Here is a 57,671-nt window from a genome sequence, read left to right as displayed (position 1 = left end):
AAACCTACTGCTATGAAAAAGGCCTTTTACTTTGTTTTTTTAACTATTTCTGTATTATGTTGTTCTTCTAATAACAGCGATGTTACAACCCCAGGAACAGACAACACAGCTATTTATTTTCCTCCAATAAACTCTAACACTTGGAAAACAGAATCTCTAGCTAACTTAGGGTGGAATACCAATAAACTACAGCCATTATTAAATTATTTAGAAACCAAAAACACAAAAAGTTTTGTGGTGCTTTATAATGGTAAAATGGTAATTGAAAATTACATGAATAACCATGATGCCAACTCAATTTGGTATTGGGCTAGTGCAGGAAAAACACTTACAACAACACTTACTGGAATTGCTCAAGAACAAAATTTATTACATATTAACGATAAGGTGTCTAATTATTTAGGAAACGGATGGACAAATAGTGCTTTAGAAAAAGAAAACTTAATCACTTGTAAACATTTATTATCTATGAGCTCTGGGTTAGATGATGCTTTAGGCAATGATGTTTCTGCAAACAACCTTAAATATAAAGCAGACGCAGGAACACGCTGGGCTTACCATAATGTTTATAAAAAAATGCAAGACGTAATTGTTGAAGCAAGTAATACTACTTGGACAAATTATTTTAATAGTAAATTAAAAAATAAAATTGGCATGACTGGTGCTTGGGTACCAGCAGGCCACTTTAATATATATTGGAGCAATACAAGAAGCATGGCACGTTTTGCCCTTATGATTTATGCTAATGGAAAATGGGAAAACAATCAAATTGTTTCAGAAAATTTTATAAATGAAGCTACAAACACCTCGCAAAATATTAATCAAGCTTATGGTTATTTATGGTGGCTTAACGGAAAATCTAGTTACCACTTACCTAACTCGCAATTACAATTTGATGGTAAATTAATACCCAATGCTCCAAACGACTTATTTGCTGCTTTGGGTAAAAATGATCAAAAAATATATATTGTTCCCAGCAAAAAACTAGTTATTATACGAATGGGAAATGCTGCTGATACCGATAATTTTGCTTTATCTAGTTTTGATAATGAGTTGTGGGGAAAGATTAATGATTTGATTGAATAATTTTAAAACTTATACTAAATGAATTTAAAACTCATTTAGTATAGGTTTCATTATAAATTTTACTACTTAATATCTAATAGTAATTCTTTAACTGCTCGCTCTAATTGTAGGTCTTTACCACTTAAAAAGTCGTTATATGGTAAAGGCACTTCAATGTCTGGATTTACTTGTAGGTTCTCGGTTGGTCTGCCTTCTGCTCCAATAGTAGCTATCATTGGTATTCCAAAAACAATGCTAGGATCTATTTGACGCTCCCACCATACAGCTGTTCCTGTGCCTGGAACTGGCATACCTACTAATTTACCTAAACCGTTTTGCTTATATATGTATGGAAATATGTAGGCATCACTATAATTCCCTTCACTCATAAGTACAATACTTGGCTTTGTCCAACGTGTTAAAGATTCTCCGCCCTTTAATATATTACCTTGCGGAGCTAATTTTAAATAAGTGTTACCACTAAGAAAAGTGTTTAAATCGTCATGAAGCCAACCGCCTCCATTAAATCTAGTATCGACTACAAGCGCTTTCTTCTCTCTATTTTCTCCCATAGCTTTATCATACACTTCTCTAAAACTACCATCATTCATTCCTTTAACGTGTATGTAACCCAATTTGCCTTGACTTAAAGCATTTACCTTATCCTCCATCATTTTAACCCAACGCTTATACATAAACGCAGAGTGCTGCCTATTAGATATAGGTTTTACGATTTCACTTAATTCTTCATTTCCTTTTTTTACTGTTAAAAGTGTATTTTTACCTATAATATTATTTAAATATTTATTCCAATTCTCGTTTGGCTCTATGGTTTGATTATTAATTTTTAAGATAATATCTCCCGATGTTATTTTACTATCTGCATTGTCTAATGGCCCGCCAGAAAGTATTTCGCTTATTTTAACACCTCTACCTTTATAAGTTTCATCAAATAAAACCCCTAAAGAAGCTGTTATATCTCCATTTTTTATACGATGTGTATACCTACCTCCTGTATGCGAAGCATTAAGTTCTCCTAAAATTTCACTCAACAATTCTTGAAAATCATAATTATTATTAATAAATGGCAAAAATTTAGCATACTCATCATGATACATTTTCCAATCTATACCATGTATGTTTGGGTCGTAAAACTTCTTTTTTACTTGACGCCATGCATGCTCAAAAATATAGCTACGCTCTTCTAAAGCATTTAGCAGCATGTCTCCATCAATTCCTACTGCGGTAATTTTTCCACTATTTGCATCAACCGTTACTAATTTTCCTTTATTACTTAAAAACAATGTTTTGTCATCATCACTTATTTGTATGCTGCTGGGTGCTCCTCCAAGTTTTGCTAAAATTTTAGTGCTTTTAGTTCTTGGTTCTGTTACCCATAAATCATATCCTTTTTCAAATTGAGATAAATAATACAATTTACTTGCATCTTTATTTAAAACATAGCCACTTATGTTCGAGCTATTTATAGTAAGTTTTATTTTTCTGTAGTCAAGATTTTTTAAATTTATATTTAAATCTTCTACATTTTTATCATCCTTCTTATCGCCTTTTTTCTTTTCTTCTTTACTATCATCTTCTTGCTCTTCATCTTTTTTAGCTTTCTCTTCTTCTTTAAAAAGAGCATAGTCCTCTTTACTTAATTTGTAGGTATCGTAAGCTTTCTTATCAAAAAATGCAGCATAAATATCACTCTCGCTACTTCCGTTTATTGCCAACGATTTTTCGCCATCTCTAGAACTTCTATAAACCATCATTTTCCCTTTCATAGCCCAAGATGCACCACTTTCTCCAAAACCGCTATTTATAGGATAAATAAAATCTCCTTTTCCATCGGCCTTTAATAATGCTGTATTATGAGTAAATGCGTAACCTTTTTGATCTGACACAAATAACCATTTACTATCTGGACTCCACTCAAAATCCCAATCGCCATCGGCATATGAGTAGTTATGCCCTTCAGGAAGTATTGTTACTTCTTTTTTAGAGTCTAAGTTTAAAACTTGTAAAATATTTCTATCTTTTATATAAGCTACTTTTTTACCATCTGGGGAAAACTTAGGTTGGTACTCTTCTGCCAAAGTTGCTTTTAAAGGTTCTATTTCTATAATAGTACTAGCAAAAAAATAGGTTTCCTCTGGGCGAGATAAGCTTGCTTTATAAATATTCCAGCTACCATCGTGCTCTCCAGAAAATAATAAAGTTTTACCGTCTGGCGACCAATTTACCATACGCTCTTGTTCTGGCGTATTAGTAATGCGTTTTGTTCTAGAATCTTTAACACCAGTTACAAAAACTTCGCCTCTATTTACAAACGCTATTTCTTTTCCGTTCGGACTAACTTTAAATTCACTAACATCACTGATATCTATATTTTTAATGGTTTGATATGCAGAATCGTCTTGAACTTTTATAGCTATTTTTTTAGGTTGCTCACCTTCTATTACGGTATAAATATCTCCTTTCCATGTAAAGGCCATTTTATTATTTTGAGCAATACTTAAATGCCTAACTGGAAAATCTTTAAAATCTGTTATTTGAATATCTTCTTTTGAATTTAGATCCCTTTTATAAAGGTTTTGAGTACCACTCTTTTCATTTAAATAAAATACAGATGTTCCGTTATTATTAAAAACAGGCTCTCTATTTTCGCCTTCAAAATCAGAAACTTGTGTATACGTGTTATTTATAACATCAAAAACCCAAATATCGCGAGTTACAGATGACACATGATGCTTTCTTAAATGATCTTCGTACCCTTTTCTATCTTGAAATATAATTTTATTACCATTATTGTTGTAATGAGCATTTTCTGCTCCAGCTGCTGTTACCAAAATAGGTTTACCGCCTTGAGCTGGTATGGTGTATAAATTTTTAAATAAACGTGGAGAAGGAAAACGAACACTTTTAGCTGTAGCATCTCTTCCACTTCCAAATAGTACCAATTTACTATCTACTGTAAAATCATACGGATAATCGTTAGCACTATTAAAAGTTAGTCTTTTTGACATTCCGCCTTTAGCAGGAATTATGTAAACATCAAAATTACCATAGCGATCACTTGCAAATGCTATTGTTTTTCCATCTTTACTCCACACAGGATATCCGTCGTAAGCATCTCCTGTTGTTATAGCCATAGCTACACCTCCATCTATACTAACCGTGTATAAATTACCATGATAGCTAAAAACTATGTTTGTACCATCTGGAGATATGCTAGGATACCGCAACCAACGCGCTTCATCTTGTGCATAAATATTTAAACTACTAATACATAATAAAATTAGAATAAAGACTCTTTTCATTTTAATTATTTTTAAGAATATTCACAAAAATAGAATTATCAATAAAAATAATTTAAATTTTAAGTATTTTTTATGATAAAAATTCATAATTAAAACAAGAAGAGTCTTAGAATTAATTCTAAGACTCTTCTTGTTTCCAATCAAAAACTATAAATACTACTATCTATAACATTTAAATAAAATTATTGTTTTTCAAGGCTTCATGTTAACACATGTTTTTAAATAGTAAAACATAAGCCTTTCGATAGAATAACTTGAAAATATATTATTTTTAAGGATGTTTTTTATTTAAAAAACGAATCTACAAACTCGTGTTTATTAAAAACTTGTAAATCTTCTATGCCTTCGCCAACGCCTATATATTTTACAGGTATTTGAAATTGATCGGATATACCAATTACCACACCTCCTTTTGCGGTTCCGTCTAGTTTTGTTACAGCCAAAGAGGTTACCTCTGTTGCTGCTGTAAATTGCTTAGCTTGCTCGAATGCATTTTGCCCTGTAGAACCATCTAAAACCAACAATACATCGTGTGGAGCATCGCTAACAACTTTTTGCATAACGCGCTTTACTTTTGTAAGCTCGTTCATTAAATTTATTTTATTATGCAAACGCCCAGCAGTATCTATTATAATAACATCTGCTTCTTGATTTACTCCAGATTGTAAAGCATCAAAAGCTACAGATGCTGGATCGCTACCCATTTCTTGACGAATCATTGGCACATCAACACGATCTGCCCAAACTTGAAGCTGGTCTATGGCTGCTGCTCTAAAAGTATCGGCAGCACCAAGTACAACTTTTAAGCCTTGCCTTTTAAATTGATATGCTAACTTACCAATTGTTGTTGTTTTACCTACGCCATTTACACCAACAACCATTAATACATATGGTGTTTTTGTTCCATCTGCTTGTTTTGCTAAGGTAGGTATTACATAATCTGTTTCTTCTCCAGAATTTGTTTCGCTTAGCAAACCTGCAATTTCTTCTCGAAGTATTTTATTTAACTCTTCTGTTCCTAAATATTTATCTTTAGACACACGCTCTTCAATACGTTCTATAACTTTTAAGGTTGTATTTACACCTACATCACTAGATACTAATACTTCTTCTAAGTTATCTAATACCTCATCGTCTACTTTAGACTTTCCTGCTACTGCTTTACTTAATTTCCCGAAAAAACTAGTTTTTGTCTTTTCTAATCCTTTATCTAATGTTTCCTTTTTTTCTGACGAAAATATTTTTTTAAAAAAACTCATTTACCAATTGGTTGTTAGTTAGTATATACTTGGTCTATAGAATACTATTCTTTTTTGTGCGTTATGGGTTGTAATGTAAAGCCCAATACTTGTTATAACGCGCAAACTACTATAGTCAAAAGCCTTACCGTTTTTGTTAAACTGCTATTATGGCAGATTTTAACATAACTATTCAAATATAAAAATAAAAAAGCAGCTCTCTGTGTAGAAAGCTGCTTTAAAATATTTTATAGTAGTAATTCTTATTTCTTGTTTAAGAAATCGTTTACTTTTTCTGGTGCCATAATTGATTCAACAAACATGTAAGCTCCTGTTTTTGGAGACTTTACCATTTTTATTGCTTTTGACAACCTTTTAGATCCTGTTTGTAATGATGCTACTGATTTCTTTGCCATGACTTATGCGTTATTTGACATTTTTACTTAAAGTAAAAATCTCTAATTATTTAATTTCTTTATGAACTGTCATACGCTTAAGGATAGGATTAAACTTCTTAATCTCCATTCTATCTGGCGTATTCTTCTTGTTTTTAGTTGTAATGTATCTAGATGTTCCAGCAACACCTGTTGCTTTATGCTCTGTACATTCTAAAATTACTTGTATTCTATTACCTTTCTTTGCCATTTCTCTTACTTATTAAATGGGGTCTATTACTTTAAAAACCCTTTAGACTTCGCTTCTTTAATTGCTGCAGAAACACCTATCTTATTAATCGTTTTTAAAGCAGCTGCAGATACTTTTAATGTCACCCAGTTGTCTTCTTCTGGAATATAAAAACGTTTCTTTAATAAATTTGCATTAAATTTGCGTTTAGTTCTGTTTAATGCATGAGACACGTTGTTTCCAACCATTGCCTTCTTTCCTGTAAGTTCACAAACTCTTGACATTATATATATACTTTTAATTTTTTGTTTAAAAACGAGGTGCAAATATACTAAATGTTTCAGTTATAGCAACCTAAATTTATCAATTTTTTAAAATTTCTTTTTGCAACATTTCTAAAGCCATACTAATCGCTTTATTAACAACCCTTTCGCGAGGTTGTGGAAATATAAACTTTTCTGAAAAAACTCCTGATTTAGAAGCAATTGCCACAAAAACCGTTCCTACTTCGGCGTCTGCATCGCCTTTAGTTGGCCCTGCATTACCAGTTGTTGCTACTGCATAATCTGTTTTAAACAACTGCCTAGCTTGCTGCGCCATAGCCTCTGCTACTTGCGCACTTACTACTGAATATTTATCTATTATAGATTTAGAAACCCCTAAAACATCAATTTTTGTTTGGGTTGCATAGCTAACCATGCCTCCTTTAAAGTAAGCCGATGCTCCAGAGTTTGCTGTAAATCGGCCTGCTAGCTTGCCTCCTGTACAACTTTCTACAACTGCTAAAGTTTGTTCTTGCTCTGTTAATTTTTCGCCTATAAAGGCTTCTAGAGATTTCTCGTCTTCCTCAAAACCAACAAATTCGTTTACAACTAGAGGCAATACAGCGTCTATTTGTTTTTGCACATCGTCTATTATTTGTTTTGCATTAAAACCTTTGGACGATAAGCGAAGTCTCATTTTACCAATACTAGGCAGGTAAGCCAATTTTATATGTTTAGGCAAGTTATCTTCCCAGTCTTGTATTCTATCTGCCAAGGTACTTTCGCCTAAACCGTAAATTAATAATGTTCTATGTAGTATAAATGGAGCATCGTATTTATCTTTTAACTTAGGAACCACTTCTGTGGTTATTAAATTTCGCATTTCGAATGGTACTCCTGGTAGCGCAATAAATGTTTTGTCGTTTTTTTCTAACCACATACCAGGCGCAGTGCCTAGCGTATTCATTAAAACCTTTGCTTTAGAAGGCACAAAAGCTTGATCTTTATTTACCTGCAATAAAGTTTGGCGCACATAGCGTTTCCAAAGCGTTTCTATATTTTTTAAAACGTCTGGGTTTCTTACTAAGGTATCGTTAAAGTATTCTGCAATGGTTTTTTTTGTAATATCGTCTTTAGTAGGTCCTAAACCTCCTGTTATTAAAATAATATCTACTCTACTTTCGGCTTCTTTAAACGCTTGTAAAATATGCTCTTTATCGTCTTGAATAGATGTAATTTGATATACAGAAACCCCAATTTTATTAAGCTCTTTTGCTATAAAGGCCGAATTAGTATCTACAACCTGCCCTATTAAAAGTTCGTCTCCAATTGTTATTATTTCTGCAAGCATCCATTATAAATTAAAATCAGACTTTATTTCTGCCACAGCATTATCTACAGCAGTAATAACAGTATTTAACTGAGAGGTAATATCTAAATCTGTTTTTTCAAACTTACCCCAATCTTGTACTTCTATTAAAATATCGAGTACACCAAGTTCAAACAAGTCTATGGTTGGTTTCATTTTATGAGCTGCTTGATAGGCATTATAATAATCGCCCTCTGCAACTGCTTTTTTTAATCTATCTGCATCTACAGGCACTTCTTCTAAAAAAGCTTCAGCTAAGGTAGCTATAAACTCCTCATCATTATCTGCTAATTCTCGTACTCTAAATAGTTTGTAGTGTTGTTCCATTTTATTTAACTGTTATCGAAAACATCTCTGTTTTCTCTATATATCCTTTAAGTTTATCATTGGCATATACTTTGCCAACTCCAGCTGGTGTTCCCGTAAAGATAATATCTCCAATCTTTAAAGTAAAATATTTTGACACATATTCTATTAATTCGTCTATTTTCCATAACATGTGGCTTGTAATTCCTTTTTGTACAATATTTTCATTCTTTTTTAAAGAAAACTCAATATTGTTTACATCTGCCACCTCTTTAATAGGCAACCACTTTCCAATTACTGCAGATCCGTCAAAAGCTTTTGCCTTTTCCCAGGGTAATCCCTTCGCTTTTAAGGAACTTTGTAAATCGCGAGCTGTAAAATCTATACCCAAACCTATTTCGCTATAATATTTATGGGCAAATTTTTTATCTATATGTTTACCCACACGATTTATTTTAACCAAAACCTCAACCTCATGATGCACATCATCAGAAAAATCTGGAATAAAAAATGGTTGTTTTTTTATCAATATAGCTGTGTCTGGTTTTAAAAACACCACAGGATCTGTTGGTCTTTCGTTTTCCAACTCCTCAATATGATCGGTATAATTTCTACCAATACAAATTAATTTCATATCTATAAGTTTTAATTTGTGCGTTACCTCAAGGGTCGGGCTTTCCGCTATATCTTTTTTGTTTTTAATAACAAAAAAGGATGTCGCATCAATCCCTAACGCATTATAGTTTGCAATGGCTAGTATTAAAACAAAAGTAAAAGCATACCCGCAAAACAACTAGCTAGTGCTTAAATCTTATGCCTATCCTAATTTATTATTTAAGCTTCGCAGTTTAATAGCTGTTAATACCTTTTTAGTATACAAAGGGAAATCTGCATTTAGCAACCATCCAAAATAACCAGGTTCTTTTTCTAAAACTTCGGTTACCAATTTACCTTTATGCTTACCAAAAGAAAAACACTCTAATCCGTTTTCATCAAAAGCAATAAAACCTGCAAAATCTGCAAACTTTTTTCTAGAACTAAAATCGGCTAAAAACTTGGTGTCGTTTTCAATCTCGTCGTACTTATCTATTTGTGCTTTTAGTACTTCGTAAGTAGCCTTAGTATCGGCTGCAGCACTATGCGCACCTTCTAAATTTTTATCGCAATAAAATTTATAAGCAGCAACCAAGGTACGTTGTTCCATTTTATGAAATATGGTTTGTACATCTACCGCCAACCTACTCTTCATATCAAAATCAATATCTGCCCGCAGCATTTCTTCTGCTAACAACGGAATATCAAAACGGTTAGAATTAAAACCACCCAAGTCTGAGTCCTTTATTAAATTATAAATTTCTTTAGCAAGCGCTTTAAATGTTGGCTTATCAGCAACATCTTCGTTGCTTATGCCATGAATTTCTACAACCTCTGCTGGTATAACCATTTCTGGGTTAACCAACCAAGTTTTACTTTCTTCCTTTCCGTCAGGAAAAACTTTAAGTATTGATATTTCTACAATTCTGTCTTTAGTAATACTAACACCTGTAGTTTCTAGATCGAAAAAACAGATAGGCTTGCTTAAATTAAGTTGCATATGTATTTTTAATATTTTAATTTTTCTTTTAGAAATGCATTTCTATTCATGGTCCATGCATCATCATCAAATAAACTTTTAAACGAAATCTCATCAAAACCATATCTAATATAAAACTCTCCACTTGGCTTAATAATTAAATGTGCAAAATTTCGATCTTCGTATTTAAAAAGCTTCTTTATTAATTTACCATAATCTTTATAAAAGTTAACATCTTCTATCTCTGAACTTACACCGCTATTATACCCGTAAAACACTAAAGGCACTACTTTTTTAAACTTTTTGTGCTTTTTATACCAAGATTTATAACTTTTAACATAGGTTTTATAGCTTGGTGTAAAGCAACGATAACCTTTTGATTTTATACTTTTTAAATGAAACACATTAGTAGAAGAGCTGTGCGACTCTAAAACATGACCAAGGCTATCTTTAATAACCATTAGATTTTTATCTGGCAGTTCGTCTTTACTTCTTAAAGTATCTACATAGCGAATAGATAGAGTTTTAGTTGTATCTATATTATATCTAGAAAAAAATAACTTACACAACTGCGACTTAGTTACTACATTTAATTTATCGTAATAATAATTTGGCACAATTTTTTCTACTACAAGAGTATCTGTAGTATATCTTACACCATGATAGAAATTTGTTTTTACTTTAGCATTATACACCATTTTATTAACTTGATGTCCTTCAACACTATAATACAAGGTATCTACTTGAGCATATATACTTGAAGAAAACAAGAAAAAGGCTATAACTTTTAACAAACTCACAAGGCTTTTAATAATTTATTTAAAACAAATATACTTCTTTAAATTTATTAATTTTACAATCGACTATGAATTCAAACTTTAAATATCGTTTTATTTTACTTACATTTTTTATGTTTTCTTTTTTATGTTTTTCTCAAAAAAAAACTCATAAAAATGTAACATTAATAGAAAAGCAAAATGGAAAAAGACTTGAGCTTTTTGCAAAAAATGAAGACTCTACAAGTTACGTTGTTTTTTTACGAGTAAGCACAGATAATTACAGGAGAACAAGCAATAGACCTGTTTTAACAACCGTGGCTCCTAATAGCGAAACACATTTACTTACTCTTATAAAACTGACTGGCAAACCTAACGAATACAAAAAGCAGTTTATAGTAAACGAAGTAAGCCAGAATTTAAGTTTTAGAAAGGATGACGACGATTTTCAAATAAATTTTGATAGTGCTTTAAAAACAACAAAAATTACCATATTCGAATCTAACAATTGTGAGTTTTGTAATGAAGCAAAAGCATTGTTTGATAAATATAAAATAGCTTACAACACAAAACATGTTAAAAAAAACAGCAGCGAACTTATAGCCTTGTTAAAAAAATCTGGCAAACCTTATAACAATACTGCGCTAGATGTTTTTGATATTCAAATAAAACAAGACATTTACCGCAATATTACCAATAAAGAAGTACTTTTTAATGTGTTAAAACAATATATGGAGTAAGCCTTATATTTCGCGGTCGCTATCCCAAGCTTCTAAATAATCTGTTACTGCTTTTACAAACATACCACCTAAAGCACCATTAACAACACGATGGTCGTAAGAGTGAGATAAAAACATTTTGTAGCGAATACCTATAAAATCGCCCTCTGGAGTTTCTATAACAGCAGGCACTTTTCTTATTGCACCTAAAGCTAAAATACCCACCTGTGGCTGGTTTATAATTGGTGTACCCATTATACTGCCAAAAGTACCTACATTAGTTACCGTGTATGTTCCGCCTTGAATATCGTCTGGTTTTAATTGATTTAAACGTGCTCTTTTAGCTAAATCGTTTACCTGCTTTGTCATACCAACCAAGTTAAGTTGATCTGCATTTTTTATAACAGGCACAATTAAGTTACCATCTGGTAAAGCAGCTGCCATACCAAGATTTATGTTTTTCTTTTTTATTATTTTATCACCTTGAAGCGAAATATTCATCATTGGGTAATCGCGTAAAGCCTTAGCTATAGCCTCCATAAATATTGGTGTAAATGTTAGGTTTTCGCCTTCGCGCTTCATAAACCCTTCTTTTACCTTCTTTCTCCAGTTCCAAATTTTAGTTACATCTGCTTCAATAAAACTTTGTACGTGTGCCGAATTTTGAATAGACTCTACCATATGATGAGAAATAAGTTTTCCCATTCTAGTCATTTCTATTATTTCATCTTCACCATTAGAAACCACAGGAGCAGATTCTGCTTTAGTTTTTTCTGTTTTTGCAACAGGTTTAACTGGCGCTGCAGCTACAGGTTTCACAGTAGCACTTTGCGCTCCAACTACTCTATTTTCTATATACGCTTTAATATCGTTTTTAGTAACACGACCTTCTTTTCCGGTACCAGTAATACCATCTAATTCGTCTTGAGAAATCCCCTCTTGTTTAGCTATATTTTTAACTAATGGCGAGTAAAAACGATCTTGGGTAGATACCACAGGAGTTATTGAATCTTTTACTATTTGAATAGTATCTGTTACTTGAGTTGCAACAGCCTTAACATTTGCTTCTTCTTTTACAACTATAGGTTCTGGGGTTGTTTTAACTTTAACATCAGATTCTGTTTCTATTATTGCTAAAACCTGGCCTACTTGTACTACATCATCTACATTAAATAAGCGTTCTACTAAAACACCCTCTACCTCACTAGGCACTTCGCTATCTACTTTATCTGTTGCTATTTCTAAAACAGCGTCATCTAAATCGATAGTATCTCCAACTTCTTTTAACCACGAAGTTATTGTTGCTTCTGCAACACTCTCTCCCATTTTTGGTAATGTAAGCTCAAATTTTGCCATATCTATAATGTAATCCTCTTATTTTTTAAATCTGATGCAAAATTAATAAAAAAACATTATTAATTCTGAATTATCCCTAATAAAAAAACCTATTCCCACTCAACAACCTCTCCTCTAGTGATAGAATTGTCGCTTCCAACAATAAAATTAGCTCCTTTTGGTAAAATTTTAAATGTAACTGAGTGTTTTTTTCTTAAACGTTCTACTATCTCAATGATACTTTTATAACTTAAATAATTAGCATCTAAAATAACCTCGTCATGCAAACTAACCTGATTAAACTCTAAATCTAAAATTGTTTTTTTTGTTAAAACTCGTTCTAATTGCTCATTTCTCTTATCTGAAACAAAAATATATTTAGCAACTTTTTTATGCCTTGCTTTAGGCGTACTTCTAAACACATAAACCATTTTTACGCCAAACCACACTAACAAATCGAAAACAATATTTTTCTTAAAGTGCTTTTTGTAAAAAATTTGCATTGCTCCATAAAAGCGTCTTGCATAGTTTTTATCTCGCAACGTACTTTCGCCTTTATAGTGTATTACGGTTGTATTAGCAAAATAAAAATTATTATAACCCGCTTTTAGTACTTTGTAAGATAAATCGATATCTTCTCCGTACATAAAATAATCTTCGTCAAAGCCCTGCATTTCTTTGTACACACTACTTTTTATAATCATAAAAGCACCTACTAGAACATCTACACTTCCTGTTTCGTCTTCTTGTAAATAATTTGCATAATAGTATTTAGAATTACCTACTAGCTTTAATAAAGCAGCCTTAACATATGGTATTTTACGTTTACTTTCTGGTAAAAAAGCACCAACACCATCTATAAGTTTACATCCAATAATTCCTAAATTATCTTTGGTTTCTGCAAATTGTAATAATTTTATAAAAGCATCTTCTGCAACTACTGTGTCTGGGTTTAATATGCACAAGTATTCTCCCTTTGCAACATTAAAACCTATATTATTTCCTTTAGAAAAACCAAAATTTGTTTTATTCTCAATAAGTTTTACATCTGGAAACTTACGTTTTACCATAGCACAACTGTCGTCTTCAGAATTATTATCGACAACAATTATTTCTGCATCAATATTAGAAATAGCTGCCTGCACACTGTTTAGACAAAGCTCTAAAAAGTAACGCACGTTATAATTTAAGATGATTATTGAAAGCTTCAAACTATAACTATAATTTTAACGCAGATTCAAAAGGAATTCTATTAACTATACTACGCCCTAAGGTAATCTCGTCTGCATATTCCAACTCGTCTCCAACAGAAATACCTCTTGCTATTGTAGAGGTTACAACATTATAATCTTGAATTTGCTTGTATATATAAAAATTAGTAGTATCTCCTTCCATGGTAGAACTTAACGCAAAAATAAGCTCTTTTATTACACCTTTTTTAACTTTTTCTACAAGAGAATCTATAGTTAAATCGTGAGGCCCAATACCATCCATTGGCGATATTTTTCCACCTAAAACATGATACAACCCTTTAAACGAGCTTGTACTCTCTATAGCCATAACATCTCTAATGTCTTCTACTACACAAATAATTTCTTCGTTTCTATTGGCACTCGAACATATTTCGCAAATTTCTACATCGCTTATATTATTACAAGACTTACAGAATTTTACATCGTTACGCATAGCATGCAAGCTTTCTGATAATGCCAAAGTTTGCTCTTTGGGTTGTCTTAGCATATGCAATACCAAACGCAAGGCAGTGCGCTTACCTATTCCTGGTAATTGCGACATTTCGTTAACCGCTCTTTCTAATAATTTAGAAGAAAATTCCATATTGCAAAATTACTGTTTCGCCTTGAATTTCGCTAATTTTACAAGACACTTTTAAATATCGATTTTAACCAATAAAGTTTAAAGTTATTCTTTGTACTTTCAAAACCTTAAATTTAACAACCTTTTTATGAGTGCAATACAAATTCTATTACTAATACTTGGCTATTTTGGGGTTTTAATTTTAATCTCTTATCTTACTGGTAAAGAAGACTCTAACGATGCTTTTTTTAAAGCCAATAAATCGGCTCCATGGTATCTTGTTGCTTTTGGCATGATTGGCGCCTCTTTATCTGGTGTTACTTTTATATCGGTTCCTGGAGCTGTAGAGACAAAACAATTTGGATACATGCAAGTTGTATTTGGGTATTTTTTTGGATACCTAGTTATCGCCTACGTACTATTACCTATATATTACCGTCTTAACTTAACCTCTATATACACCTATTTAAAAGACCGATTTGGTAAAACGAGTTACAAAACAGGCGCTATTGCATTTTTAATTTCTAGAACCGTTGGTGCTGCATTTAGACTATTTTTGGTTGCTAAAGTATTACAGCTTTTAATTTTTGACCAATACCAAATACCATTTACTGTAACCGTAATTATAACCATTGCCTTAATTTGGCTTTACACCTTTAAAGGCGGTATAAAAACCATAATATTTACCGACACCTTACAAACTTTATTCATGCTAATTTCTGTAATAGTAACTATTATCTTTTTAGCATCTGCTTTAAATTTACATAGCATTGCCGAGGTTTACACCAATGTAAAAGACAATGCCATGAGCAAAGTGTTTTTCTTTGACGATGTTAATAATGCCCAATATTTTATAAAAAGTTTTCTTGCAGGTATGTTTATTACCATTACCATGACCGGATTAGACCAAGATATGATGCAAAAAAACTTAACTTGTAAAAACCTTAAAGAAGCTCAAAAAAACATGATTTCTTTTAGTATAGTTTTAGTTTTTGTAAATATGCTTTTTTTAGCTTTAGGATTAATGCTTACACAGTACGCCAAACAACATGGTATTACTGCAACAAAAGACAATTTATTTCCTACTATTGCCATGTTACCCGAAATAGGCATAGTAACATCTGCTTTCTTTTTACTAGGCCTTATTGCTGCTGCTTACTCTAGTGCAGATTCTGCGTTAACCTCGCTTACAACATCGTTTTGTATAGATATTATAGAACTTGATAAAAAGCCTAAACCAAGCCAGAAAAAAGTTAGAAAACAAGTACATGTATTAACCAGTGTACTTTTGGTTATAGTTATTGTTTTATTTGATGCTATTTTTAAAGACGTTTCTGTTATTTGGGAATTATTTAAAGCTGCAGGCTATACTTACGGACCATTATTAGGCTTGTTTGCCTTTGGCATTTTTACAAAAAACCAATTAAAAGACAATTACGTTTGGATTATTGCCATTATAGCTCCAATTGTATCTTATTTATTAAATGCGTATTCTGTAGAGTTATTAAACGGTTACCAAATAGGGTTTGAAATTCTTATAATTAATGGCTTATTTACTTTTTTAGGTTTAATATTGATTCGTAGAAAGCAACACTAAAGTACAAGCCACCTCGAAGGCAATATTATTTTGTTTTAATAGTTTATAAAACTCTGGATTTTCTGTTCCAGGATTAAAAATTACACGCTCTGGCTTTAAAGCTATTATGTAATTATAGTAAGACTCTTGCCTTTTTGGATTTAAATATAATGTTACTGTATTTATATCTTTATAATTTACAAGCTCAACATCTATATTAACACCTGCAACACTCCCTTGTTTTAAGCCAAAAGCAACGGTTTCTATTTTATTAGCTACCAATTTATGAATAGCGTAATTAGAATACCTTGTATCTTTTAAAGAAGCGCCTAATACTAATGTTTTTTTTTCATTTTTATATTATTTCTAATCATTCTCCATTCTCGTTTATTCGTCTTAAAAAGTACTAATTATTTACAAGTCTAATAGCTAAAAGAAAAAATTATTGCGATTTTTATAAAAAATTAACAACAAATACAATAAGAACAAAATTTTTACGTTATATTTTAACAAACCTCGAATTTTGTAATTATTTGAGTTAGTCACTTTTCATAAAAAAAATTCGTAGATATTTAAATTTAGCTAATAAGTAAATTTAGATTTGTGTTAATTCGAATTGATAAATAGCAAAAAAAAACCCAAAACTAACGTTTTGGGTTTTTTAATTTTTATATTTTTTTTACCATTTTATAATGGCACTTGCCCAAGTAAAACCACTACCAAAAGCAGCTAATACAAGGTGGTCGCCTTCTTTTAATTTTCCTTCTTCCCAAGCTTCAGTTAAAGCAATAATTACAGATGCAGCGGTGGTGTTTCCGTATTTTTGAATATTATTAAACACCTTATCATCACCTAAACCAAACTTCTTTTGTATAAACTGAGCGATACGTAAATTGGCTTGATGCGGAATTAGCATATCTATATCTTCCTTTTGCAATCCATTTTTCATCAACCCTTCCATAATCACTTCACTAAAACGTACTACAGCATTTTTAAACACAAACTGCCCGTCCATGTATGGAAAATACGATAAATCTTCCTCTTTCGATTCTAAAATCTCTGGCACCCAATGCCCAATACTTGGCGATTCTACAATTAATTTATCGGCATATTTACCCTCACTATGTAAGTGTGTAGATAAAATTCCTTTTGTATTATCTTCCTCTCTCGATAAAACTGCAGCTCCTGCGCCATCGCCAAAAATAACAGTAACACCTCTACCACGTGTAGATTTGTCTAACCCGTTGGAGTGATACTCTGCACCAATAACCAATATGTTTTTATACATACCTGTTTTTATAAACTGATCGGCTACCGATATGGCATAAACAAAGCCAGAACATTGGTTTCTTACATCTAAAGCTCCAATGGTTGGCATATCTAGCATGTCTTGAATTTGCACACCGCAACCAGGAAAATAATAATCTGGACTTAATGTTGCAAATACAATAAAATCTATATCGTCTTTAGTTAAACCAGCTCGTTCTATAGCTATTCTGGCTGCTTTTGCACCCATTACTGCCGATGTATCTTCGGTACCTTCTTTTATCCATCGTCTTTCTTTTATCCCTGTTCGTTCCTGTATCCAAGCGTCATTAGTGTCCATCATTTTAGATAAATCGTCGTTTGTTACAACGTTATCTGGCACATATTTCCCTAATCCTATTATCTTCGAATTGTACATTTTTAGTTTTTATTTTACTTCCGCGAAAGCGAAATTATCTTCAATTAACAACAAAATACGAAATTATAAATTGATATCGTAATTTCTATTATTTTTCAAACTTAAAAAAAAAGTGTCAGTTTGTCACATTTTAACTGTTGGCATTTTTGTTGCTTTTCTGTTTCTATAATTTTTAATAATATAAAAACATATATATCATGGCAAAAGGAAGCATTAATGTTTCGGTAGAAAACATCTTTCCACTCATTAAAAAATTCTTGTATAGCGATCACGAAATATTTTTACGTGAACTTATTAGTAATGGTACAGATGCTACTTTAAAATTAAAGCATCTTACTAGCATTGGCGAATCTAAATCTGAATACGGAAACCCTCAAATTGAGGTTAAAATTGATAAAGAAGGTAAAAAGCTTCACATTATCGATCAAGGTTTAGGTATGACTGCAGACGAGGTTGAAAAATACATTAACCAAGTTGCTTTTTCTGGAGCCGAAGAGTTTTTAGATAAATACAAAGACTCTGCTAAAGATTCTGGTATTATTGGTCATTTTGGTTTAGGTTTCTATTCTGCCTTTATGGTAGCAGAAAAGGTAGAGCTTATTACAAAATCTCATAAAGACGAGCCTGCTGCACATTGGATGTGTGATGGATCTCCAGAGTTTACTTTAGAGGCGCACGATAAAACAGATAGAGGAACAGAAATTATTCTTCATATCGCCGAAGATTCTACAGAGTTTCTAGAAGAATCTAGAATTAGCGAGTTACTTACTAAGTATAATAAGTTTATGCCTATTCCAATTAAATTTGGAACTAAAGAAATAAACGATCCAGAGCACGAGCCTAAAACAACAAAAGACGAAGAAGGTAAAGAAACTACAGAACCACATAGAAAAATTACTGTAGACAATATTATAAACAACCCTAACCCTGCTTGGACAAAACAACCTGCAGATTTAGAAGACCAAAATTATAAAGACTTTTACCGCGAGTTGTACCCAATGCAATTTGAAGAGCCTTTATTTAACATTCACTTAAACGTAGATTATCCGTTCAACTTAACTGGGATTTTATATTTCCCTAAAATGTCGAACGATATGCAAATTCAAAAAGACAAAATTCAACTGTACCAAAACCAAGTTTTTGTAACAGATAATGTTGAAGGTATTGTTCCAGAATTTTTAACCATGCTACGTGGTGTTATAGACTCTCCAGACATTCCGTTAAACGTATCGCGTTCTTACTTACAAGCCGATGGTGCTGTAAAAAAGATTTCGTCTTACATAACACGTAAAGTTGCCGATAAATTAAAATCGCTATTTAATAATAACCGCGAAGATTTTGAAGCTAAGTGGAATGACATTAAAATTGTTATAGAATACGGTATGCTTTCTGAAGAAAAATTCTTTGAAAAAGCAGATAAGTTTGCACTTTATCCAACGGTAGATGGTACGTATTATACTTACGAAGAGCTATTCAATAAAATTAAAGCTAACCAAACCGATAAAGATGGTAAGTTAGTTATCCTTTACGCATCTAACAAAGACGAGCAACACAGTTATATCGAGTCTGCAAAAGCTAAAGGTTACGAGGTGTTATTATTAGATTCTCCTATTGTTTCTCACTTAATACAAAAATTAGAAGGCTCTAAAGAAAACATTACTTTTGCTCGTGTAGATGGCGATCATATTAACAATTTAATTAAGAAAGACGAAACCACTATTTCTAAATTAGATGAAGATCAAACTAAAGCTTTAGACGAGTTATTAAAAGAAGTTATTCCTTCTGAGAAATTTATGGTACAACTTGAAGCTATGGATAGCGACGCCTCTCCTTTTATAATTACGCAACCAGAATTTATGCGTAGAATGAAAGAAATGCAAGCTACAGGTGGTGGCGGTATGAACATGTTTGGCAGCATGCCAGAAATGCACAACCTAGTTGTAAACACAAACTCTAAATTAGTAAGCGATATTTTAGCTACCGAGGCAAAAGAAGATAAAGAACGCTTAATTAACCAAAGTTTAGATTTAGCACGTTTATCTCAAGGCTTATTAAAAGGCGAAGAGTTAACAAACTTTATTAAACGTAGTTACGATATACTTAAATAGTTTTTCGCTTTAGCGGATATAATAAAAGTAAAAGCCACCTTGTAAAAACAAGGTGGCTTTTTTTATGTCTATTTTAACAAGTTATTATACAACCTCTCTAGCTATTTAAACTACATTCGTTTAAACCAGAAACAACCTTTTGCAATACAAATAAACATGAAAAATTTAAGAGAACAAACTGATGCTAAAATTGCAGCAGGACGAAAAGCCAAACCTGAATTTATGCAAGGTGTAGACCTTGTAATTGAAAAAGCCAAAGCCTTTAAAGAAGGCGAAAATGCAATAAAAGTTGGAGAAAAAGCACCAAATTTTGAGTTACCAAATCCCAAAGGCAACCATGTAACTTTACAAAGCTTACTAAAAAAAGGCCCTGTAGTAGTTACCTTTTATCGTGGTAGTTGGTGCCCATATTGTAACTTACAACTTAGAGCATTACAAGCACGATTAAACGAAATTCACGATTTAGGCGCTACTCTGGTTGCCATAAGCCCAGAAGTTCCAGATGGCTCGTTAACAAAAAACGACATTGAAAACATGGAGTTTACAGTATTATCTGATCAAGATGCCAAGGTAGCAGAACAATATGGTTTAGCTTGGCAAGTTCCAGAGTTTTTAATGGAACACATGCGCATAGACCGTAATCTAGACTTAGTAAAAATAAATAATGGCAACGGAAACATTTTACCAATACCTGGCACTTTTGTTTTAAACACTCAAGGCGAAGTAATATGGAGTTATGTTAATGTAGATTATAGAACGCGATCTGAACCCGAAGCAATTATTGAAGCTTTAAAAACGTTAGCTTAAAACCAGTATTTTATAGCTTTCGCAGATATAATAAAACCACTTTGTATAAACAGAGTGGTTTTTTAATTACAAAGCACTTTACTTTGTCAAAAATTTCTTCTAAATTCGTTTGGTAAATATTAAAATGGGAGTTATTTTTATGTTGGCACCAATTTAAAAAAAATGCTAGAACAAATTTTCAATATTTTCCCTATTTGTAACAATGATATAATTCAATATATTGGTTTTAAAACATATGATGTTAAAGGAAATGATGATGAAAAAATAAAATTCTTACAAGAGAAAGTTCACCAAGACTATACTGACTTGGAATATGTAAGCATTCCTGAAACATATAAAATTACAGATAGTAATGGAAAAGAGATTGTAGGTATACACCTAGAATCTTATAATATACTAGTCCATAATTCAACCAATAGTGTATTATTTGATTCTATATTTCAATTATCAAATGCTGGAAATGAACCATTATTCGTAATTACTATGATTGTTGATGGAGAAATAAGAATTGACAAGACGGAGAAATACCAAGCGACACCAAAAACAGATTATACATATTCAATTAATGAAACTATTCCAGAACATTATTTCACTAATTATTATACTGAAAAAGGGTTTGAATTAGACAATCTTCTAGAAGATGATTTTTTAAAGGCAATAAGATTATTATTTCAAAACGAAATGTATGTTTCTTCATTAAAACTATTATTATCTGCAATTGACACATTTGCTTTTTTAGAATTTGGAGACACTAGAAATAATTTCAAAAATTGGTTAAATGAATTTTGTAATTTATCTGAATTAAAAATCACAGAAGAAGAACTTTGGGAGTTTAGAAACTCATTATTACATATGACAAATACCGTTTCCCGAAAAGTTAAAAACGAATCTGTAACAGGGTTGGGATTTTATGTGTTTAATGAAGATATTGAAGAAAGGACAAGTGACGGTAAAATTAAATATTTCAATCTAAAATCCTTGATTGTTAATGTAGCCTTTGGATTAAAAAACTGGGCAGAATCATTCAATAACAATAGAGGTAAATTTGAACAATTCATAGAAAGGTATGACTTAGTAATATCTGATACTAGATATAAACGGATTATATATAAATAAAAAACAGGTACCAACAAGGTATACAAAAAAACTGCTAATTTTATCATAATGCAATGTGAGTTACTCGTTAACTTACTTCCGATTTTCCTTCGGAAAATCCTCGCACACAAACATGCAACTTTTCATATGCGCAATGTTTGGCAACAAAAAAAAAAAAAAAACTATCATATAAATATCAAGTAGTGAACCTTAAAGAACATTATAGCAAATTATATAAAGAATCAGTAAAAAACATAGCATCTGGAAAATATGAAATTGATAATTTAATTGATTCAAAGTCTGACAAAAGATTTGGAATTACCCTTCTTGCTAGACCTTCAAATGAAGTAAAAGCTAAAATTGAAAAACTTAATCTTGAATTAAAGAAAGTTGAACCGAATCAATATTATTATCCGAAATCTGATATTCATATTACAATTATGTCAATAATATCATGTTATGATGGTTTTAATATTGAAAATATTGAATTACCTAAATATATTGAATTAATAAAAAAATGCATACCTAATAAAAACAACATTAAAATTAGTTTTAAAGGCTTAACAGCATCAAATTCTTGTATAATGTTACAAGGTTTTATGAACAATAACGTGTTGAATGACATTAGAGATAATTTGAGATTTGAATTTAAAAAATCGGAATTGGAACAAAGTTTGGACAAAAGGTATTCAATTCAAACAGCACACTCAACAATAGTTCGATTTAAAAATCATTTAAACGAAAAAGAGAGTTTTTTGAAAATAATTGACAAATATGCTGACTTTGATTTTGGAACTTTTGAGATTAAAAAAATCGAACTTGTTTATAACGATTGGTATCAAAAAAAAGAACTTGTAAAAAAATTACACGAATTTAAAATACAATAACGTTACCTAATATCTTATAAAATAATTACTATTTTAAGCTTGTATAAAGGTAGTTAATTTGTTTGCCTGCATCTTTTTTTTTGCGAAAAATTCTCGCACGAAAAAAACGCAAATTCCCATACATAAAACGTTGACAAACATGACTAAAGAAGAGCTAATAGAAATAGGAAAACAGATACTAAAAGCCGAAGGAAGCGAAAGTGAACTTAATATATTACATGAGGTTTTCAATAAAAATATACCATATCCAAATGGAGCAAATTTATTCTATTACCCAGAAAATTACAATGCAAGAAAAGACAATATAAGTAATTACAATCCAAGTGTCGAAAGTGTTGTAGACAAATGCTTAAATTATAAAGCTATTAATCTGTAAAAATGAGCGATAATTATATAACTATTACTACCGTAAAAGAAGTTAAAAACCCAAAAGAGTTAAGTGAAAAAATCTTGAAGTGGTTACAGACTAAAGAAATTATAGAAAGTGAATTGTCCGACTGTATACTAAGTACAAAGAAAAAAGGCTACAAACCAGCAAACAAACACACAGATGCTATTGGGTATAACGAAAATATTTTGAGCCTACAAGTATGCGGTCTTGAAGTAAAAACAGAACGAGAAGTATTTAATGCAGGTGCATTTACTCCTTTTACTAAATTAGAGTGCCCAAATTGTAATACAAACCGGTTTAAAGGAATCTCGCCTCAAGATTTTTACACCGAAAATTGTACTGAAGAACAATTAAACAGATTTAATACTGTGTTTCCTGAATTTGATAAATGGTCTAATAATAAGGACACTTCTTTAACTTGTCCGCATTGTTTAACCAAAAGTAATTTAGCCAGCTATAAAACTGATAATTCAATCGCATTTTCAAATCTTGGATTTACTTTTTGGAATTGGCCTGATTTAAAAGAAGAGTTTCTAATGGAATTAAAGACAGAAATTGGAATGGATATAGTTAGAATGAATGGACACTTATAAAAAAACCGCTCTACAAAATAACTATACTTAATACGGGTTTTGGTACTTAACCAAAAGTTAATAGCTTTTACTCAAACCTGCCAAATCTTTTAATTTGGCTTTAAAAACGAAAAGATAAAATTAAAAGTTTTACTGTGTGTTTAATCGAAAGTTCTGTACTTTTGGCTCTCTCACTAAGTTTAGCCAAAACTGCTAAGAAACAAACTCTAAAATTTTAAATTAGTAAATAATGACTAAAAAGGAAATAGCAAAGCAATATATAACGCATCTTGAAAATGGAAATGTTGAACAAGTAGTTGCATTGTTCAATGAAAAAGGAATGGTTGATTCACCTTTATACGGAATAAAAAAAGCAGATGAATTTTATCATGAATTAAATAGTGATACATCAAATTCTGAACTTCACTTAAAAGGAATTTTTGAAGAAAATGAGTCAAACAATTTAGCGCTTTATTTTACCTATAAATGGACTTTAAAAAACAATAAAAAAGTAGAATTTGATGTTGTTGACATTATTGAATTCGATAATCTAAATAAGATTAGCAAACTAAAAATTATATATGATACTGTTACCGCCAGAAAATTAGTGGAACAGCTATAAAAAGCCTATGCACAACAAAGCATAAAAATGAGCTACAAAAAATATTTTCTTATAGTTATAACTCTATTTGTTTCAATAAAAACATATAGCCAACAAAAAAGTGGATACTATTTAAATTGGAATTCTGACCACACTAATAGAATAGTAAAGCCAACTATTAAATTAAATGATGATGAAGCCAAATTAATTAATTGCTACAAAGTTACTTTCGATAAAGACAAAAGACTCAAAACAGTTGAGTACTTTGTATCTGGCAAGAAAAGCTCTAGTTCAAATTTTGGGGCACATATTTTAGAAAGGAAATATTACACTAATCATTATGAAGAGATTTTCAAAAATGAAAAACAAGAAAGAGTTACAAATAAAAATGGTGTCTGGTTTCACAAATATCAACTAAACGAAGCTGGATTTTGGATAAAAAAAGAAAATTATGACAATAATGGCAAATTGTTAAACCAGTACGGGGTTGCAGTCTACAAAGTTAATAGAGATTATCAAAACAGAAGGTTAACAGAGATTAGATACAACTTAAATACAGATACTATTCCAGACCCAAATGGATTTAAGGTTACTCATTTCACGTATAACAAAGACGGTTTTATATCCTCACGACAAAATAGAAATCTAGATGGCGAATTGGAAAACGGGAAATATGGCTACGCAAAAGTTATTTTTCACATGGACCAAAATGGGCAATTTTATGGAGAAGAATTTATAGACCGTCTTGGAAATTTAGTGAATAGTTCGAGCTTGGGTTATGCCAAAATTGACATGAGAGATTTTAATAAATACGGAAAAAACAAACGCTTCTACTTCACAGATGAATCAGGATATCCGTCTAAAGAAAAAGCTATGGGCGTAATAACTTATCACGATAATATGTCAAGAAATGAAATTATATACTTTGACAGGTACGGAAATCAAACAAAAGATATAAATGAGAGAGCAAGGTCAAAATACATATACGATAAAAATGGAGAATTTATAAAAAGGGTTAATTATAATTTTGAAGGTCGACCTATTAAATAAAAATAAAGCTTCTTTTTGCAGTTTATTTAATACTGCTATTAGCGCGTTATTTTTTACCCCAGAAATCCATACGATGCATTACTACAGTTACAAAACAAATATTAAAAGGCAATATTTACCACTTGCTCTAACACTCTAGAAAGCACTACTCAAAACCTTTCTAATTACATTTTAAAGCACTCGCCTCATCTTTTAAATTATATTTGCATATAAATTTTGATGTATTATTTTGGAAAAAGAACTTTTACTTATAACACCACCGTTTACACAGCTAAACACGCCATATCCAGCAACAACTTATATTAAAGGTTTTTTAAACACCAAAGGCATTGGTTCTTTTCAAATAGATTTAGGTATCGAGGTTATTTTGCAACTATTTTCGAAAGACTCCTTTACAGAAATTTTTGATTTTGCTTTTAAAAATAACCAAATAACATCTCAAAATGCGCAACGTATTTATAGCTTAAAAAATGCTTACTTACAGCCTTTAAACGACATTATCGCCTTTTTACAGGGCAAAAAACCAAGTTTTGCACGCCAAATTGTTTCTAATAACTTTTTACCACAAGCCTCTAGATTTGAACAACTAGATGATTTAGATTGGGCTTTTGGCTCCATGGGCATGCAAGACAAAGCAAAACATTTGGCAACCTTATACCTTGAAGATTTATCTGATTTTATAATAGAATGCATAGATCCAAATTTTGGATTTAGCCGATATGCAGAACGCTTAGGTATGAGTGCCAATTCGTTTGACGAAATATACGCCAATCTGCAAGAAAACACTACTTATATAGACGGTATAGCACTTACTATTTTAAAAGAAAAACTAGAAAAAGTAAAACCCAAATTGGTTTGTTTTTCGGTGCCTTTTCCTGGTAATTTATATTCGGCCTTTCGTTGTGCTCAGTTTATAAAAACGAATTACCCAAACATTAAAATTGCCATGGGTGGTGGATTTCCCAACACCGAATTACGTTCGGTATCTGATGTTCGCGTTTTTGAATTCTTCGATTTTATTACTTTGGACGATGGCGAATTACCTATCGAGTTATTACACGCACACCTTATAAATCCTGAAAGTAAAGAATTTAAACGTACTTTTCTTTTAGAAGCAGGTAAAGTGGTTTATAAAAACACAACAACAAAACCAGAATACAAACAAAATCAAGTTGGTACTCCCGATTATTCTGACTTACAATTAGAAAATTACATTTCGGTTATAGAAATTGCAAACCCCATGCATAGTCTTTGGAGCGATGGTCGATGGAACAAACTTACCATGGCACACGGTTGCTACTGGGGCAAATGTACCTTTTGCGATATATCGTTAGATTATATAAAAATTTACGAACCCGTAGCTGCCAAATTATTGGTAGATCGTATGGAGCAACTTATTACACAAACCAACGAAACCGGGTTTCATTTTGTAGATGAAGCTGCTCCTCCTTCGTTAATGAAAGCCTTAGCTTTAGAAATTATAAAGCGAAAACTAACTGTAACTTGGTGGACGAATATCCGTTTTGAAAAAAACTTTACCCAAGACCTTTGTTTGCTTTTAAAAGCCTCTGGATGTATTGCTGTTTCTGGTGGTTTGGAAGTGGCATCGAACCGGTTATTAAAACTTATAGATAAAGGTGTTACCGTGCAGCAAGTAGCACAAGTTACCCGCAATTTTACCGAAGCCAACATTATGGTACACGCCTATTTAATGTATGGCTACCCCACACAAACTGTTAACGAAACTATTGATAGCTTAGAAATGGTACGTCAGCTTTTTGAAGTTGGTATTTTACAATCTGGGTTTTGGCATCAATTTGCTTTAACTGCTCATAGCCCAGTTGGACTAAAACCAGAAGATTATAATATTATTCCGCATCAAGAGGAAATTAAATTTGCCAATAACGACATTCAGTTTACAGACACTACAGGTATAGACCACAACCTATTTAGTTTCGGGTTAAAAAAATCGCTTTTTAATTACATGCATGGTATTGGTTTCGATTTACCACTGCAAGAATGGTTTGATTTTGATATTCCTGAAACAACCATTCACCCCGATTTTATTTATGATAGTTTAGAGGTTGCCACCAATTTTAATATAAAACCTAGTGCAAAAATTGTTTGGTTAGGCACAGAACCTTTGGTAAACGCATATTCTAAAACTAAAAAAGGGCAAACAAAACAGGTACTAGAATTAACTTTTCATAGTACCACCGAAACCTTTAGTGTTCCACTAGATAAAGACCATGGCGAATGGTTTTTAGATCAACTAGAAGATTTAAGCCCGAAAAACGATGCTTTAAAATCCTTTTCGCAACTAAAAACGGACTTTGAAAAACATTTTGAAAATTTTGAATTGTTTTGGTTTTCGAAATCAATTAATACTTTAAGGGAAAATGGGTTGTTGATTTTGTAGGATTAATTGACTTTGTGAAAATTTTCAACTAACTTCGTTTAACTATCGGTAAAGATCATTGAAACGAAACTTTATCTTAGCATAAGCTGTAAGTTGAAAAACAAACTCACATATGAAAAACAAATTGACAATCTTACTTTTTTTAATCTCAACAAGTTGGACTTTTTCGCAAGAAAAAATAAAAGCAGACATTGATATAATTAATTTTCTCGGTAGAGTACCTCAAAAAACGGAAAGTAATTCTTTATCTGACAACCTATTAAGAATATTATACTATAAAATTCAACCAAAAGAATATCCAAAAATAGGATATTTAAATACTAAAGGAGAAAAAATAATTGAACCTAAATTTAATATGGGTTCAGATTTTTTTGATGATTATGCAAATGTAATTAAAGATTCTCTATATGGTTATGTGAATAGAGATGGCAAAGAAACCTACTTCGAAAATTATACTGATGTCTTCTTCTATTATGGAGATGCTGGAATTGCCAAAAAAAATGGCAAGTATGGATTAATAAACCGTAAAGGTGATTCATTGACGGAATTCAAATATACGATGGTAAGTAATTTTGGTTTTAATCATTACAAATGCCAAACTGAAAACAAAAAAAGTCACATTTTAGATTCGAATGGTAAAATTATTTTTAATAAAAACCTAGAATTTGATATACAAAGTCATTATTTTGAACAGGATTCTATTATAATTTTTCGAGAAACAAAAGCACGAAAAAAACTAAATGGTCTTGTAAATATAAATGGAGAAGTTATTATTCAACCTAAATACGAAAACATTCATTTCATCAATGACAGTGAACTTTATGTTGTGAAAAATGGAAAAAAATATGGATTTATTAATAAGTCTGGCAAAGAAGTTATTCCTTTAATTTATGATAAAGTCGGATTTAACATAAATGAAAATTTAATACCTGCATTAAAAGATGGTAAATGGGGTTTTATAAACAGAGAAAATGAAACTAAAATACCGTTTGAATATGATGATGCTAGTGCGTTTTTAAATGGTTTAGCTTTTGTAAAAAAGGGAGGAAATTACGGATGTATTAATACAAAGAATAAGGTTAAAGTAAAATTTAATTTGAAAAAAACTAAATATCCTTTCTTTACTAATAATTTAGCTCTTTTTGAAGAAAATGGAAAATATGGATTCATAAACAAAAAAGGTAATATCAAAATTCCAGCAATTTATGACAAGGCATTTCCTTTCGTCAATGAACTAGCTTATGTGGGAATTGAAGGTAAAGTTGGATATATAAATGAAAAAGGAAAGGAAATAATTCCGATAAAGTATAAACAACTCTGGTTTGAAAGTGATGGAATTATAAGATATGTAGATTAAATTTAGAAATAAAACCTACAGCTAACACCGTATAAAATTAATTGCTAGTTCTAGCCTAATTACGAAAGTCCTCGCGGACTTTCTATCTGTGATTTATTTGCTAACTTTAGTGCTTAAACCGCGCAACTAATCTTATACAATTACGTTAAACGAACCTTCTAAATACATTTTCTAAAAAAAAGATAAAAGCTATCTTTGCACCTCACAATTTATAAATGGCTTTTACTTTACTTTCGTCTCCGCTACAAGGATTTACAGATTTTAGATTTCGTAATGCTTTTAATCATTATTTTGGAGGTATAGATACATTTTACTCACCGTATATTAGATTAAACGGGAAGTTTAAAATTAAAACGTCGTACCAAAACGATTTACTTCAAGAAAACAATACGACTCTAGAGGTTATACCACAAATTATTACCAACGATGCCGAGGAGTTTTTGTTTGTTGCCAAGTATGTGCAAAGTTTAGGGTATAAAGAACTTAATTGGAATTTGGGTTGCCCATACCCTATGGTTGCAAAATCTGGAATGGGATCGGGTTTAATTTGCGATCCTTCAAGAATTAACACTATTTTAGAACGTGCACATAACGAAACGGATATTCTTGTTTCTATGAAAATGCGGATGGGTTACAATAATGCAGAAGAGATTCTAGATGCTTTTCCTATTCTAGATAATTATCCGCTAAAAAGTATTGCTATTCATGCTAGAATTGGTAAGCAACTTTATAAAGGCCCTGTAGATTTAGATGCTTTTGAGCGTTGTATTACAAGCACAAAACATAAATTGTATTATAACGGAGATATTACAAGTGTGGCATCTTTTAAAGCGATACAAGCCCGTTTTTCTAGTTTAGATTATTTTATGATTGGTCGTGGTTTAATTGCAGATCCGTTTTTACCCCAAATGATAAAAAATGACACTACCCAATATCCTGAGAACCGTTGGGATATTTTTGAGGCATTCCACAATACCATTTACCAACAATATGACGATTACCTGTCTGGACCAACGCCTATAAAAATGAAAATGTTAGGCTTTTGGGAGTACTTTTCTAAATCGTGCTCTAACCCACAAAAAACGTATAAAGCCATAAAAAAAGCAGGAAACCCATACAAATACAAACAAGCTGTAAGTGCTATTTTAAATAACGAGCGTAAATTAAACAACTAATTTTATGCCTTTACTTTAGGTTTTGCAAATAAGTAAATCCAAATACTTCGAGACAACCTAAAATTATATCCACTTAATATAATAGCTATAATTATTACCATAAAAAAGGAGGTTAAAAGCGACAAACCTAAAATAAAGTGAGATACAATAAATACTGCTATAAACTCTGCAGCAGTAACCGCATAACTTACAAACATGGCGCCGAAGAAAAAGCCTGGTTCTTTTTCAAACTTAAAATTACAGTTTTTGCAAGTGTTGTTCATTTCTGGAATTTGAAGCTTAAGTAAGTTACCGTTAGATTTAAAAATATCTTTTTTTTCGCATTGCGGACATTTACCTTTTAAAAGTGATATTATTCTCATAAAATTATTATTAATAATAGTAGCACAAAACTAAACTCCTTTAGCCTTTTTTAAGTCATACTATCTACGCTATTTTTTGTACTTTTAAGACATATTTATATTTTATGAAAATAATTCCTGTTCTAAATATTCAACAATTCGAACACAACATACCTTGGTCTGATTTTTATTGCAACGATTTAAAAAGTCATTTAAATAAAAATAAAAATTTCTTTTATAAACCGCATAGTCATGATTTTTTTCTTTGTGTATTATTTACTAAAGGCACAGGTTCTCACGAAATAGATTTTAGCACTTATCCTGTAAATGCTGGATCTGTATTCTTTTTAAAACCTGGACAAACACATTATTGGTCGTTTAATAGTCCGCCTGAAGGTTACATCTTTTTTCATACTCAAGATTTCTACGAGCTTCATTTTTCAAAGAGCAAACTCGAGCAGTTTCCTTTCTATTTTTCGCATAAAAATACACCCGCACTTAATTTAGACTCTAAAACACTAAAAACTTTAGAGTTAAACTTTAAGGACATTAACACAGAATATTACAACAAACTGCCTTACAAAAAACAAAAAATAGCCAGTTTAATAAACACCACGTATATAGATTTATCGAGACTTTATAGTTTGCAAACTTCAACCAAAAGCACAACATCTAGCACTTATATAAAAACATTACGAAAACTAGAAAGCACTATTGAAAGTTATTTTAAAACTGAAAAGTCGGCTGCATTTTATGCCAATGCACTACACATAACACCAAAACATTTAAATAGAATAACAAAAACTACACTAAACAAAACAACAACCAATTTAATTACAGACCGAGTTATTTTAGAAGCAAAAAGACTTATAACTCACTCTAACAATACATTACAAAATATTTCATTAATTTTAGGCTATCAAGATTACGCTTATTTTTCTAGAGTTTTTAAACAAAAAACAAGATTAACACCTTTAGAATTCAAAAAAAGCTATCAACTATAAAAAAGTTAAACAAAAAAAGTACCCCTGACATATTTTGACACTTAACAGTATAATTTTGCATAATAAGTTTAACAATCTAATCAATTAAAAAATGAAAAACGCAATCAACTGGTTCGAAATACCTGTAAACAATTACGAAAGAGCAAAACTATTTTATACCACAGTGCTAGACATTGAAATTACAGATTACCATATGCCCGAACAAAATATGAAATATGGTATGCTACCTTACGACAAGGATAATAATGGCGTTGGTGGTGGGCTTATTGAAATGGAAGGGCAAACACCTACAACAAATGGCCCCACTTTATATTTAAATGGTGGTAACGATTTAAGTATAGCCTTAAGTAAAGTTGAAGCTGCTGGCGGTAAAATACTTATGCCCAAAACAGACATAGGTGAAAACGGATTTATGGCACAATTTACTGATACCGAAGGAAACAGAATGGCGCTACATTCTTGGAACTAAAAAAAGAATATCAAAATCAAAAAACAAACAGTTTTATTTAAGATAGCGAATTGTAAAATGATTCGCTATCTTTAATTTATATGTCGCAGCTATCTAGACTTATATCTATACTTACCCTGTTAAAATCTAAAAGACTTTTAACTGCACCAGATCTTGCTCAAAAATTTAATGTTAGCGTAAGAACCATTTACAGAGATATAAGAAAATTAGAAGAAGCCGGTGTACCTGTTATAAGCATAGAAGGTAGAGGCTACTCTTTAATGGAAGGTTACCAAGTAGCACCTATGCAATTTACAGAAAAGGAAGCCAACGCATTAATTACAGCGCAACACTTAGTAAAACAGACAAAAGACGCCTCGTTTGTTACTAATTTTGATGATGCACTTACCAAAATAAAATCTGTTTTTAAGACATCTATTCAAGAAAAGAGCGAAATACTTAATAACAAAATATATGTTTTTAATAGCAACTATGAAGCTATTGCAAGTAACGCACTTTCTGATATTCAGCTTGCAATTACAAATTTTAATTATGTAGAAATTAACTACCGTAAGGCTAACGATACATCTATTTCTTTTAGAAAAATAGAACCCTACGCCTTTTACTCTACAAACCATAAATGGATACTAATTGCTTGGTGCTATTTACGAGAAGATTACAGAGCTTTTAGAATTGATAGAATTCTGCACTTAAAAATTTTACCTCAGATATTTGAAGATAGAAAGTTTAACTTGCTAGACTATTTTCAGTCTTGCTCCTACAAAGAAAAATAACATTATTTAGACAAATTTATTCTACTATATTTGCTAGAAAAAATTTAGTTTATGAAAAACACAATAATTGCTTTTGCTTTAATTTTATTTACAGCTTGTAACTCTGATGATAGTGTTAAAGATTATACCGCAGAAAACGAAGAAGAAATTCAAGCTTATATAGCTACAAACAATTTAACTGCACAAATAAGCAGTTCTGGTTTGTACTATATTGTAGAAGAAGTTGGTACTGGTGAAGCGCCTACTTTTACAGACAATGTTACAGTTGCCTACAAAGGGTACTTTACTAACGGTTCTGTCTTTGATGAAAGTGATGCTGATGGTGTTACTTTTAATTTACAACAAGTTATAGCAGGTTGGACAGAAGGCATTACCTACTTTAACGAAGGCGGAAGCGGTAAATTATTAATACCTTCTCGTTTAGCATACGGTAATTCTGGAAGAAATGGCATACCTAGAGGCGCAGTATTAATTTTCGATATAAATTTAATTGCTGTAAATTAAATAATTTATAATATTATAAAATAAAAAAAACACTTCTGTAACAGAAGTGTTTTTTGTTTTAATAGAAAAAGTGCTATTAATCTATAATATCTGGTCTGTACAACTCTGGTAATGTTGCTGCTATATCATCATGTATTGCAACACTCAAACCTAAACTTTCGTCGTAAAACAAAATATAATCTAAGCTACAACCTTGAGCTCTACCAGATATTGTAAAAGTATATTCTTCATCTTTTTTTAAATTATACACAACTTTATTTAGTTTTTTAACACCATCTACATGGCCTTCTAAATTATGTGCAGATCCCCATTTACGAACACCTCTACCCCAAAATTTATGATTTTTTTTCAACTCTTCTGTAGGATATACACAAGCTGTTGTATAATCTCCAGTTAGTTTTACCCAAACATCGTTTCGTTTATCTCCCGCTTCTCCATCTAATAAAGGTTGATACATACGCATTACCATTCTGTATTTCCCATCTTTTGGACAGGTAAATTTAAATTCTATAGGCGATTTGGCCGAGCCTCCATTAAGATTATTTCCAGTAAACTCTAAATACCCTTTATTTATAGCTTCTATACCAGAGCCAACATAATACTTAGAATCGGTTGGTGTTCTTTTAACCCAAAGTCCTAAATCAGATTTGGTAACCTCGGGCTCAAATAAAACAAAATCTGCCCCATATTTAATACCATCTACTGTTTTAGTAGTCTCACCTGTCTCCTCTTCTTCTTCCTCTTCTTCTTCCTCTTCTTCTCCTCCCGGTTCTTCTTTTACAATTTGATAATCTTCTTTATTAAATGTTTCCTCCTTATCATTAGAGCACGAAAACATTATAAAACATAAAGACAGTAATAATAATGCTAGTAATTTTAGTTTCATTTGTTTTAGTTTTTAATTAGTTTAGTTTGTTCTTGCAATTTATAATTCAAACACTTAAATAAAGGTTATATATGTTCAAAAAAACAACATTTTTGGGTAAAGCCTTATTTTTTTTTTACCTATAAACATAGGTCGTATAAATCTGTATTAAAAGCTATAAATTAAAGTTTCTCTATTTATTTTGTTTAATTTTATCTGTATTAAATAAAGAATCTAGTGAAAATAATATCGACCAATTTAGCAAAACCAACAACCATTATTTGGAAAGACCAAAAAGTAACCACTGGTATTTATAAAACACCTACAGCACATGGTATTTATTTAGGTAAAGATGGCGTTAAAGATGATGAGGTATCTGACAAAAAAGTACATGGTGGCGAATTTAAAGCATGTTATTTATTTTCTGAAAAACATTATAAATATTGGCAAAACCTATACCCAGATTTATCATGGAATTGGGGCATGTTTGGAGAAAACCTAACTATTTCTAACTTAGATGAAACTAAAATTTACATTGGAGACATTTACAAACTAGGTGAAGCTTTGGTACAAATAACCCAACCTAGAGAACCTTGTTTTAAATTTGGCGTTAAATTTAAATCTATGCATGCTTTAACACAGTTTATATCGCATGGTTTTCCTGGCACTTATGTTCGTGTATTACAACCAGGGTTTGTTAAAAAAGGAGACAAACTAATACGCACAGAACAAGCACAAAACAGCTTAACAACCCATCAACTTTTCAATTTATTGTACTCTAAAAATAAAGAGGAACACTTACTTAAACGAGCTATAAACAACAATGCATTACCAGAACGAAAAAGAAATAAATTAAAAAAATTTCTAAAATCTAATTGATGGAGATTACATTATCTTTGCATTAAATAAATAATACACATGTCCTTTAAAGACTTACAATTAAACAGACCTATTCTAAGAGCTGTTGCAGAAGCGGGTTACGATAACCCAACACTTGTTCAAGAAAAAACAATTCCATTTGTACTTGAAAAAAAAGATATTATTGTATCTGCACAAACCGGTACAGGTAAAACTGCAGCTTTTGCTCTTCCAATTTTAAAATTACTGTTTGATAAACAAGACGCATCAAAAAAAGGAAAAAAAATAAAGGCTTTGGTTGTAAGCCCAACGAGAGAATTGGCTATTCAAATTGCAGAAAACTTTAAAACCTATAGCACCTACACCAATTTAAGAACTGCTGTTATTTACGGAGGCACATCTATAGAACCACAAAAAGATGTTTTAAAAAAAGGTGTTGATATTTTAATTGCCACGCCAGGACGTTTATTAGATTTACACAAACAAGACATTATTAATTTAGATTATGTTGAAACCTTAGTTTTAGATGAAGCCGATTTAATGCTAGATATGGGTTTTATAGACGATGTAAAAAAGATAGAACGCTTGTGCCCAGAAGAAAAACAAACGCTTTTGTTCTCGGCCACCATACCTTACAAAGTAGAACAGTTAGCACTTTCCATTTTAAACACCCCTAAACGTATTGAGGTTACCCAAAATGCTTCAACATCAAAAAATGTAAATCAAACGCTTTATTATGTTCCTAAAAAAAACAAAATAGAACTGTGTTTACATTTATTAAGAAATACCATTAAAGGTAATATTATTATTTTTAGACGTACCAAATTTGGTGTTGATAAACTTGAAAAAACCTTATTAAAAAATGGTTACAAAGCAGGTAGTATTCATGGCGACAAAAGCCAAACAGCTAGACAAGAAGCCTTAGCAAGCTTTAAAAACAATCAAACAAATATACTTATAGCTACAGATGTTGCTGCAAGAGGTATAGATATTAACGACTTAGATGCTGTTATAAATTTCGATTTACCAAATATTCCAGAAACATACGTACATAGAATTGGTAGAACTGCTAGAGCAGGAAAACATGGTATAGCATATTCTTTATGTTCTGCAGACGAAAAAACATACGTGCAAACTATACAACAGCTAATTCAAATTCAATTAGATGTTATAGAAGATCACCCTTATCCTTTAGATCCAAAGGCAAAAAAAGAAGTTCATAAGTCGCCTAATAAAAGTAAATATAAAAAAGGTAGAAAAAGTGAAGCTTCTAAAAAGAAGAAAAAACGTTGGTATTAAATTACATTTACTTAATCTCAAAATCGAAATAAGTACCAGGAAATGGCTCGCCACGTAAAGTAAAATGCCACCATTCTTTAGGATAATTTCTAAATCCATTTTTAAGCATAATAGATTGAAGCAATTGTCTGTTACTTTTTTGACTATCTGTAATATTTTGATAATTTACCCACGATTCTTGACCAAAGAAATCGAAAATGCTACCCATATCTAAAGGCTCGCCTGTATTACCATCAATTATAGTTAAATCTAGAGTACTTCCTTTACTATGTCCAGATCGAGATGCTATATACCCTTGTGCAAATAAATGCGCTTTTTTTACCCTTGGATAAAATATATGCTTATTTATGGTATCGTTTAAATCTTTTGCCCAACGTATAAAGTGGTTTACCGCACGTTGGGGTCTATACCCATCGTATACTTTTAAACACATATTGTTATCTTCTAAAGCTGCTTGTATTTTTTTTAAAGCCTGTGTTGCCTTATCTGTTAGAATTAATCTATTAGATCGATAACCATCTACTCTAGTACCTAAAAAATTATTAGCTGTATAATAACGTAATTCTACATTTAAAGTGGGAATACTATCTTGAACATAAACAAATCCTTTTGGTAATTGAGCAAAAGAAAATAGTGCAAAAAATAAAACAAATAGAGTTATATAATTTTTCATGAATAAAAGTTGAAAGCTAATTTATAGCAAAAAAAAATATTTATTAAATATTAAGCACAAAAAAAACCGAGTTCCCTCAAACTCGGTCTTCTTATAATTTGCTTTTTATATTACGAAGTTAGATTCGGGGTTACCATATCAACAGCATAATGCAAATATTAATTAATTAATCCATTGAACTAAAAAGTATGTTATCTAGTACACTTCAAATATATAACTCTTCTAAAAATACAACGACTAAAAACCATTTAAATCGATGAAATACATGTTTTTTTAACATTTATTGCTGAAATATTGTATTTTATCGATGAAATACACGATAGTCTATTAAAAAAAAAAAAAACATCCTTTTAAATAGTACAAACAAAAAAAGCACCCTTAATAGGATGCTTTTTTTACTAACTAACTAATTTAACTAACTAACCAAAAATATGATTATAACATTCTAAAGTTTAAAGTAACCACTCAATAAACTATAATAAGAATGTTATTTAACTAAACACAAGTATCGTGCCAAAACAAAATATAAAGTATTTATTATTGTAATTTTTTTAAAAAAATGTAAAATTTTATAATAATGAACCAGAAAACTTCAAAAACTAGAAAATTAATTTAACAACTAGTATTTATACTTTTATTATAGGATATTTGCGATTATAAAAAATCTATTTACTTATGAGAAACATTTCAATTTTTAGTATACTATTCTTAATCCTTTTTATGTCGTGCAGTAAAGAAACACACGATTTAACTGTAAAAACGACAATTAAAGGTCTACAAAAAGGTACCTTATATCTAAAAAAAGTAGAAGATACACTTCTAGTAACTGTAGACTCTTTAGTTATTAATGGTAATACTGTTTTTGAATTGCATAGTGAATTAGATTCTCCAGAGGTTTTTTATTTATATCTAGATAAAAACTCTAAAGAAGAGGATAGAATTACCTTTTTTGCAGACAAAGGTGTTACAGAAATTAATACTACTTTAAAGAATTTTGTTTTTGATGCTAAAATAAAAGGGTCTGAGCAACAAAAAACTTTAGAAGACTATAGACTAATGATGACTAGGTTTACTAATAGAAATCTAGAATTAATTAAAGAAAACTTTGAAGCACAAACTGTAAACGATACAGCTAAGCTAAAAGCATTAAAAAAAGAATACGACAACTCTATAAAGCGTAAATATTTATACACAGTAAATTTTGCTTTAAATAATAACGATAGTGAAGTTGCACCTTTTCTTGCTCTAACAGAAATATACAATGCTAAATATACCTTTTTAGATACTATTAATAAAATGCTTACTCCTAAAGTGAAGGCTTCTAAATACGGTAAAGAATTACAAGCTTTTGTAGATGAAATAAAGCCCGAATAACAAAACAATATCAAACAAAAAAACCTTTCTATACGAAAGGTTTTTTTTGTTTTAAAGAGCCGATGGAGGGACTCGAACCCACGACCTGCTGATTACAAATCAGCTGCTCTAGCCAGCTGAGCTACATCGGCGTTTTTAAGAGTTGGCAAATATACTCCTTAGAATGATATATACAAACTCTTAAACCATTTTTTTTAACTTAATTTATTAATTTTTTCAATTAACGCCTTTCCTTTTTCTTCAAGCTCGTTTTTAATTGATTTAAAATGCGATTTTTTATCCTCAACATTTTTACTATTTACCTTTGCTATTAATACATCAAAAGTCTCAATAGCTTCATCAATAATAGCTTCACTTCCTTTAGTATCTTTGTTTGTATTTGAGTATTCCCAAACATATACTGCTTCAATAATATCACCTAAAACATAATTAATGTCTTTTTTTAGGTTTCTAACATTTGCCATAATTTCTATATTTATATTGTTGCAAAAGTAAGTAATTAATTGCTATTACAAATCTATCTTTAATAAGAATAGCATTATTTATTACCTTTAGCTTCCAGAGTAAGTAACAAAATTACGAGGTGTTTCGTAAAGTGTAATTTCTAAATCTAAATTTGAAGGGATTTTAGACTTAATTATGTTGTAAATAACAACAGATATATTTTCTGCGGTAGGGTTTAATGCTTTAAAATAATCTAAATCTAGGTTTAAATTTTTATGATCAAATTTATACTCGACCTCTTCCTTTATAATATTTTTTAAAACTTTAAGATCTATTACAAAACCAGTTTCCTGATTTATTTCTCCTGTAACACTTACTATTAGTTCGTAATTATGCCCATGATAGTTGGCGTTATTACATTTACCAAAAACCTCTTGGTTTTTTTCATTACTCCAATCTGCTCTATACAAACGATGTGCTGCATTAAAATGTGCTTTTCTGCTAACAGTTACCCTCATAATTTAATGTTTATATGTTCGTAGAATTTATCGAATATAACTTTAAACCACTCTGTATATAAATCTGGTTGTAAATCTATATCTGTTTTTACAGCTTCTAAAGGCATCCATTTCCAGCTAGCAACTTCATCTTTATTAATTTCTGGTTCTCCATTATATTTTCCTAGTAAAACATGATCGTATTCGTGCTCTGTTAAACCATTATCAAAAGGAGCTTTATAAATAAAAGAAATAGATTCTTGCAAATCTACAACAAAACCCATTTCTTCTTGTAAGCGACGTTTTCCAGCTTCAATATTACTTTCTTTATCTCTTTGGTGGCTACAGCATGTGTTTGTCCATAACCCTGGCGAATGGTATTTGCCTAATGCTCTTTGTTGTAACATCAACTCTTTTTCATCATTAAAAACAAACACAGAAAATGCTCGATGTAATAATGCTTTTTCGTGTGCTTCTAGTTTACCCATTAAGCCTATTTGCTCATCCTTTTCATTTACTAAAATTACTTTTTCTTCTTCCATAGTCAACAAAAATACAAACAAATTATAACATTTATAAATGTCATTTATAATAATAAAAAAGCAACTAAATGTTTATTTGGATGCTTTAAAATATCTTTTAAACTAAAGTTTTAATTTGCTGCCACCATAAACTCGCTTCTTATGTTTATTTGATGTTCTACTTCAGAACATTTACACCTTTAGAACAATGGTATGTTAGTTGAGTTTCTCCATACCCTTTACCAGATAACCTGTTTTTAAATATACCTACCTAATCTATAATATATTCAAGCTCTATTAAATTTTTAACTAAACAACAACATTGTTTTTCAATACAAATACAAATTTTCAACATTTTAATAGTTACATCAAAATTTATAAAAATTAAAAAGCATTAAAATTGCTATTTCTATTGAGGTTAATAATACTATCTTTGCAACCCATTTGCACATTCATAATATGAGTTTTTTAAAAGAAATACAACGCAGACGTACCTTTGGTATAATATCGCATCCCGATGCAGGTAAAACAACACTAACCGAAAAATTATTATTATTTGGTGGCGCCATACAAGAAGCTGGCGCTGTAAAAAGTAATAAAATAAAGAAAGGTGCTACAAGTGACTTTATGGAAATAGAACGCCAACGTGGAATATCGGTAGCCACATCTGTACTTGCTTTTGAATACGATGGTATTAAAATAAATATTTTAGACACACCTGGGCATAAGGATTTTGCTGAAGATACCTTTAGAACTTTAACCGCTGTAGATAGTGTAATTGTTGTAATTGATGTTGCAAAAGGTGTAGAGGAACAAACTGAGAAATTAGTTGAAGTTTGTAGAATGAGAAACATCCCGATGATTGTTTTTATTAATAAAATGGATAGAGAAGGTAAAGATGCTTTCGATTTATTGGATGAAGTTGAACAAAAACTAGGATTAAAAGTGGTTCCTTTAAGTTTCCCTATTGGTATGGGATATGATTTTAAAGGTATTTATAATATATGGGAGAAAAACGTAAACTTATTTAGCGGAGATAGTAGAAAAGACATTGAAGAAACTATTGAAATATCTGATTTATCATCTTCAGAATTAGACAAGCTAATAGGTGAAAATTCTGCAAATACCCTTCGAGAAGAAATAGAATTGGTTGAGGGTATTTATCCAGAATTTAATAAAGAAACCTACCTTAACGGAGAGCAACAACCCGTATTTTTTGGTTCGGCTTTAAATAATTTTGGTGTTCGTGAATTACTAGATTGCTTTGTAGAAATCGCACCTAAACCAAGACCTAAACAAAGCGAAGAACGTTTAGTTAAACCTGAAGAAAATAAATTTAGCGGTTTTGTTTTTAAAATACATGCTAATATGGATCCTAATCATAGAAATCGATTAGCATTTATAAAAATTGTTTCGGGAGAGTTTAAGCGAAATTCACCTTATTTACACGTTAGACATAATAAAAAAGTTAAGTTTTCTAGTCCAAATGCTTTCTTTGCTGAGAAAAAAGAGATTGTAGATGTTTCCTATCCTGGTGATATTGTAGGATTACAAGATACCGGAACTTTTAAAATTGGAGATACATTAACCGAAGGCGAAATTTTAAACTATAAAGGAGTGCCTAGCTTTTCGCCAGAACATTTTAGATATATTAATAATGCAGACCCATTAAAATCTAAACAATTATATAAAGGTATTGACCAGTTAATGGATGAAGGTGTAGCACAGCTATTTACTTTAGACTTAAATGGAAGAAAGGTTATTGGTACTGTTGGTGCTTTACAATACGAGGTTATTCAATACAGATTAGAACATGAATATGGTGCTAAATGTACTTACGAAAACCTGAATGTTTATAAAGCCTGTTGGGTAGACCCTAAAGACTCTAAGAGTGAAGAATACAAAGAGTTTGTTAGAGTAAAACAACGCTTTTTAGCTAAAGATAAACGCGGGCAATTGGTATTTTTATCAGACTCATCTTTTTCTTTACAAATGACACAGCAAAAATATCCAAATATTAAGTTTCATTTTGTGTCTGAATTCGAATAGATATTATCACTATAAAAAAAGCCTTTGATTCCAGATAGAATCAAAGGCTTTTTTATTTAAGCTTGGCCAGTAGGTCCAAAATTTAAAGGTATTGGAGGCTGCTCGTAATCTTTTATTTCTCCATGAGAATTCTCAAACCTATTTACATTATCGGCAAGCGCTTTAAGCAAACGCTTAGCGTGTTGTGGTGTTAATATTATTCTAGATTTAACCTTACTCTTAGGTACTCCTGGCATAATATTAACAAAGTCTACTACAAACTCTGAAACTGAATGGTTGATAATTGCAAGATTAGAATAAGTACCTTCTGCTACTGCTTCATCAAGCTCTATATTTATTTGTCCTTGTTTGGGTTTTTCGTTTTCGTCTGCCATTGAGTATTATTTTTTTAATATCCACAAAAAGTGGAATAAGTTATTTTAATAATTTATTAAATAAAAAAAACCTTCTAGTAATTTATACTTGAAGGCTTTAATTTATTATGATTGCCACTGTAGTGGAAATTAAAATTCCCGCCTTCGCGGGAATTTTAAATATTAGTTATAATTCAATTCTTGCTTTACTTGCATCATTTCGTCAAACTCTTCTTTAGAGCCTACAATAATATCTTTGTAAGTACGCATACCTGTACCTGCTGGAATTCTGTGTCCAACAATTACATTTTCTTTAAGGCCTTCTAAAGAATCAACTTTACCAGCTACAGCTGCTTCGTTAAGTACTTTAGTAGTTTCTTGGAACGACGCTGCAGAAATAAATGATTTCGTTTGTAGCGATGCTCTAGTAATACCTTGTAAAATTGGAGTTGCAGTTGCAGGTCTAGCTTCTCTAGCCACAACAAGCTGCTTATCTTCTCTACGTAAAATCGAGTTTTCATCTCTTAATTCACGAGGCGAAATAATTTGCCCTGCATTAAGAGTTGTAGAATCTCCAGCATCTTCAATAACTTTCATTCCAAAAATATTATCATTTTCTAAAATGAAATCTGCTTTATGAGCCAATTGATCTTCTAAGAAAATAGTATCACCAGAATCTATAATTCTAACTTTACGCATCATCTGACGAACAACAACTTCGAAGTGTTTATCGTTAATTTTCACACCTTGTAATCGGTATACTTCTTGTACCTCGTTTACTAAGTATTGTTGTACAGCTGAAGGACCTTTGATATTTAAAATATCATTAGGTGTTATAGAACCATCTGATAATGGCATACCTGCCTTTACAAAATCGTTTTCTTGTACAAGAATTTGATTAGATAACTTAACTAGGTATTTCTTAATATCTCCAGTTTTAGACTCTACAATAATCTCACGATTACCTCTTTTAATTTTTCCAAAAGATACGACTCCATCAATTGCAGAAACAACAGCAGGGTTAGATGGGTTACGTGCTTCAAATAATTCTGTTACACGAGGAAGACCTCCAGTAATATCACCTGCTTTCGCAGATTTACGAGGTATTTTAACTAAAATCTTACCTACTTGAATCTTATCGTTATCGTCAATCATTAAGTGAGCCCCAACTGGTAAGTTGTATGAACGTATCACGTCATCATTTCCATCTACAATATGAAGCGTTGGAATTAATTTTTTATTTCTAGATTCTGATATAACTTTTTCTTGGAATCCTGTTTGCTCATCAATTTCAACTTGATAAGTAACACCTTGTTCAATGTTTTCGTATTTTACTTTACCAGCAAATTCAGAAATAATAACACCGTTATAAGGATCCCATTGACATACTACATCTCCTTTCTTCAACGTATCTCCATTTTTAACAGAAACAGTAGAACCATAAGGAATGTTGTTTGTACTTAATACAATACCAGTTTTCTTGTCTACTAATTTAATTTCAGAAGTACGAGATATAACAATATCAACCTCGTTTCCTTCGTTATCTTGGCCTTTAACTGTTTTTAAGTCTTCAATTTCGGCAACGCCATCAAACTTAACAACTAATTTATTATCCTCAGAAATGTTACCAGCAATACCACCCACGTGGAAAGTACGTAATGTTAACTGTGTACCTGGTTCTCCAATAGACTGTGCAGCAACTACACCTACAGCTTCACCACGTTGTACCATTTTACCTGTAGCAAGGTTACGCCCGTAACATTTAGCACAAATACCTCTTAAAGCTTCACAACTTAAAGCTGAACGTACTTCTAATGTTTCGATTGGTGATGCTTGAATATTTCTAGCAATATCATCGTCAATTAATTCTCCTGCAGATACTAATAATTCATCTGTTAATGGGTTATGAACATCGTTTAAAGATACACGACCAACAATTCTTTCTTCTAAAGTTTCAACAACTTCATCGTTTTTCTTTAATGGCTCTACTTCTACCCCTCTTAATGTTCCACAATCTTCAGTGTTAATAATAACATCCTGAGAAACATCAACTAAACGACGTGTTAAGTACCCTGCATCGGCAGTTTTAAGTGCTGTATCTGCAAGTCCTTTACGTGCACCGTGCGTTGAGATAAAGTATTCTAAAATTGAAAGACCTTCTTTAAAATTAGAAAGAATTGGATTTTCAATAATTTCTCCTCCACCTGCATTAGATTTTTTAGGTTTTGCCATTAACCCACGCATACCTGTTAACTGACGAATCTGTTCTTTAGATCCACGAGCACCAGAATCAAGCATCATAAACACCGAGTTAAATCCTTGTTGATCTTCTCTAATACGCTTCATAGACAATTCTGTCAATTCAGCATTTGTTGAAGTCCAAATATCAATAACTTGGTTGTAACGTTCGTTATTAGTAATAAGTCCCATGTTATAGTTTCCGGTAATACCATCAACTAAACCATTGGCTTTATCAATCATTCCTTGCTTTTCTGGCGGGATAATAATATCTCCTAAACTAAATGATAATCCACCTTTAAATGCAAAATTAAACCCTAATGTTCTAATAGCATCTAAGAAATCTGCAGTTTCTGGAACCGAAGTAACTTTAAGAATATCTCCAATAATATCTCTTAAAGACTTTTTGGTTAATACTTGGTTAATATATCCTGCAGCTTGTGGTACATGTTGGTTAAATAATACTCTACCAACTGTAGTTTCTACAATCATTCTATCAAGTTTACCATCTTCATTAATGTCGATAGTTCTAACTTTAATACCCGCATTTAAGTCAACTCTTTTTTCGTTAAAAGCAATAGTTACTTCTTCTGGAGAGTAAAAAGTTAAGCCTTCTCCTTTAATTGGCACTTCTGGAGTAGATTTACGTAGCTTGGTCATGTAATAAAGACCAAGTACCATATCTTGCGAAGGTACTGTTACCGGAGATCCGTTTGCAGGATTTAATATATTATGAGAGGCCAACATTAATAATTGACACTCTAAAATAGCTTCTGGTCCTAATGGCAAGTGAACCGCCATTTGATCACCATCAAAATCGGCATTAAATGCAGTACACACTAATGGGTGTAACTGGATTGCTTTACCCTCAATTAATTTTGGTTGGAAAGCTTGAATACCCAAACGGTGTAATGTAGGAGCACGGTTTAGTAATACTGGATGTCCTTTAAGAACATTCTCCAAGATATCCCAAACAACTGGCTCTCTTTTGTCTATAATTTTCTTTGCAGATTTTACAGTTTTAACAATACCTCTTTCAATTAATTTTCTAATTACAAAAGGCTTGTATAATTCTGCTGCCATATTTTTAGGCAATCCGCATTCAAATAACTTTAATTCTGGACCAACAACAATTACAGAACGTGCAGAATAATCAACACGCTTACCTAGTAAGTTTTGACGAAAACGCCCTTGCTTACCTTTAAGTGAATCTGATAAAGATTTTAGTGGTCTGTTAGAATCTGTTTTTACTGCAGATGATTTACGTGTGTTATCAAACAATGAATCTACAGATTCTTGTAACATACGTTTCTCGTTACGTAAAATCACCTCTGGTGCTTTTATCTCAACTAATCTTTTAAGACGGTTGTTACGAATAATTACACGACGGTATAAATCATTTAAATCAGACGTTGCAAAACGACCTCCATCTAATGGTACTAATGGACGTAATTCTGGCGGAATGATTGGAATAACTTTCATAATCATCCACTCTGGACGATTTTCTCTATTTTGATTAGATTCTCTTAGAGACCCAACAACTTGTAAACGTTTTAACGCTTCAGTTTTACGTTGTTTAGATGTTTCTGTATTTGCTTTATGACGTAATTCATAAGACAATTTCTCTAAATCAATTCTAGATAACAATTCAATTAAACATTCTGCCCCCATTTTAGCAAGAAACTTGTTAGGGTCTGTATCGTCTAAATATTGATTATCTTGAGGAAGTGTTTCAAGAACATTTAAATACTCTTCTTCTGTTAAGAAGTCCATTTTTTGTAATGGTTCTCCTTCTTCATTTTTAGCATTACCAGGCTGTATTACTACATAACGTTCGTAGTAAATAATCATATCTAATTTCTTAGAAGGCAAGCCTAATAAATAACCTATTTTATTTGGTAAAGAACGGAAGTACCAAATATGAGCTACAGGAACAACTAAATTAATGTGCCCTACTCTATCTCTACGTACTTTCTTTTCTGTTACTTCTACACCACAACGGTCGCATACAATACCTTTATAGCGAATTCTTTTATATTTACCACAAGCACACTCATAATCCTTTACAGGACCAAAAATACGCTCACAGAACAAACCATCTCTTTCTGGTTTGTGTGTTCGATAATTAATAGTTTCTGGTTTTAAAACTTCACCTTTAGACTCTGCTAAAATAGACTCTGGTGATGCTAAACCAATTGAGATTTTATTAAATCTCTTTACTGGATTCTTATCTTGTTTTCTTGCCATTTGTTCTAGTATTCAGTACTCAGTATTCAGTCTGCAGTATTAGCGCAGACTGATAACCGATTACTAGTTTTTTATTCTTCTAATCTAATATCTAATCCTAAACCTTTTAATTCGTGCATAAGTACATTAAAAGATTCTGGTAGTCCAGGATCTGGCATTGGCTCTCCCTTAACAATAGCTTCGTAAGTTTTAGCTCTACCAATTACATCATCAGATTTTACTGTTAAAATCTCACGTAGAGTACTTGATGCTCCATAAGCCTCAAGTGCCCATACTTCCATCTCTCCAAAACGCTGACCTCCAAATTGTGCTTTACCACCTAATGGTTGTTGTGTTATTAAAGAGTATGGTCCTATAGAACGTGCGTGCATCTTATCGTCAACCATATGTCCTAGTTTTAACATATAGATAACTCCTACAGTAGCTGGCTGATCGAAACGCTCTCCAGACCCACCATCGTAAAGATAAGTATGACCATAACGAGGAATTCCAGCTTCGTCTGTATAACCATTAATTTGTTCTATAGTTGCCCCATCAAAAATAGGAGTCGCATATTTACGATTTAATTTTTGACCAGCCCAACCAAGAACTGTTTCATATATTTGCCCAATGTTCATACGAGATGGTACACCAAGTGGGTTTAATACAATATCAACAGGTGTTCCATCATCTAAGAAAGGCATATCTTCTTGACGAACTATACGTGCAACAATACCTTTGTTACCGTGACGTCCTGCCATTTTATCACCTACCTTTAATTTACGCTTTTTAGCGATATAAACTTTTGCTAATTTTATAATACCTGCTGGTAATTCATCTCCAACAGAAATTGTAAACTTCTCGCGTCTTAAAGAACCTTGTAAATCGTTTTCTTTAATTTTATAATTGTGAATTAAATCGGCTACTAAACTATTGGTACGATCATCTGTAGTCCACTTTCCTGATACTAAATGCGCATAATCGTCAACAGCATTTAACATTTTAAGAGTAAACTTTTTACCTTTAGGTAATACTTCTTCTCCTAAATCGTTAAAAATACCTTGAGCAGTTTTACCGTTTACTATATTGAATAATTTTTCGATTAAAACTTCTTTTAAATCGTCAAATTTTCTATCGTATTGAGCTTCTAAGGCTAAGATATCGTCTTTATCTTGAGCTCTTTTACGTTTGTCTTTTACTGCTCTTGCAAACAATTTCTTTTCGATAACAACACCGTGTAATGATGGAGATGCTTTTAAAGAAGCATCTTTTACATCGCCTGCTTTATCACCAAAAATAGCACGTAATAATTTTTCTTCTGGTGTTGGGTCAGATTCTCCTTTTGGTGTAATTTTACCAATAAGAATATCTCCAGGTTTAACTTCGGCCCCAACACGAATCATTCCGTTTTCATCTAAATCTTTTGTAGCTTCTTCAGAAACATTAGGAATGTCGTTAGTTAACTCTTCGTTACCTAATTTAGTATCTCTAACTTCTAATGAATACTCATCAATATGAATAGATGTAAATATATCCTCTCTAACAACTTTTTCAGAAATTACAATCGCATCCTCAAAGTTATAACCTTTCCATGGCATAAAGGCCACTTTCATGTTTCTACCTAAAGCAAGCTCTCCTTTTTGAGTTGCATAACCTTCACATAAAACTTGTCCTTTAGAAACTCTATCCCCCTTAACCACAATTGGTTTTAAGTTAATAGAAGTACCTTGGTTAGTTTTTCTAAATTTTACTAATTGATATGTTTTAATATCAGAATCAAAACTTACAGCAGCTTGATCTTCTGTACGTCCATATCTAATTTTAATTTCATTAGCATCAACATATAATACTTCTCCTTCGCCTTCAGCATTAATTAATACTCTAGAGTCTGAAGCTACTTGACGTTCTAAACCTGTACCTACAATTGGAGAATCTACTCTTAATAATGGTACTGCTTGACGCATCATATTCGATCCCATCAAGGCTCTGTTGGCATCATCATGTTCCAAGAACGGAATTAAAGATGCAGATATAGATGAAATTTGGTTTGGTGCTACATCTGTATAATGTAATTCATTCGGATCTATTACCGGGAAGTCACCTTCCATTCTTGCAATTACCTTATCATGTAAAATTTTACCACTTTCATCAACATTAACAGTTGCTTGAGCTATTAATTTTTCTTCCTCTTCTTCTGCACTTAAGTAAGTAGGCTCATTTTGAATATCTACAACGCCATCTGTTACCTTTCTATAAGGTGTTTCAATGAATCCCATAGAGTTCACTTTAGCATATACAGAAAGTGAAGAAATTAAACCAATATTTGGTCCCTCTGGTGTTTCAATAGGACATAAACGACCATAGTGTGTATAGTGTACATCACGAACCTCGAAACCAGCTCTTTCTCTCGAAAGACCTCCAGGTCCAAGAGCCGATAAACGACGCTTATGAGTTATCTCTGCTAATGGGTTTGTTTGATCCATAAACTGAGACAACTGGTTTGTACCAAAGAAAGAATTAATTACAGACGACAAGGTCTTTGCATTAATTAAATCTATTGGAGTAAATACTTCGTTATCACGAACGTTCATACGCTCACGAATAGTTCGAGCCATACGAGCTAAACCAACACCAAATTGAGACGATAATTGCTCTCCAACAGTTCTAACACGACGGTTAGATAAGTGATCAATATCATCAATCTCTGCTTTAGAGTTAATAAGCTCAATTAAATATTTTATAATAGTAATAATATCTTCTTTGGTAAGCACTTGCTTATCCATTCCAATATCAAGACCTAATTTTTTATTCATTCTATAACGACCTACTTCTCCTAAAGAGTAACGTTGGTCGCTAAAAAATAATTTATCTATAATACCACGTGCTGTTTCCTCATCTGGTGGCTCAGCATTACGTAATTGTCTATAGATATGCTCAACAGCCTCTTTTTCCGAGTTTGTTGGATCCTTTTGAAGTGTATTATGTATTATTGCATAATCGCCTTGTTCTGCAGTTTCTTTATGTAAAAGAATTGTTTTTACATCTGCCTCAAGAATTTCTTCAATGTTTTCTTTGTCTAAAATTGTATCACGGTCAAGCACAATCTCGTTACGCTCAATAGATACAACCTCACCAGTATCTTCATCAACAAAATCTTCATGCCATGTATTTAATACACGTGCAGCTAATTTTCTTCCTAAATACTTTTTTAAACCAGATTTTGAAACTTTAGCTTCTTCAGCCAAATCAAAAATCTCTAAAATATCTTTATCACGCTCAAATCCAATAGCACGGAAAAGCGTTGTAACAGGTAATTTTTTCTTTCTATCAATGTAAGCATACATTACTTGATTGATGTCTGTAGCAAACTCAATCCAAGATCCTTTAAATGGTATTACTCTAGCTGAATATAACTTTGTTCCATTAGCATGGAAAGACTGACCAAAGAAAACCCCTGGCGAACGGTGTAATTGAGATACTACTACACGCTCTGCTCCGTTGATACAAAAAGTACCAGAAGGTGTCATGTAAGGTATAGTTCCTAAGTACACATCTTGAACAATAGTTTCGAAATCCTCGTGTTCAGGGTCTGTACAATATAACTTTAACCTTGCCTTAAGCGGAACGCTATAAGTAAGCCCTCTTTCTATACACTCATCTATGGCGTAACGTGGTGGGTCTACAAAGTAATCTAAAAATTCTAAAACAAATTGATTACGTGAATCAGTTATTGGAAAGTTCTCCATGAAGGTATTGTATAAACCTTCATCACCTCTTTCTTCAGATTTTGTCTCTAATTGGAAAAAATCCTGGAAGGATTTTATCTGAATATCCAAGAAATCTGGATATTCCGTTCTATTTACAATAGATGAGAAATTTAATCTTTCAGCTTGTGTTAATAACATCAATGGACGGAATTATGATTAAAAAAAAATTAATAGCGTATATAAACTATTATATACACAAAATGGTTTAGGTCTTGAAGAACGTTCTCCAGACCTAAACCTTTATGTTTTTGAGTTGTTAAGCTTACTTAAGCTCTACCTCTGCTCCAGCTTCTTCTAAAGATGCTTTTAAAGCCTCAGCTTCATCTTTAGTAATACCTTCTTTAATTGCACTTGGTGCATCATCAACTAAACCTTTAGCTTCTTTTAAACCTAAACCAGTTAATTCTTTAACTAATTTTACAACTGCTAATTTAGAACCACCAGCTGCTTTTAAGATAACATCAAATTCAGTTTGAGCTTCTTCAGCATCTCCACCACCAGCAGGACCAGCAACAGCAACTGCAGCAGCAGCAGCAGGCTCGATACCATACTCGTCTTTTAATATAGTTGCTAACTCATTTACTTCTTTTACAGTAAGGTTAACTAATTGTTCTGCGAAATCTTTTAAATCTGCCATTTTCTATCGTTTTAATAATTTTGTAATAATATATTTGTAATAAAGTGCGTACTATTTAATACTATCCTTCTTTCTCAGATAGTGTTTTAATGATACCTGCTATTGTGCTTCCTCCAGATTTAAGTGCAGAAATAACGTTTTTAGCAGGAGATTGTAATAATCCAACAATCTCTCCAATCAATTCTTCTTTAGATTTGATATCAACTAACATATCTAATTGATCGTCTCCTAGGTAAACCGCTTCTTCAATAAAAGCTCCTTTTAATAAAGGTTTTTCAGATTTTTTTCTGAATGCTTTAATTACTTTAGCAGGTGCATTACCTGTTTCAGAATACATAACCGAAGTGTTTCCTTTCAATACAGAAGGAAGTTCTCCAAATTCTCTATCTGAAGTTTCCATTGCTTTTTCTAACAATGTATTTTTAACTACAGCTAACTGGATACCTGCTTTAAAACAAGCACGACGTAAGTTAGACGTTGCAACAGCGTTTAATCCTGAAATATCTGTTAAATAGATATTTGCATTATCAGCTAATTGTGTAGTTAATTCTTCAATTACTTGTGATTTTTCTTCTCTAGTCATAATAAAAGTTTTTAACTAATTAACCAATTTTAGGATCAACAGCTAAACTCGGGCTCATTGTAGAAGACATAAATATGCTCTTTACATAAACACCTTTTGCAGCTGTAGGCTTTAATTTCATTAATGTTTGTAATAATTCGTTTGCATTTCCTGCAATCTTATCTGCACTAAATGATGCTTTACCTATTGCTGCGTGAACAATACCAGTTTTATCAACTTTAAAGTCAATTTTACCAGCTTTCACTTCTGTAACAGCTTTAGCTACATCCATAGTTACTGTACCTGTTTTTGGATTAGGCATTAAACCACGAGGACCTAATACACGTCCTAAAGGACCTAATTTACCCATTACACTTGGCATAGTAATAATTACATCTACATCTGTCCAACCACTCTTGATTTTATCAAGGTACTCATCCAAACCAACGTAATCTGCTCCAGCTTCTTTAGCTTCTGCTTCTTTGTCTGGAGTTACTAATGCTAGTACTTTCATGTCTTTACCAGTACCGTGTGGAAGAGATACTACACCTCTTACCATTTGGTTAGCTTTTCTAGGATCTACTCCTAAACGCACAGCTAAATCAATAGATGCGTCAAACTTTGTATTGGTAATTTCTTTTATTAATGCTGATGCTTCCTCAACAGAATAAACTCTTCCTTTTTCTATTTTCGCTGAAGCTTCTTTTTGCTTTTTTGTTAATCTTGCCATTTTTTAATGTCTTTAATAGATTAAGAAGGGAATTGCCCTGTTACGGTTATACCCATTGATCTTGCTGTACCAGCTATCATTCTCATTGCAGACTCTATTGTAAATGCATTTAAATCTACCATTTTGTCTTCAGCGATTGTTTTAACTTGATCCCAAGAAACTTTAGCTACTTTTTTTCGGTTTGGCTCTCCAGAACCCTTTTTCAACTTAGCTGCCTCTAATAACTGTACAGCTGCTGGTGGAGTTTTAATTACAAAGTCAAACGATTTGTCTTTGTAAACAGATATAACAACTGGTAACACTTTACCAGCTTTATCTTGGGTTCTAGCATTGAATTGCTTACAGAACTCCATGATGTTAACACCTGCAGCTCCTAAAGCGGGTCCAACCGGTGGCGATGGATTCGCAGCACCTCCCCGAACTTGTAACTTAACTACTTTACCTAATTCTTTTGCCATTTTTAATAATTTAATTTTTGATGTTATTCTTCAATTGGAAGCGAAAAACACATCTATCTTTACTGTAACACTAATATTATACTTTTTCTACTTGCATATAACTTAACTCTAATGGTGTTTTTCTTCCAAAAATCTTAACCATTACTTCTAGTTTACGCTTTTCTTCATTTATGTTCTCTATAGTACCGTCAAATCCATTAAAAGGACCATCTATAACTTTAACGGTTTCTCCCTTTGTATAAGGAATTACTACATTAACATTTTCTTCTACAGCTAATTCATCAACTTTACCTAACATTCTGTTTACTTCAGATTGTCTTAATGGCACAGGATCTCCTCCTTTAGTTTCTCCTAAAAAACCAATTACATTTGTAACCGATCTTATTATATGTGGTACTTCTCCAGTTAGGTTGGCTTGCACCATTATGTATCCTGGAAAAAAAGTTTTTTCTTTTTGAATCTTTTTTCCGTTTCGAATTTGAATTACCTTTTCTGTTGGAACCAATACTTGATCTACATAATCTTGTAAACCTAAACGAGCGATTTCGTTTTCTATATAAGTTTTAATTTTATTTTCTTGACCACTTACAGCTCTAACTACATACCACTTTTTCTCACTTATTTCAGACATAATTCTTCGTTTTAACCGTTAATCCACTGAAAATAAGTTGTAATAACTTTACTGAAAACAGTATCTATTCCCCATATTGCAAGAGAAAATATAATTGAAAATACAGCAACTAAAATTGTTAAACTTTGAGACTCTGCCCATGTAGGCCAAGTTACATTGTTTTTTAGCTCTCCAAATGATTCTTTTATATAATTTACTATTCCAGCCATTTATATTTTGTTTTAAACTGAATAAAAAGCCCTACTTAAAAAAGAGGCTTTTTATCTTTTGTATTAACAAGAAGTTTCTTTTCTAAGTATACTTCTTTTTTATTTGCACGGGCGGAGAGACTCGAACTCCCGACACCTGGTTTTGGAGACCAGTGCTCTACCAACTGAGCTACGCCCGTAAATATAAGTTAAGGCACTTCATTTTATAGAAATACCTTAACTTTATATATTACTTACTATAATATTTCAGTTACCTGACCTGCTCCTACAGTTCTACCACCTTCACGGATAGCGAAACGTAAACCAACATTCATTGCAATTGGTTGAATTAACTCAACAGTAATAGTTAAGTTATCTCCAGGCATAACCATCTCAACTCCATCAGGAAGTGCGATGTTACCTGTTACGTCAGTTGTACGTACGTAAAACTGTGGACGGTAGTTGTTATGGAATGGAGTGTGACGTCCACCTTCTTCTTTCTTAAGGATATAAACCTCAGCTTTAAATTTATCGTGTGGTGTTACAGAAGCTGGCTTACAAATTACCATACCTCTAGAGATTTGAGACTTTTCAATACCTCTTAATAAGATACCTGCATTATCTCCAGCCTCACCTCTATCTAATATTTGACGGAACATTTCGATACCAGTAATAGTAGATGTTAATTTCTCAGCCCCCATACCAATAATCTCTACAGGATCTCCTGTGTTTGCTATACCTGTCTCAATACGACCAGTTGCAACAGTACCACGACCAGTAATAGAGAATACATCCTCGATAGGCATTAAGAAATCTTTATCAACCTCTCTTAATGGCTCTTCGATCCAATCATCACAAGCTTGCATTAATTCCAATACTGTATCTACCCATTTTTGCTCACCGTTAAGTGCACCTAATGCAGATCCAGCAACTACAGGTCCATTATCTCCATCATACTCATAGAAAGATAATAAATCTCTAATTTCCATATCTACTAATTCAAGTAACTCTTCATCATCAACCATATCCACTTTATTCATGAATACAACGATACGAGGAATACCTACCTGACGTCCTAATAAGATGTGCTCACGAGTTTGTGGCATTGGCCCATCAGTAGCAGCAACCACTAAAATAGCACCATCCATTTGAGCAGCACCAGTTACCATGTTCTTTACGTAATCGGCGTGACCTGGACAGTCAACGTGAGCGTAGTGACGGTTAGCTGTTTGATACTCTACGTGAGATGTATTAATTGTTATACCTCTTTCTTTTTCTTCAGGAGCATTATCAATTTGATCGAAATCTCTTGCTTCTGATAAACCTGCATCAGCTAATACTTTAGTAATAGCAGCAGTTAAAGTTGTTTTACCGTGATCTACGTGTCCAATTGTACCAATATTTAAGTGTGGTTTTGAACGATCGAAAGTTGCCTTTGCCATGTTTTAAAATAATTTAATCTTAGTTATATAATAATTTAATACTCTTTTTTTTTACTCTTTAATTATAGAGCCAATGACGAGATTTGAACTCGTGGCCTCTTCCTTACCAAGGAAACGCTCTACCCCTGAGCTACACCGGCGTAAAGTTTTTATTCCCTATTCTTTTTTTACTCGCCTAAAACGGGTAATAAAAGAAGAGTGTCCCTGCCTCCGCAGGAATTTGAGCGAGAGACCGGGTTCGAACCGGCGACATTCAGCTTGGAAGGCTGACGCTCTACCAACTGAGCTACTCTCGCATTAATTTTGCTTAATTATCTTTTATTAAAACTGTTTAGTAATTTTAAAAAAAGTGGGGAGAGCAGGATTCGAACCTGCGAAGACGTAGTCAGCAGATTTACAGTCTGCCCTCGTTGGCCGCTTGAGTATCTCCCCAATTAAACTTATTTCAATATTTTAAAGAACTTAAAACGCTATCGCATTTTGCTTTGTTTTTTTTGAGCCGATGGAGGGACTCGAACCCACGACCTGCTGATTACAAATCAGCTGCTCTAGCCAGCTGAGCTACATCGGCTTTTTCTCTTTTTTACACATAAAAAAAAGCCCGCTATTTCTAACGGACTGCAAATGTATATATTTATTTAATTATTCAAAACATTTTTTTGATAATTTTTCTATAAATGTGCTCTTAATTTTTCTTTTCGCTTTTTTAACTGCCTTTCTAACGACGAAACTGCACTATCAACCCCTTCTTCAAAACTTTTACATTGCTTTTTTACAACAAAACTATCTCCTGGCACACTTACTCTTGCTTCAAAAATTTTATTTTCTTTATCACTTGTATTTTCTACCTTTAAATAAACATCTGATTTTATTACTTTGTCGTAAAACATATCTAACTTATCCATACGCTTTTGGATAAAATCTATCAATTTTTGATCTGCATTGAAATTAACTGATTGTGTGTTCACTTTCATACTCTACTAATTATTTGGTTAGACAATAATTTATTTACTATATTATTTTTTACTTCTAGGATGTGCTTTTAATTGCACCTTTTTTAATTCGGCTATACTATTATGTGTATATATTTGAGTAGCAGCTAAACTGGAATGTCCTAAAAGTTCTTTTACAGCATTTAAATTAGCACCTTGATTTAGCAAATGTGTTGCAAAAGAATGCCTTAATATATGTGGGCTTCTTTTCACCTTTGCAGATGCCTTACTAAAATAACTATTTATTACTCTATATACAAGTGTTTCGTAAATTTTAACGCCATTTTTTGTTAAAAACAAAATCCTAGAATCTTCTATATGTGATAATGTTGTTCGTATCTGTATATAGTCTTTTACTGTTTTAACTACAGATGGTAATAACGGTATCAATCTTTCTTTATTTCTCTTACCTAATACTTTTAACATTTTATTATCTAAACTCACATCATCTAGCTTTAGTTCTACCAATTCTATACGCCTTATACCTGTGGAGTAAAATAATTCTACAATTAATTTATTTCTAATACTTTCAAAATCATCGGCTGAGTTTAACTGATTTAAAACTGTTTCTATTTCTAATTGCGAAAAAGGAATTTGAAGCTTCTTATTTGTTTTAAGCGCTTTATGTTTTGCTAATGGATTTAGTTTTATATCTCCAATTTTTAATAGGAACTTATAATAGGTGTTTAGTGCAGATATTTTCCTGTTAATTGTTCTGTTGGATATTTTACTTTCTACTAATAAAACAATCCAGCTTCTTATTTGAGAATAATTAACTTGATTAATAGAGTTTGATTGGTATTCGCTTAATATGAAGATTGAAAATGTTTCTAAATCGTTTTGATAGGCTTTTATAGTTAATGCTGAATAGTTTTTTTCTAGCAATAAATAATCTGTAAACGATTTGAAAGTCATATTGTTTTTAGGTTAAAAGCTTAAAGTTAAAAGTTAAAAGTTAATACTGCAACTTAATTGTTTATTTATAGTGTTACTAGCTTTTAATTTTGAATCAAAAAAAAATCCCGCTAAATGCGGGATTTTTTTTGATTATTTAATTTAGAATCTTTTAATTGTTTTCTGCATCTCTTAATCTTTGAACATATTGTGCTTTTTGAACTAAAGCTCTACGTGTAACTGAAGGTTTATTGAACTGCTTACGTGCATTTAATTGACGTTTTGCTCCTGTTTTAATAAACTTTTGCTTATATCGTTTTAACGATCTCTCTATATTTTCTCCTTCTTTAACTGGTACAATTAACATAGTGTCTTAACCTCCTCTCTTTTAAGATTTTTGTGGGCGCAAAGATAGAAACTAATTTAAAGTTTGCAATTATTTATTACAAATTAATTTTTTAGCCTTTTTAATAAAATACAGCCCTTTTTTGTTATTAACACTCTATACTAATAAGACCTGCAAAAGTGATTGATACGACATCCTTTTTTGTTTTTCTCAAAAAAGATATAGTGGAAAGCACGGTTACGCCCAAGCGTAATTTGCTATAATTAAAAAATTGTTTAACTGGTTTGTATGCTTTCTTATCTATTACCATTTTAGCGATTGAAAAAACAATTTTCGCTAAAATAGTAATTAACCAAGTTTAGGTCGCTGGTTTGTATGCTTTCTTATCTATTACCATTTTAGCGATTG

The 57,671-nt window shown here is 31.7% G+C and carries 56 protein-coding genes and 6 tRNA genes; 22 read left to right on the top strand and 40 right to left on the bottom strand.

Annotated elements, in window-relative coordinates; genetic code table 11:
* Nucleotides 1-12 precede the first annotated feature (12 nt).
* On the top strand, nucleotides 13-1,086 hold the full coding sequence (locus ABD715_RS17045) for a serine hydrolase domain-containing protein (protein WP_344789549.1): 1,074 nt from the start codon (nucleotides 13-15) through the stop codon (nucleotides 1,084-1,086).
* A gap of 62 nt (nucleotides 1,087-1,148) precedes the next feature.
* On the opposite strand, the gene ABD715_RS17040 is transcribed toward ABD715_RS17045, so the two are convergent.
* The 10 genes from ABD715_RS17040 to ABD715_RS16995 all read right to left on the bottom strand — a co-directional run bounded on the left by ABD715_RS17040 (nucleotide 1,149) and on the right by ABD715_RS16995 (nucleotide 10,555).
* Complete coding sequence (locus tag ABD715_RS17040) at nucleotides 1,149-4,388, bottom strand: S41 family peptidase (RefSeq protein WP_344789548.1); 3,240 nt, start codon at nucleotides 4,386-4,388, stop codon at nucleotides 1,149-1,151.
* A 284-nt stretch (nucleotides 4,389-4,672) separates the two neighbouring features.
* Complete coding sequence (gene ftsY, locus ABD715_RS17035; RefSeq protein WP_344789547.1) at nucleotides 4,673-5,647, bottom strand: signal recognition particle-docking protein FtsY; 975 nt, start codon at nucleotides 5,645-5,647, stop codon at nucleotides 4,673-4,675.
* A gap of 242 nt (nucleotides 5,648-5,889) precedes the next feature.
* Nucleotides 5,890-6,042 (bottom strand): DUF4295 domain-containing protein, encoded by a 153-nt coding sequence (locus ABD715_RS17030; protein WP_344789546.1) that lies wholly within the window; start codon nucleotides 6,040-6,042, stop codon nucleotides 5,890-5,892.
* 46 nt (nucleotides 6,043-6,088) lie between these two features.
* Nucleotides 6,089-6,271: a 50S ribosomal protein L33 gene (rpmG, locus tag ABD715_RS17025; protein WP_344789545.1), complete on the bottom strand. Its 183-nt coding sequence runs from the start codon at nucleotides 6,269-6,271 to the stop codon at nucleotides 6,089-6,091.
* A 26-nt stretch (nucleotides 6,272-6,297) separates the two neighbouring features.
* Complete coding sequence (gene rpmB, locus ABD715_RS17020) at nucleotides 6,298-6,534, bottom strand: 50S ribosomal protein L28 (protein WP_344789544.1); 237 nt, start codon at nucleotides 6,532-6,534, stop codon at nucleotides 6,298-6,300.
* A gap of 79 nt (nucleotides 6,535-6,613) precedes the next feature.
* The gene (locus ABD715_RS17015) at nucleotides 6,614-7,864 is read right to left on the bottom strand and encodes a competence/damage-inducible protein A (RefSeq protein ID WP_344789543.1); all 1,251 of its coding nucleotides are present in this window, start codon (nucleotides 7,862-7,864) and stop codon (nucleotides 6,614-6,616) included.
* A 3-nt stretch (nucleotides 7,865-7,867) separates the two neighbouring features.
* The gene (locus tag ABD715_RS17010) at nucleotides 7,868-8,209 is read right to left on the bottom strand and encodes an Hpt domain-containing protein (protein ID WP_344789542.1); all 342 of its coding nucleotides are present in this window, start codon (nucleotides 8,207-8,209) and stop codon (nucleotides 7,868-7,870) included.
* A gap of 1 nt (nucleotide 8,210) precedes the next feature.
* Nucleotides 8,211-8,822: a fumarylacetoacetate hydrolase family protein gene (locus ABD715_RS17005; RefSeq protein WP_344789541.1), complete on the bottom strand. Its 612-nt coding sequence runs from the start codon at nucleotides 8,820-8,822 to the stop codon at nucleotides 8,211-8,213.
* Nucleotides 8,823-9,005: 183 nt separating this feature from the next.
* Complete coding sequence (locus ABD715_RS17000; protein WP_344789540.1) at nucleotides 9,006-9,782, bottom strand: exonuclease domain-containing protein; 777 nt, start codon at nucleotides 9,780-9,782, stop codon at nucleotides 9,006-9,008.
* Between the two features lie 8 nt (nucleotides 9,783-9,790).
* Nucleotides 9,791-10,555, bottom strand: coding sequence for a hypothetical protein (locus ABD715_RS16995; protein WP_344789539.1), 765 nt, complete (start codon nucleotides 10,553-10,555; stop codon nucleotides 9,791-9,793).
* 71 nt (nucleotides 10,556-10,626) lie between these two features.
* Between ABD715_RS16995 and ABD715_RS16990 the strand changes: the two genes are divergently transcribed.
* Nucleotides 10,627-11,277, top strand: coding sequence for a glutaredoxin family protein (locus tag ABD715_RS16990; RefSeq protein WP_344789538.1), 651 nt, complete (start codon nucleotides 10,627-10,629; stop codon nucleotides 11,275-11,277).
* A gap of 3 nt (nucleotides 11,278-11,280) precedes the next feature.
* Here ABD715_RS16990 and ABD715_RS16985 read toward each other — a convergent pair whose 3' ends face one another.
* The 3 genes from ABD715_RS16985 to recR form a co-directional block, all read right to left on the bottom strand.
* A complete protein-coding gene (locus ABD715_RS16985) occupies nucleotides 11,281-12,612 on the bottom strand; it encodes a dihydrolipoamide acetyltransferase family protein (RefSeq protein WP_344789537.1) in 1,332 nt (443 codons plus the stop codon).
* Nucleotides 12,613-12,701: 89 nt separating this feature from the next.
* Complete coding sequence (locus tag ABD715_RS16980) at nucleotides 12,702-13,802, bottom strand: glycosyltransferase family 2 protein (RefSeq protein ID WP_344789536.1); 1,101 nt, start codon at nucleotides 13,800-13,802, stop codon at nucleotides 12,702-12,704.
* A 7-nt stretch (nucleotides 13,803-13,809) separates the two neighbouring features.
* Entirely contained in the window at nucleotides 13,810-14,427 is a 618-nt protein-coding gene (recR, locus tag ABD715_RS16975; protein WP_344789535.1) for a recombination mediator RecR, read from the bottom strand.
* Between the two features lie 127 nt (nucleotides 14,428-14,554).
* Between recR and ABD715_RS16970 the strand changes: the two genes are divergently transcribed.
* On the top strand, nucleotides 14,555-16,003 hold the full coding sequence (locus tag ABD715_RS16970; RefSeq protein ID WP_344789534.1) for a sodium:solute symporter: 1,449 nt from the start codon (nucleotides 14,555-14,557) through the stop codon (nucleotides 16,001-16,003).
* Here the strand turns inward: ABD715_RS16970 and ABD715_RS16965 are convergent.
* The gene (locus ABD715_RS16965; RefSeq protein ID WP_344789634.1) at nucleotides 15,974-16,273 is read right to left on the bottom strand and encodes a CoA-binding protein; all 300 of its coding nucleotides are present in this window, start codon (nucleotides 16,271-16,273) and stop codon (nucleotides 15,974-15,976) included. The two genes, ABD715_RS16970 and ABD715_RS16965, sit on opposite strands and share 30 nt — an antisense overlap.
* A 388-nt stretch (nucleotides 16,274-16,661) precedes the next feature.
* Nucleotides 16,662-17,666, bottom strand: a complete 1,005-nt coding sequence (locus ABD715_RS16960; RefSeq protein WP_344789533.1) for a 3-oxoacyl-ACP synthase III family protein — start codon at nucleotides 17,664-17,666, stop codon at nucleotides 16,662-16,664.
* A 197-nt stretch (nucleotides 17,667-17,863) separates the two neighbouring features.
* On the opposite strand from ABD715_RS16960, the gene htpG reads away from it, so the two are divergent.
* The 11 genes from htpG to ABD715_RS16905 all read left to right on the top strand — a co-directional run bounded on the left by htpG (nucleotide 17,864) and on the right by ABD715_RS16905 (nucleotide 30,128).
* On the top strand, nucleotides 17,864-19,774 hold the full coding sequence (htpG, locus tag ABD715_RS16955) for a molecular chaperone HtpG (RefSeq protein WP_344789532.1): 1,911 nt from the start codon (nucleotides 17,864-17,866) through the stop codon (nucleotides 19,772-19,774).
* 156 nt (nucleotides 19,775-19,930) lie between these two features.
* Nucleotides 19,931-20,581, top strand: coding sequence for a peroxiredoxin-like family protein (locus tag ABD715_RS16950; protein WP_344789531.1), 651 nt, complete (start codon nucleotides 19,931-19,933; stop codon nucleotides 20,579-20,581).
* A 162-nt stretch (nucleotides 20,582-20,743) separates the two neighbouring features.
* Nucleotides 20,744-21,697, top strand: a complete 954-nt coding sequence (locus tag ABD715_RS16945; protein WP_344789530.1) for a hypothetical protein — start codon at nucleotides 20,744-20,746, stop codon at nucleotides 21,695-21,697.
* Between the two features lie 137 nt (nucleotides 21,698-21,834).
* Complete coding sequence (locus ABD715_RS16940; protein ID WP_344789529.1) at nucleotides 21,835-22,563, top strand: 2'-5' RNA ligase family protein; 729 nt, start codon at nucleotides 21,835-21,837, stop codon at nucleotides 22,561-22,563.
* A 139-nt stretch (nucleotides 22,564-22,702) separates the two neighbouring features.
* The gene (locus ABD715_RS16935) at nucleotides 22,703-22,939 is read left to right on the top strand and encodes a colicin immunity protein (RefSeq protein WP_344789528.1); all 237 of its coding nucleotides are present in this window, start codon (nucleotides 22,703-22,705) and stop codon (nucleotides 22,937-22,939) included.
* Between the two features lie 2 nt (nucleotides 22,940-22,941).
* Nucleotides 22,942-23,547 (top strand): hypothetical protein, encoded by a 606-nt coding sequence (locus ABD715_RS16930; RefSeq protein WP_344789527.1) that lies wholly within the window; start codon nucleotides 22,942-22,944, stop codon nucleotides 23,545-23,547.
* A 229-nt stretch (nucleotides 23,548-23,776) separates the two neighbouring features.
* Nucleotides 23,777-24,148 carry a nuclear transport factor 2 family protein gene (locus ABD715_RS16925; protein ID WP_344789526.1) on the top strand — a complete coding sequence of 124 codons (372 nt, stop codon included), beginning with the start codon at nucleotides 23,777-23,779 and terminating at the stop codon, nucleotides 24,146-24,148.
* 27 nt (nucleotides 24,149-24,175) lie between these two features.
* Nucleotides 24,176-25,177 (top strand): hypothetical protein, encoded by a 1,002-nt coding sequence (locus tag ABD715_RS16920; RefSeq protein ID WP_344789525.1) that lies wholly within the window; start codon nucleotides 24,176-24,178, stop codon nucleotides 25,175-25,177.
* Between the two features lie 229 nt (nucleotides 25,178-25,406).
* Nucleotides 25,407-27,596, top strand: a complete 2,190-nt coding sequence (locus ABD715_RS16915) for a B12-binding domain-containing radical SAM protein (RefSeq protein ID WP_344789524.1) — start codon at nucleotides 25,407-25,409, stop codon at nucleotides 27,594-27,596.
* A 112-nt stretch (nucleotides 27,597-27,708) separates the two neighbouring features.
* Nucleotides 27,709-28,953: a WG repeat-containing protein gene (locus ABD715_RS16910; protein WP_344789523.1), complete on the top strand. Its 1,245-nt coding sequence runs from the start codon at nucleotides 27,709-27,711 to the stop codon at nucleotides 28,951-28,953.
* Nucleotides 28,954-29,168: 215 nt separating this feature from the next.
* Complete coding sequence (locus ABD715_RS16905) at nucleotides 29,169-30,128, top strand: tRNA dihydrouridine synthase (protein WP_344789522.1); 960 nt, start codon at nucleotides 29,169-29,171, stop codon at nucleotides 30,126-30,128.
* A gap of 2 nt (nucleotides 30,129-30,130) precedes the next feature.
* On the opposite strand, the gene ABD715_RS16900 is transcribed toward ABD715_RS16905, so the two are convergent.
* The gene (locus ABD715_RS16900; protein WP_344789521.1) at nucleotides 30,131-30,490 is read right to left on the bottom strand and encodes a DUF983 domain-containing protein; all 360 of its coding nucleotides are present in this window, start codon (nucleotides 30,488-30,490) and stop codon (nucleotides 30,131-30,133) included.
* Nucleotides 30,491-30,594: 104 nt separating this feature from the next.
* Between ABD715_RS16900 and ABD715_RS16895 the strand changes: the two genes are divergently transcribed.
* The 4 genes from ABD715_RS16895 (at nucleotide 30,595) to ABD715_RS16880 (ending at nucleotide 33,219) form a co-directional block, all read left to right on the top strand.
* Nucleotides 30,595-31,473: an AraC family transcriptional regulator gene (locus ABD715_RS16895; protein WP_344789520.1), complete on the top strand. Its 879-nt coding sequence runs from the start codon at nucleotides 30,595-30,597 to the stop codon at nucleotides 31,471-31,473.
* A 91-nt stretch (nucleotides 31,474-31,564) separates the two neighbouring features.
* The gene (locus ABD715_RS16890) at nucleotides 31,565-31,942 is read left to right on the top strand and encodes a VOC family protein (protein ID WP_344789519.1); all 378 of its coding nucleotides are present in this window, start codon (nucleotides 31,565-31,567) and stop codon (nucleotides 31,940-31,942) included.
* A gap of 80 nt (nucleotides 31,943-32,022) precedes the next feature.
* Nucleotides 32,023-32,715: a helix-turn-helix transcriptional regulator gene (locus ABD715_RS16885; protein ID WP_344789518.1), complete on the top strand. Its 693-nt coding sequence runs from the start codon at nucleotides 32,023-32,025 to the stop codon at nucleotides 32,713-32,715.
* A gap of 51 nt (nucleotides 32,716-32,766) precedes the next feature.
* The gene (locus ABD715_RS16880; protein ID WP_344789517.1) at nucleotides 32,767-33,219 is read left to right on the top strand and encodes an FKBP-type peptidyl-prolyl cis-trans isomerase; all 453 of its coding nucleotides are present in this window, start codon (nucleotides 32,767-32,769) and stop codon (nucleotides 33,217-33,219) included.
* 76 nt (nucleotides 33,220-33,295) lie between these two features.
* Here the strand turns inward: ABD715_RS16880 and ABD715_RS16875 are convergent, their stop codons facing one another.
* Nucleotides 33,296-34,105, bottom strand: a complete 810-nt coding sequence (locus ABD715_RS16875; protein ID WP_344789516.1) for a hypothetical protein — start codon at nucleotides 34,103-34,105, stop codon at nucleotides 33,296-33,298.
* A gap of 216 nt (nucleotides 34,106-34,321) precedes the next feature.
* Here ABD715_RS16875 and ABD715_RS16870 point away from each other — a divergent pair, with 216 nt between their 5' ends.
* Together ABD715_RS16870 and ABD715_RS16865 are read left to right on the top strand one after the other, a co-directional pair.
* Nucleotides 34,322-34,963, top strand: a complete 642-nt coding sequence (locus tag ABD715_RS16870) for an MOSC domain-containing protein (RefSeq protein ID WP_344789515.1) — start codon at nucleotides 34,322-34,324, stop codon at nucleotides 34,961-34,963.
* 39 nt (nucleotides 34,964-35,002) lie between these two features.
* Nucleotides 35,003-36,241, top strand: a complete 1,239-nt coding sequence (locus ABD715_RS16865; RefSeq protein WP_344789514.1) for a DEAD/DEAH box helicase — start codon at nucleotides 35,003-35,005, stop codon at nucleotides 36,239-36,241.
* Nucleotides 36,242-36,248: 7 nt separating this feature from the next.
* Here ABD715_RS16865 and ABD715_RS16860 read toward each other — a convergent pair whose 3' ends face one another.
* The gene (locus ABD715_RS16860) at nucleotides 36,249-36,914 is read right to left on the bottom strand and encodes a M15 family metallopeptidase (RefSeq protein ID WP_344789513.1); all 666 of its coding nucleotides are present in this window, start codon (nucleotides 36,912-36,914) and stop codon (nucleotides 36,249-36,251) included.
* Nucleotides 36,915-37,589: 675 nt separating this feature from the next.
* Between ABD715_RS16860 and ABD715_RS16855 the strand changes: the two genes are divergently transcribed.
* Entirely contained in the window at nucleotides 37,590-38,288 is a 699-nt protein-coding gene (locus ABD715_RS16855) for a DUF4369 domain-containing protein (RefSeq protein WP_344789512.1), read from the top strand.
* Nucleotides 38,289-38,345: 57 nt separating this feature from the next.
* Here the strand turns inward: ABD715_RS16855 and ABD715_RS16850 are convergent.
* The 4 genes from ABD715_RS16850 to idi all read right to left on the bottom strand — a co-directional run bounded on the left by ABD715_RS16850 (nucleotide 38,346) and on the right by idi (nucleotide 39,771).
* Nucleotides 38,346-38,419 (bottom strand) — tRNA-Thr (locus ABD715_RS16850).
* 63 nt (nucleotides 38,420-38,482) lie between these two features.
* Entirely contained in the window at nucleotides 38,483-38,752 is a 270-nt protein-coding gene (locus ABD715_RS16845) for a hypothetical protein (protein WP_344789511.1), read from the bottom strand.
* Between the two features lie 87 nt (nucleotides 38,753-38,839).
* Nucleotides 38,840-39,250 carry a 6-pyruvoyl trahydropterin synthase family protein gene (locus tag ABD715_RS16840; RefSeq protein WP_344789510.1) on the bottom strand — a complete coding sequence of 137 codons (411 nt, stop codon included), beginning with the start codon at nucleotides 39,248-39,250 and terminating at the stop codon, nucleotides 38,840-38,842.
* Complete coding sequence (gene idi / locus ABD715_RS16835) at nucleotides 39,247-39,771, bottom strand: isopentenyl-diphosphate Delta-isomerase (RefSeq protein ID WP_344789509.1); 525 nt, start codon at nucleotides 39,769-39,771, stop codon at nucleotides 39,247-39,249. The genes ABD715_RS16840 and idi overlap by 4 nt, the downstream gene beginning before the upstream one ends.
* A 438-nt stretch (nucleotides 39,772-40,209) precedes the next feature.
* On the opposite strand from idi, the gene ABD715_RS16830 reads away from it, so the two are divergent.
* The gene (locus ABD715_RS16830; RefSeq protein WP_344789508.1) at nucleotides 40,210-41,799 is read left to right on the top strand and encodes a peptide chain release factor 3; all 1,590 of its coding nucleotides are present in this window, start codon (nucleotides 40,210-40,212) and stop codon (nucleotides 41,797-41,799) included.
* 56 nt (nucleotides 41,800-41,855) lie between these two features.
* On the opposite strand, the gene ABD715_RS16825 is transcribed toward ABD715_RS16830, so the two are convergent.
* From ABD715_RS16825 to rpsU, 18 genes are all read right to left on the bottom strand, one after another.
* On the bottom strand, nucleotides 41,856-42,173 hold the full coding sequence (locus ABD715_RS16825) for a DUF3467 domain-containing protein (RefSeq protein ID WP_344789507.1): 318 nt from the start codon (nucleotides 42,171-42,173) through the stop codon (nucleotides 41,856-41,858).
* A 162-nt stretch (nucleotides 42,174-42,335) separates the two neighbouring features.
* The gene (gene rpoC / locus ABD715_RS16820; RefSeq protein ID WP_344789506.1) at nucleotides 42,336-46,637 is read right to left on the bottom strand and encodes a DNA-directed RNA polymerase subunit beta'; all 4,302 of its coding nucleotides are present in this window, start codon (nucleotides 46,635-46,637) and stop codon (nucleotides 42,336-42,338) included.
* Nucleotides 46,638-46,708: 71 nt separating this feature from the next.
* Nucleotides 46,709-50,521, bottom strand: coding sequence for a DNA-directed RNA polymerase subunit beta (gene rpoB / locus ABD715_RS16815; RefSeq protein ID WP_344789633.1), 3,813 nt, complete (start codon nucleotides 50,519-50,521; stop codon nucleotides 46,709-46,711).
* A 124-nt stretch (nucleotides 50,522-50,645) separates the two neighbouring features.
* Nucleotides 50,646-51,020, bottom strand: a complete 375-nt coding sequence (rplL, locus tag ABD715_RS16810; RefSeq protein ID WP_344789505.1) for a 50S ribosomal protein L7/L12 — start codon at nucleotides 51,018-51,020, stop codon at nucleotides 50,646-50,648.
* 61 nt (nucleotides 51,021-51,081) lie between these two features.
* Entirely contained in the window at nucleotides 51,082-51,603 is a 522-nt protein-coding gene (rplJ, locus tag ABD715_RS16805; RefSeq protein ID WP_344789504.1) for a 50S ribosomal protein L10, read from the bottom strand.
* 19 nt (nucleotides 51,604-51,622) lie between these two features.
* Nucleotides 51,623-52,312: a 50S ribosomal protein L1 gene (gene rplA / locus ABD715_RS16800; protein WP_344789503.1), complete on the bottom strand. Its 690-nt coding sequence runs from the start codon at nucleotides 52,310-52,312 to the stop codon at nucleotides 51,623-51,625.
* Nucleotides 52,313-52,332: 20 nt separating this feature from the next.
* The gene (rplK, locus tag ABD715_RS16795) at nucleotides 52,333-52,770 is read right to left on the bottom strand and encodes a 50S ribosomal protein L11 (protein WP_344789502.1); all 438 of its coding nucleotides are present in this window, start codon (nucleotides 52,768-52,770) and stop codon (nucleotides 52,333-52,335) included.
* A gap of 76 nt (nucleotides 52,771-52,846) precedes the next feature.
* Nucleotides 52,847-53,401, bottom strand: a complete 555-nt coding sequence (gene nusG, locus ABD715_RS16790; protein ID WP_344789501.1) for a transcription termination/antitermination protein NusG — start codon at nucleotides 53,399-53,401, stop codon at nucleotides 52,847-52,849.
* 11 nt (nucleotides 53,402-53,412) lie between these two features.
* A complete protein-coding gene (gene secE / locus ABD715_RS16785; RefSeq protein ID WP_344789500.1) occupies nucleotides 53,413-53,610 on the bottom strand; it encodes a preprotein translocase subunit SecE in 198 nt (65 codons plus the stop codon).
* 106 nt (nucleotides 53,611-53,716) lie between these two features.
* Nucleotides 53,717-53,789 (bottom strand) — tRNA-Trp (locus tag ABD715_RS16780).
* 57 nt (nucleotides 53,790-53,846) lie between these two features.
* Complete coding sequence (gene tuf / locus ABD715_RS16775; RefSeq protein ID WP_344789499.1) at nucleotides 53,847-55,031, bottom strand: elongation factor Tu; 1,185 nt, start codon at nucleotides 55,029-55,031, stop codon at nucleotides 53,847-53,849.
* A gap of 68 nt (nucleotides 55,032-55,099) precedes the next feature.
* A tRNA-Thr gene (locus ABD715_RS16770) sits at nucleotides 55,100-55,171 on the bottom strand.
* 83 nt (nucleotides 55,172-55,254) lie between these two features.
* Nucleotides 55,255-55,327, bottom strand: a tRNA-Gly gene (locus ABD715_RS16765).
* A 54-nt stretch (nucleotides 55,328-55,381) separates the two neighbouring features.
* A tRNA-Tyr gene (locus tag ABD715_RS16760) sits at nucleotides 55,382-55,463 on the bottom strand.
* Nucleotides 55,464-55,528: 65 nt separating this feature from the next.
* Nucleotides 55,529-55,602, bottom strand: a tRNA-Thr gene (locus tag ABD715_RS16755).
* Between the two features lie 100 nt (nucleotides 55,603-55,702).
* Complete coding sequence (gene hpf / locus ABD715_RS16750) at nucleotides 55,703-56,005, bottom strand: ribosome hibernation-promoting factor, HPF/YfiA family (RefSeq protein WP_344789498.1); 303 nt, start codon at nucleotides 56,003-56,005, stop codon at nucleotides 55,703-55,705.
* A 42-nt stretch (nucleotides 56,006-56,047) separates the two neighbouring features.
* On the bottom strand, nucleotides 56,048-56,938 hold the full coding sequence (locus ABD715_RS16745) for a tyrosine-type recombinase/integrase (RefSeq protein ID WP_344789497.1): 891 nt from the start codon (nucleotides 56,936-56,938) through the stop codon (nucleotides 56,048-56,050).
* Nucleotides 56,939-57,089: 151 nt separating this feature from the next.
* Entirely contained in the window at nucleotides 57,090-57,284 is a 195-nt protein-coding gene (gene rpsU / locus ABD715_RS16740) for a 30S ribosomal protein S21 (protein WP_344789496.1), read from the bottom strand.
* Between the last annotated feature and the right edge of the window lie 387 nt (nucleotides 57,285-57,671).

The organism is Postechiella marina (assembly GCF_039538365.1).
GTDB lineage: Bacteria > Bacteroidota > Bacteroidia > Flavobacteriales > Flavobacteriaceae > Postechiella > Postechiella marina.
The sequence above is the reverse complement of the archived record's forward strand: the minus strand, read 5'-3'. Positions and strand labels throughout refer to the sequence as shown.

What these genes read in the sequence shown, in the direction of transcription:
- htpG (WP_344789532.1), top strand. Translation starts at nt 17,864, where the DNA reads ATGGCAAAAGGAAGCATTAATGTTTCGGTAGAAAACATCTTTCCACTC.
- ABD715_RS16745 (WP_344789497.1), bottom strand. Translation starts at nt 56,938, where the DNA reads ATGACTTTCAAATCGTTTACAGATTATTTATTGCTAGAAAAAAACTAT.
- rplK (WP_344789502.1), bottom strand. Translation starts at nt 52,770, where the DNA reads ATGGCAAAAGAATTAGGTAAAGTAGTTAAGTTACAAGTTCGGGGAGGT.
- ABD715_RS16885 (WP_344789518.1), top strand. Translation starts at nt 32,023, where the DNA reads ATGTCGCAGCTATCTAGACTTATATCTATACTTACCCTGTTAAAATCT.
- ABD715_RS16825 (WP_344789507.1), bottom strand. Translation starts at nt 42,173, where the DNA reads ATGGCAGACGAAAACGAAAAACCCAAACAAGGACAAATAAATATAGAG.
- ABD715_RS17015 (WP_344789543.1), bottom strand. Translation starts at nt 7,864, where the DNA reads ATGCTTGCAGAAATAATAACAATTGGAGACGAACTTTTAATAGGGCAG.
- ABD715_RS16860 (WP_344789513.1), bottom strand. Translation starts at nt 36,914, where the DNA reads ATGAAAAATTATATAACTCTATTTGTTTTATTTTTTGCACTATTTTCT.
- ABD715_RS16890 (WP_344789519.1), top strand. Translation starts at nt 31,565, where the DNA reads ATGAAAAACGCAATCAACTGGTTCGAAATACCTGTAAACAATTACGAA.
- recR (WP_344789535.1), bottom strand. Translation starts at nt 14,427, where the DNA reads ATGGAATTTTCTTCTAAATTATTAGAAAGAGCGGTTAACGAAATGTCG.
- ABD715_RS16925 (WP_344789526.1), top strand. Translation starts at nt 23,777, where the DNA reads ATGACTAAAAAGGAAATAGCAAAGCAATATATAACGCATCTTGAAAAT.
- ABD715_RS16880 (WP_344789517.1), top strand. Translation starts at nt 32,767, where the DNA reads ATGAAAAACACAATAATTGCTTTTGCTTTAATTTTATTTACAGCTTGT.
- ABD715_RS16895 (WP_344789520.1), top strand. Translation starts at nt 30,595, where the DNA reads ATGAAAATAATTCCTGTTCTAAATATTCAACAATTCGAACACAACATA.
- ABD715_RS16845 (WP_344789511.1), bottom strand. Translation starts at nt 38,752, where the DNA reads ATGGCAAATGTTAGAAACCTAAAAAAAGACATTAATTATGTTTTAGGT.
- ABD715_RS16985 (WP_344789537.1), bottom strand. Translation starts at nt 12,612, where the DNA reads ATGGCAAAATTTGAGCTTACATTACCAAAAATGGGAGAGAGTGTTGCA.
- ABD715_RS17045 (WP_344789549.1), top strand. Translation starts at nt 13, where the DNA reads ATGAAAAAGGCCTTTTACTTTGTTTTTTTAACTATTTCTGTATTATGT.
- nusG (WP_344789501.1), bottom strand. Translation starts at nt 53,401, where the DNA reads ATGTCTGAAATAAGTGAGAAAAAGTGGTATGTAGTTAGAGCTGTAAGT.
- rpmB (WP_344789544.1), bottom strand. Translation starts at nt 6,534, where the DNA reads ATGTCAAGAGTTTGTGAACTTACAGGAAAGAAGGCAATGGTTGGAAAC.
- ABD715_RS16930 (WP_344789527.1), top strand. Translation starts at nt 22,942, where the DNA reads ATGAGCGATAATTATATAACTATTACTACCGTAAAAGAAGTTAAAAAC.
- ABD715_RS16920 (WP_344789525.1), top strand. Translation starts at nt 24,176, where the DNA reads ATGAGCTACAAAAAATATTTTCTTATAGTTATAACTCTATTTGTTTCA.
- ABD715_RS17000 (WP_344789540.1), bottom strand. Translation starts at nt 9,782, where the DNA reads ATGCAACTTAATTTAAGCAAGCCTATCTGTTTTTTCGATCTAGAAACT.
- ABD715_RS17010 (WP_344789542.1), bottom strand. Translation starts at nt 8,209, where the DNA reads ATGGAACAACACTACAAACTATTTAGAGTACGAGAATTAGCAGATAAT.
- ABD715_RS16865 (WP_344789514.1), top strand. Translation starts at nt 35,003, where the DNA reads ATGTCCTTTAAAGACTTACAATTAAACAGACCTATTCTAAGAGCTGTT.
- ABD715_RS16935 (WP_344789528.1), top strand. Translation starts at nt 22,703, where the DNA reads ATGACTAAAGAAGAGCTAATAGAAATAGGAAAACAGATACTAAAAGCC.
- ABD715_RS16905 (WP_344789522.1), top strand. Translation starts at nt 29,169, where the DNA reads ATGGCTTTTACTTTACTTTCGTCTCCGCTACAAGGATTTACAGATTTT.
- ABD715_RS16875 (WP_344789516.1), bottom strand. Translation starts at nt 34,105, where the DNA reads ATGAAACTAAAATTACTAGCATTATTATTACTGTCTTTATGTTTTATA.
- ABD715_RS16945 (WP_344789530.1), top strand. Translation starts at nt 20,744, where the DNA reads ATGCTAGAACAAATTTTCAATATTTTCCCTATTTGTAACAATGATATA.
- rpsU (WP_344789496.1), bottom strand. Translation starts at nt 57,284, where the DNA reads ATGTTAATTGTACCAGTTAAAGAAGGAGAAAATATAGAGAGATCGTTA.
- tuf (WP_344789499.1), bottom strand. Translation starts at nt 55,031, where the DNA reads ATGGCAAAGGCAACTTTCGATCGTTCAAAACCACACTTAAATATTGGT.
- rpoC (WP_344789506.1), bottom strand. Translation starts at nt 46,637, where the DNA reads ATGGCAAGAAAACAAGATAAGAATCCAGTAAAGAGATTTAATAAAATC.
- ABD715_RS16900 (WP_344789521.1), bottom strand. Translation starts at nt 30,490, where the DNA reads ATGAGAATAATATCACTTTTAAAAGGTAAATGTCCGCAATGCGAAAAA.
- rpmG (WP_344789545.1), bottom strand. Translation starts at nt 6,271, where the DNA reads ATGGCAAAGAAAGGTAATAGAATACAAGTAATTTTAGAATGTACAGAG.
- ABD715_RS16840 (WP_344789510.1), bottom strand. Translation starts at nt 39,250, where the DNA reads ATGAGGGTAACTGTTAGCAGAAAAGCACATTTTAATGCAGCACATCGT.
- ABD715_RS16830 (WP_344789508.1), top strand. Translation starts at nt 40,210, where the DNA reads ATGAGTTTTTTAAAAGAAATACAACGCAGACGTACCTTTGGTATAATA.
- rplJ (WP_344789504.1), bottom strand. Translation starts at nt 51,603, where the DNA reads ATGACTAGAGAAGAAAAATCACAAGTAATTGAAGAATTAACTACACAA.
- secE (WP_344789500.1), bottom strand. Translation starts at nt 53,610, where the DNA reads ATGGCTGGAATAGTAAATTATATAAAAGAATCATTTGGAGAGCTAAAA.
- ABD715_RS16990 (WP_344789538.1), top strand. Translation starts at nt 10,627, where the DNA reads ATGAATTCAAACTTTAAATATCGTTTTATTTTACTTACATTTTTTATG.
- rpoB (WP_344789633.1), bottom strand. Translation starts at nt 50,521, where the DNA reads ATGTTATTAACACAAGCTGAAAGATTAAATTTCTCATCTATTGTAAAT.
- ABD715_RS16910 (WP_344789523.1), top strand. Translation starts at nt 27,709, where the DNA reads ATGAAAAACAAATTGACAATCTTACTTTTTTTAATCTCAACAAGTTGG.
- ABD715_RS16960 (WP_344789533.1), bottom strand. Translation starts at nt 17,666, where the DNA reads ATGTACAATTCGAAGATAATAGGATTAGGGAAATATGTGCCAGATAAC.
- ABD715_RS17030 (WP_344789546.1), bottom strand. Translation starts at nt 6,042, where the DNA reads ATGGCAAAGAAATCAGTAGCATCATTACAAACAGGATCTAAAAGGTTG.
- rplA (WP_344789503.1), bottom strand. Translation starts at nt 52,312, where the DNA reads ATGGCAAGATTAACAAAAAAGCAAAAAGAAGCTTCAGCGAAAATAGAA.
- ABD715_RS17005 (WP_344789541.1), bottom strand. Translation starts at nt 8,822, where the DNA reads ATGAAATTAATTTGTATTGGTAGAAATTATACCGATCATATTGAGGAG.
- ftsY (WP_344789547.1), bottom strand. Translation starts at nt 5,647, where the DNA reads ATGAGTTTTTTTAAAAAAATATTTTCGTCAGAAAAAAAGGAAACATTA.
- hpf (WP_344789498.1), bottom strand. Translation starts at nt 56,005, where the DNA reads ATGAAAGTGAACACACAATCAGTTAATTTCAATGCAGATCAAAAATTG.
- ABD715_RS17040 (WP_344789548.1), bottom strand. Translation starts at nt 4,388, where the DNA reads ATGAAAAGAGTCTTTATTCTAATTTTATTATGTATTAGTAGTTTAAAT.
- ABD715_RS16950 (WP_344789531.1), top strand. Translation starts at nt 19,931, where the DNA reads ATGAAAAATTTAAGAGAACAAACTGATGCTAAAATTGCAGCAGGACGA.
- ABD715_RS16970 (WP_344789534.1), top strand. Translation starts at nt 14,555, where the DNA reads ATGAGTGCAATACAAATTCTATTACTAATACTTGGCTATTTTGGGGTT.
- rplL (WP_344789505.1), bottom strand. Translation starts at nt 51,020, where the DNA reads ATGGCAGATTTAAAAGATTTCGCAGAACAATTAGTTAACCTTACTGTA.
- ABD715_RS16855 (WP_344789512.1), top strand. Translation starts at nt 37,590, where the DNA reads ATGAGAAACATTTCAATTTTTAGTATACTATTCTTAATCCTTTTTATG.
- idi (WP_344789509.1), bottom strand. Translation starts at nt 39,771, where the DNA reads ATGGAAGAAGAAAAAGTAATTTTAGTAAATGAAAAGGATGAGCAAATA.